The organism is Moorena bouillonii PNG (assembly GCF_001942495.1).
Lineage (GTDB): Bacteria > Cyanobacteriota > Cyanobacteriia > Cyanobacteriales > Coleofasciculaceae > Moorena > Moorena bouillonii.
In genome coordinates, this window is sequence record NZ_MKZS01000001.1 from 7,705,200 (window position 1) to 7,754,418 (window position 49,219).

Genomic DNA, 49,219 nt, shown 5'->3' on the forward strand with positions numbered 1-49,219 from the left:
CTCTCCAGAAAGCCATTTCAGGCTTTGGTTCAACTTGACGCTTTCACGTCGCGCAAATCCTTCCATTATTAAGCAACGCCATAGTTATAATTATATCCTTATTCCCGATTCCCGATTCCCGATTCCCGATTCCCGATTCCCTAGCAGAAGGAAGCTATGTTTTTATAACTGATTATCTGAACATGATCTAATTTCCTCCCGATCAACTCCAGTGATATTAGCAACTTGTTCAACATCCATCCCTGATTGCAACAGATTGACTATAATCTGTTTCACTTGTTGCTGGGCTTGTTCTTTTGCTTCCCGTTCCTGTTCGGTATCAGTCAGAAGCCAATTTCCCGAACCATCACACCAGCGCAACCAATTACGAGTTATGCCAGCATACTCTCCCCACCACAATCCCACACCTATGTCTAGTTCTGGAATCCAAATCTGGGGTGGGTCAGCTAAAATCCCTTGCTCTTGGTAACCAGCTCCGATTAATTTGAAAAACCGAATTTGGTTGGTATAGCGACTAAACACGAGATAATAAGGTACCCGTAATCGTTGCTCATAGACTTCCCACTTGGAAGGAATAGTTTGATGGGTACGCTCACTGCTACTATTACTAGTTTTATTACTATCTTGTAGTTTAATCTTATCACTATTTCCATCAACTCTTATAGATGCTTGAGATTCTTGATCTAGGTTATCCCCCAAGTCGTCTTTTGCAGTTGTCGGTGATAGCAATTCTACAATTATAAAGGGATTAACTCCTTCTTGCCAAATTACATAGCTAGATCTAATATCAGTGCCTTCGTATAAACGGGTAACTCCCACTACTAAAAACCAATCCGGGCGTTTATACCATTGAGGATGGCGCACATCATAGTAAAGATTTAAATCTGTACCAATAAATACTTCCTCAGAAGGGTAATACTGACAACGAAAGGTGCGACTTAATAATTCTGGTTGTAAATCGTGAAATTCGTCTGGCAAACCAGGTTCCTCCGGATTCTCACTTGGCAGGTCATACATGCTAGGTAGCGTTTCTTTAGGAGAGGCAGGAGCTTCACTTTGGGGAATCAAGTTTTTAGTCATTTTTTTAGGGAGTAGGGAGTAGGGAGTAGGGAGTAGGGAGTAGGGAATAGGGAATAGGGAATAGGGAGTAGGGAACAGGGAATCGGGAATCGGGAATCGGGAATCGGGAATAGTAGGAAAGATATCAGAGTTGTTTTTATTATCAAAAATTATTGAACATAAATTTATTATAATTTATTTGTTGTAATTTCAAGTTATAGTATTTTTTTTATGCTTATTTTTTGAATGTTAATTGCTAATAGTATAGCGTTTATTATCCTGATCAGGTACATTCAATTTTCTGTAAGCATTCAGCCGTCAGCCGTCAGCCGTCAGCCAAGGCCAAAGGCCAAAGGCTAGGCTACGGGAATAGCCAGGCTAAGGGAATGGCTCACGCTACTTGAGGTGCTGACGTAACAGAGATTAAACCAATGCTTACTTGTTTTATTCAAAAGCTGTTCGGTGTAGCACCTCAAGTAGCGCATTAGCTGATAGCTGACGGCTGATAGCTGATAGCTGAATGCTTACAATTTTCTTCCCCCTGCTCCCTGCTCCCTGCTCCCTGTTCCCTGTTCCCTGTTCCCTAAAATCCAGAAATTGTATACCTCACCCAATTGATAACTACTATAAAACTTCAATCCAAATTATTTTGTTTTCTAACCCAAGCCCTAAACGCCCGTAATGTTGCTGTTTCGCCATCGACTAAACTTTGGTTAATAAACCTAGGAATAGCATTCAAAGGCATCCAAGGGAAGGTTGGACTCTGATTTACTTGATTATAAATTAAAATCGGTTGTTGTAGCACAAAAACTTCTAATTTTTGTCCATTATAACGCCACAATTCAGGGACACCAAGCGCTGCATAAATAGGACGCTTATCTAAAGAACCACTGGTGATATCGACTTCTAAGACTAAATCAGGCGGTGGGTCATGATCTAAATTAATGGTTTGCTTATGTCTTACCAATGGCTCATTTTGGAGATAGTAACAGGAGTCAGGTTCTGCACCTTTTAACCGTGTTTCTCGCTTAAGAGTCAAGGAGCCAAAGGTTTTGATAGTTAGATTTAATTCATCAGCGATCGCACCAATCAAGCGTTCAATAAAGCTGTTATTATTTTCATGGGGGCCTAAGGGAGTCATAATTTCTAATCTTCCGTCATCGTAAGCCAAGCGAGTGGAGCGGTCTTCTCCTAATTCTGTGAGTAATTGTTCAAAGATATGCCAACTGACATTGTTGCAAATTACCCGCTGTTCAGCCAGTTCATAATTTCCTGTGATCATGGGATGGGATTACCTCTTTAGGATTACTTTTATATATAGCAGTGCTCAATTGGTTGAGGGACTTTTTACTGGGTTTTAGGGAGTAGGGAGTAGGGAGTAGGGAGTAGGGAGTAGGGAGTAGGGAGTGGGGAGTAGGGAGTAGGGAGTNCCACTGGTGATATCGACTTCTAAGACTAAATCAGGCGGTGGGTCATGATCTAAATTAATGGTTTGCTTATGTCTTACCAATGGCTCATTTTGGAGATAGTAACAGGAGTCAGGTTCTGCACCTTTTAACCGTGTTTCTCGCTTAAGAGTCAAGGAGCCAAAGGTTTTGATAGTTAGATTTAATTCATCAGCGATCGCACCAATCAAGCGTTCAATAAAGCTGTTATTATTTTCATGGGGGCCTAAGGGAGTCATAATTTCTAATCTTCCGTCATCGTAAGCCAAGCGAGTGGAGCGGTCTTCTCCTAATTCTGTGAGTAATTGTTCAAAGATATGCCAACTGACATTGTTGCAAATTACCCGCTGTTCAGCCAGTTCATAATTTCCTGTGATCATGGGATGGGATTACCTCTTTAGGATTACTTTTATATATAGCAGTGCTCAATTGGTTGAGGGACTTTTTACTGGGTTTTAGGGAGTAGGGAGTAGGGAGTAGGGAGTAGGGAGTAGGGAGTAGGGAGTAGTAGCAAAGGGGTCAGTTTTTTTTATTATAAATTAATTTTACATTTTGTTTCAAATAAATAGGGTAGTTTATATTTTTAAATAGTTACTTTATTTTAAATTTATAGGGTTATTTTTTTTTACGTTAATCAATAAGATAATAGCGTTTATTATTCTAAATAGGTACAGTCAACTTTCTTCCCCCTGCTCCGAAGTCCCTGCTCCGAAGTCCCTGCTCCCTATTCGAGGTTTAGTTTAAGCATTTAGCTGACAGCTGACAGCTGACGGCACCTCAAGCAGCGTGCGCGTAGCGCATAGGCTTGCTTTTTGACAAATGATTTAAAATTGCCATAGAAGCTGAAGGAAATGCGATCGCTATGACTCAGGAACAACCAATTGCCGAAGGAACACTAGTACTAGAACCAGGTACATTGTGGCCGAAACTGAAAGCACAAACTGAACACGCTATTGAATGTAAAGCACTCCACTCCATAGCGACAGAATACGAATTCGTAGAACAGGAGGGTATTCGCTTCCTGGTGCGGATTTTGTCTAATCTGGTACGGAAAGACAAAGCCAAAAAGAAGCAAGAGGAAAAAACAGCTACTTCATCCAAGGATTTCAACCCTTTTCTTCCCTACGAACAAGATTTATTTGTAGCAGACCTTTCCGACACCCACCTGTGTCTGTTGAACAAATACAACGTAGTTGACCATCACCTGCTGATCATAACCCGTGCTTTCGAGGAGCAAGATACTTGGCTGACTTTGCAGGATTTTGCTGCTATGTGGGCATGTCTTGCCGAAATTGATGGCTTGGCATTCTATAATGCTGGAACGATTGGTGGTGCGAGTCAACGACACAAGCACTTGCAACTAGTTCCTCTGCCCCTAGCTCCTGAAGGAGTGAACATCCCGATAGAAAATGCGATCGCATCAGCTAACTTTCAGGATTCTGTTGGCACCATCCCAACCCTGCCCTTCATCCATGCTATTGCTAAGCTTGACCCTAGTTGGGTAAACTCGACCTGGGATGCGGCTCTTCCCGCCCTTGAGTTGTACCATAGATTACTCAGTGCAGTAGGGTTGCCATGGAATAATGCCAATGGTAACAAGCAATCCGGTGCCTACAATCTCCTCGCCACACGGCAATGGATGTTGCTTTTACCCCGTTCTCAAGCAGATTTCCAGTCAATTGGTGTCAACTCCCTCGGATTTGCTGGAGCTCTCCTAGTCCGAAACCAAGAGCAAATGAAACGTCTGAAAGACCATGGTCCCATGACAATTTTAAAAAACGTTGCCGTTACTTGGTAATTAAGGAAAGGGAATAGGGAATAGGGAATAGGGAGTAGGGAGTAGGGAGTAGGGAGTAGGGAGCAAGTAATAAACTTTAGATGTACCTCACCCTTACTAGGAAACGCTATAGCGAATTTTAAAGTATTCCTTTTAAATTATCCTTTTTATATTTTAAATTAGCGTTTATCGGACTTATGAGGTACAGTCTTCTTTGAGACTAATTTTATTAAAACTCTCTTTACACTTTACAGCGGATCTGGGAAAAGGGAAGAGGGAAGAGGGAAAAAATAATGTGTACCTCATGAGTCCTAGAAACGCTATAAATAGATCATAAACAATCTTGATGATTGCTCATAACATCAAAAAATATTTGGATTTCTTTCCTATTTATCCTTACTCCCTACTCCCTACTCCCTACTCCCTGTTCCCTGTTGCCTGTTCCCTACTCCCTGTTCCCTACTCCCTGTTCCCTTTGCTATAGTTTCAATTATCCCCTAATTATCGTAATTAACATGATCAAGAAAATTACTCTTGATTCTATCTGGTTTAGAAATTTACTGATCATCGTAATCGTACTGGGAGTAGTCTTTAGATTTTACAACCTAGACCGTAAAGTTTACTGGTACGACGAGACTATGACCTCCCTCAGAATTTCTGGTCACACTCGAACTGAACTAGTAGAAGAAATTTTCGATGGTCAGATTATTAGCGTACAAAATTTGTTAAAATACTACCAATTTCCTAATTATCAAAAAGATATAAACGACACCATTAATTCCCTAGCAGGTAATCCAGAACATTCGCCCCTTTACTACCTAATGGCCAGGTTATGGTTACAAACCTTTGGCAATTCTGTAGCAACGATCAGACTGCTATCAGTAATAATTAGCTTATTAGCATTGCCCTGTGCTTACTGGCTATGCTTAGAACTATTTGGTTCAAAATTAATCGGCTGGGTAGCTGTTGCCATAATTGCCATTTCTCCCTTTCATGTTTTGTATGCCCAAGAAGCCCGAGAATATAGTTTATGGACCGTTACTATTTTGCTTTCTAGTGCAGTGCTATTATGGGCAATGAATTCTTCTAGAATAAAGCAATTAATTAAAAAACCTTATCGATGGATTATCTATAGCTTTACTGTTGCCTTAGCACTTTATACTCACCCTTTCTCAGCCTTTGTTTTAATTGGACAGGGATTGTATGTACTAATTACCGAAGGTGGTCGCTGGACTAAGGGAGTAACTAGCTATTTACTAGCCTGCTTAGGAGGAGTATTGCTATTTTCACCTTGGCTAATCATTGTTATCATTAATTTCTCCAAATTTATCGCTAATACTGACTCAGTTAATCATAGTCGTTCAGGCTTTTTACCCCTATTTTGGACCTTAAACCTCAGTCGGATTTTCTTTGATGTTAACCAAGGCATCCATCCTTTGAGTCCCCTCCACTATCTCAGTTTATGTTTAGCAGTATACGCCCTCTACTATCTTTGTCGTAAAGCTCCTCAGCATGCTTGGGTATTTATTATTACCTTAATTGGAGTGACAGGAATTGCTCTCATCGCTCCAGATGTGCTATTAGGTGGTCGCCGTTCTAGCATTACTCGCTATGCTATTCCCTGTTATCTAGGTATTCAATTAGCCATTGCTTATTTCCTGACAACCGAAGCTAAAAACTCAGGACAACTTACCAAAGATAAGGGAAAAAAGGGATTGCCCACAATGGGCATGATGAATGGAAATTTAGCAAATCCCGAAGATAGGCAAAATCAGCAAGTAAGGGGTGACCATGACATGGTGCCCATGGGAAAAACCCGACAAAATCCTAAGCCTTGGAAGTCTATAGCAATTGCTCTAGCATTTAGCGGCATACTCTCCTGTATAGTCAGCTCTCAACTGCCAGTTTGGTGGCACAAGAGCTATGCCAAGAGTCGCAATAATCCCTCGGTAGCCGCTTGGATTAATCAAATCCCACAACCACTTTTGATCAGTAATGAAATTCCCGGTAGGGTTCTATCTCTGTGTCATCTACTTCGTCCGGATGTACAGCTGATGTTATTGGATAAATCCAATAGCTCTACCAACATACCGGAAATTCCGGAGGGTTTCAAAAATGTTTTACTTTATCGACCGTCAGAGGAATTACGTCAGGGCATTGAAACCACTTATAACTATAGGGTTAAACCTACCGATCAATCTTGGCTCTGGAAACTATCAAGATAGGGAATTTCGTCATAGAAAAAAAGTAGTAGTGTTATCTGCCTTATCCCGAGTTGCATTCACACCATTTGGACACAGCACCTTCTTCAATCTCCTCCCCCTCTTCCCAATCATGATTGGCAATGGTGAAATCCTCTTGAAACGCACTTGGTATTAAGTACCCACAACGGATACCCCTACTCCCGATATTTCCCTGATAAATTAAGATGACGATGCCCCCATATTCCCTCGGAACTCCAGTTGTAAGGTGCAAACCAATCAAGATGAGTAATTCTTCCAATCCTGGTAATCTACCAGAGCCTACTCCGGAAAATACTCCAGAACCTACGGTAAGTAGAGGGTTTTGGCAGAGGCTGCTACGTCCGGTATTCATGCTAATGGTCATGATGCTAGCTTCTGGGATAGGGGGCGGAAGCCTTTTTGCTTGGTATTTCATCCAGAAGCAATTAGCACCAACGGTAGAGAAAAATTTATCTAGCTTTCTTAACCGGAAAGTCAATGTCGGACCAGTGGAGGGCTTTTCCCTAAATGGTGTACGGTTTGGTTCTTCGGAAATACCTGCTACCCCTACCGATCCCGATCATCTTGTCACGGAGGCAGTGAAGGTAACCTATAACCCGGTTAAACTGCTGTTTACCAGAACCCTAGAACTGGATGTAACCCTAGTTGAACCGAATATATATGTTGAACAGGACAAAGATTTAACCTGGGTGTCTACAGCATTTACACAAACTGCCCAAGATTCGGCGTTTAAGGTAGACCCAAAGGTGGTGCGGTGGCGGGATGCGGATGTGGTAGTGGTGCCAAGATCTAAAGTGGGAATCAAACAACCACCGATGATATTTACTGAAGTTAGGGGTAAAAGTAAATTTCTCGACGGAGGTCAGCTGATTCGCTTTGATGTAAATAGTCAGCCGTTAAGTGGGGGAAATTTAAAGGTTAAGGGAGATTACCGCCTCTCTCAACAAGAAACTGACTTGCACCTTGATGTCGATAACGTTAGTGCAGCAGAGGTTAGTAAAGTACTTCTGATTCCCCTGAAGCTTCAAGGGGGTAAACTGGGTGGCAACCTGAGAATACAACGGAATAATGCTGAACAGCCTTGGCAGTATTGGGGTACGATTAGCTTTTCTGACACCATCGCCCGCTTAGAACCCTTGCCCCAACTGTTCACTGAAAGCAAAGGTAAGCTGAACTTTCGAGGGAGTCAGATTTGGCTCGGTAACATAACTAGCCGATTCGGTCAAGTACCTGCCCAAATTGGGGGAATGCTGGATATTGAGTCAGGCTACAAGCTCAGAGCAACAACCGAACCGGTTCAGATACAGCAGTATGCACAGACCTTTGGGATCAAAGAGCTACCAGTAACTACTTTAGGTAAAGCACAGGCTACGTTTCAGGTAACTGGACCTATTGACAACCCGATTGTGATTGGAGAGGCGTTTACCACTACTCCCGCCACCCTTGACAAGGTGAGCTTCAGCTCTATTACTGCTGACTTTAGTGTTATTAATACTGAGCTGGCCATTAGAAACTTGCAGGCAAAACCAACAGTGGGTGGCTTAGTCACAGGCAAGGGGGATATCAAATTTATGGATCAGGGGGGGGCAGTATTTGATCTCAAAGCTGTGAATGTGCCAGCGAATGCGATCGCAAAACAGTATGGATTTAATCTACCCATTCCTGTGGGTCGAATTTATGGCAGAACCCAGATCTTTTCTCCCCTGGACAAGCCCCAGAATTTTCGTGCCACTGGTTATGCTAATCTGCCCATGGGTGATGGTGTTCTCAGAGCTACTAATTTTCAAGTGGGGGGTGGGCGCTGGCAGGGGTTAGTAGAAGCTAAGAATATTTCTGTGGCACCAATCATCAAAACCTTACCTGCACCATCTCTACCGCCACAATTCTCTGGACCGTTCAATGGTCAATTTAATCTGTCCGGTCGCCTTGATTCTTTAGAGCCAGAAACCCTCCGTGCTAGCGGTTACGGCAGCGTAACGGTTGATGGTGGTACCTTGCGTGCGACCAAGGTAAAACTGATCAATGGTGGTTTTTCTACCCTAGTCCAAGCCTCTGATATTCCTCTAGAAGCCTTAGCACCAGTACCCTCTGAATTTAAAGGTCCCATCTCAGGGGAGTTGACTATCTCAGGGAATGTAAAGTCTTTGAGTCCTAGTACGATTACCGCTAGTGGATCGGGTAGTGTAGATCTAGCAGCAGGGACTATTAAAGCTGATGCGATCGCGATCGCTAAAGGCAACTTCCAAGCTCAAGTACTCGCATCCAATCTCCAGTTAGGCCGTCTTGGACCAATACCTCCCCAATTCGACGGTCCAGCTTCCGGGGAGTTTACCATCTCAGGAAATGTGGATTCGGTAAGTCCTAGTACTATTAACGCTAGTGGGTCTGGTAGTTTAGATGTCGCAGGAGGCACCATTAAAGCTGATGCTTTCGATATCGCTAATGGCAACTTCAAAGCTCAAGTAGTAGCATCCAATGTCGAGTTAGGTCGTCTTGGACCAATACCTCCGCAATTCAACGGTTCAGCTTCCGGGGACTTTAGCATCTCAGGGAATCTGAATTCGGTAAGTCCTAGCACCATTACTGCTAGTGGGTCTGGTAGCTTAGACCTAGCAGGAGGAACCATTAAAGCTGATGCAGTCGATATCGCTAAAGGCAACTTCAAAGCTCAAGTAGTAGCATCCAATCTCCAGTTAGGTCGTCTCGGACCAATACCATCGCAATTCGACGGTCCAGCCTCCGGGGAGTTTACCATCTCAGGAAATCTAGATTCAGTAAGTCCTAGCAGCATTACCGCTAGTGGGTCTGGTACTCTAGATGTTGAAGGGGGTAGGATTCAGGCTTCTCAAATCGATATTGCCAATGGTAACTTCCAGGCCAAGGTACAAACCTCTAATCTTGACTTGGGTGCTCTTGTTCCGGTCCCGCCCCAATTCAATGGCCCTCTTTCCGGGAATGTCAATCTCTCTGGTAATCTAACTAATTTAACCATTGACGCCATTCAGGGCAAAGGGTCTGGACAACTCAAGGTTGCTGGTGGTCAATTACTAGGAACAGCTGAGTTTAGCAATGGTAAATTTCAGGGAGTTTTCCAGCCTACTAATCTCAAGTTGTGGGAGATTAATCCTGATTTACGAGGACGTCTCAATGGCAGTGTCAATATTTCTGCTCCGTTGCTATTGACACCAGATACAGCTCTATCAGCAATCCAAGCTCAGGGTAAGCTGAATTTTAGTGAAGGCATTTCTATACTTGAGCGTTCCCTAGCCACATCCTTTGATTGGAATGGTCAAAAGCTAGAGATTAAAGAAGCGATAGCCGAGGGATTCAATGCTAATGGTTTTGTCAATCTAAACCCAGGCAGTCAGGGCTTACAAGCAATTAAGACCTTTGATTTCCAGGTACAAGCAGAGGATTTGAATTTGCAACGATTACCTGCTGACCTGCCTTATGCCTTCAATTTAGGAGGCTTAGTCGGTTTTAACGGTCGCATTGCTGGTACTCCTCAAGCTCCGACAATTAACGGTGACTTAAGACTGCGGTACTTTTTTGCTGGTCCCCTGGAGTTTGAATCCCTACTGACAGGTCGAGTAAGTATAGCACCAAACTCAGGGGTAAATCTCCAGCTAGCAGGTAATCAAGAGAAACTGGAGGTTGTGTTAGACCCCAATTACCAACCCGTATCCTTTTTGGTGCAGTATCAGGACAAAACCGCTACTGGGATTCGGTCAGGGGATGAGCTACAAATGACCGTAGAGAATTTCCCCATCAATACCATTAAGAGTCTAGCCTTGAGTAGTGGTATGGTAGACGGTCAAAAACTCGAACCATGGTTAACCAAACCCTTGGCGGGAGACATATCTGGGAACATTGCTCTCAACCTCAAGACCTTTGGGTCATCCGGTGAAATTGCGATCGCAAATCCCATATTTGACAACCTCAGAGGTAATCTGTTAAGAGGCTTTTTCCAATACCAGCAAGGGAGGATTACTCTAACCGATGGCTTGTTTCAAAAAGGTGATAGTCAATACTTATTTGCTGCCAACCTCACCCCAACCCCCAACGGACCAGAATTTAAAGGGGAACTCCAGGCTAAGCTTGGAGAAATTCAGGATATTCTAACTACCCTACAACTATTTGAGATCACTGACCTAGGTCGAGGCTTGCAAGCGCCCGTCTACGGCACAGCTGCTGATCTTGCTGTTACTGGAGTAGGTAATCCACAAAATGGTCTCAAAAAACCCCTGCGGCGGATGTCAGAAATAGTCACCCTCTTAAACAGACAACGGCAGCAGCGTCAAGAGAACTTATTCTTGCCAGAACTTACCGACATGAATGGTACTTTTACTGGCAGTATCAGTATGGAAGGTTCACTCAAAGATGGCATCCGTGCGGAATTTAATTTCAAGGGGGAAAACTGGCAGTGGGGTTCCTATAAAGCTCAGACAATTATCGCCCAAGGGAATTTTGAAGAAGGGGTACTGAATCTTTTACCTGTGCGGGTTCAATCGGGACAGAGCCTAGCCACCTTGTCCGGTAGTATCAGTGAACAAGGTCCATCCGGTCAGCTCAGGCTAAAGAAAGTTCCGGTTTCCTTGATTCGAGAAGTGTTCAGATTTCCGAGCTCTGTTGGTTACGGAGGATTTGTTGATGCCACAGCGGACTTTTATGGAAGTCTAAGCAATCCCCAAGCTAGGGGAGCAATATCTGTAGTGGATGCCAGCCTAAACCGAACACCCCTCGAATCCATCAAAGGCAGCTTTAGTTACAACAATGCGCGGTTGAACGTCTTTGCCCAAAGTTTTCTGACCAAAGAGTCTGAACCCCTAACTGTAAATGCCAAAATCCCCTACAAGTTACCCTTTGCCGAAGTAGAGCCAGAAAATCGGCAAGTTAGTGTACAACTGACGGTTCAAAACGAAGGACTTGCCCGATTGAACATGCTTACCAATCAACAAATCACTTGGGTTGATGGTAAAGGACAAGTAGATTTAGATATTTCCGGTACCTTTGACCAAGACCAAGATTGGCGAGAGCAACTGGAGCAACTTACCGTTATTGGTAACATTAATGTACAAGACGCTACCATTGCTGCCCAATCTCTACCCGAACCCCTGACAGAAGTTAATGGCAAAATCCGGTTTAACTTCAACCGGATGGAAATTGTAGACAGCTTACAAGGTAATTTTGGTGGTGGTAAATTAGTAGCGGTAGGGAATTTGCCATTGCGAGACCTACCTAGACCATTAGAGAATCCCCTCACCGTTGACCTGAATCAACTAGCCATCAATCTCAAAGGGATTTACAGTGGTGGTGTTCAAGGTCAGACCATCATTACTGGGACTCTGTTTAATCCTAGAATTGGTGGTTACATCGAATTGTTTGATGGTCGAGTACCCATTTCTGAATCTCAAACTGCCCCGATCGGGAGTAGCGGATCGGCAGGTGACGAACTAATCGAGTTCAATAACTTACAGTTGACCTTAGGTAAAAATATCCTAGTTCGACAGCTACCAGTATTAGATTTTCTCGCCAGCGGTACCCTTCTAATTAATGGGGACATGAGCGATATTAGACCAGAAGGAACGATTCAGCTACTGCGCGGTCAGGTAAATCTCTTTACAACTCAGTTTCGTCTTGATAAAAATTACAACAACAACGCTCGATTTGTAGCCACTCTTGGCAGAGACCCAGAGTTAGATGTGCAGATGGTGGCATCAGTAATTGAGTCTAGGAAACAACCCATTACCAGTGAAACCTTTGCTAATGAAATTAGCGATAGCCCAACTAATTTTGGCACTACAGAAACTATTCGGGTTCAAGCCAAAGTAAAAGGGCTAGCAAGTCAGCTCTTTGACCGAGTGGAACTTAATAGTATGCCAAAACGTAGTGAAGGGGAAATTGTTGCTCTATTAGGGGGTGGCTTTGTGGATACCTTGGGTCGAGGCAATACTACCTTGGGTTTGGCAAACCTGGCTGGCTCAGCACTACTGAGTAATGTCAGCAACCTGATTGGTGATGCCGCAGGATTAGATGAGTTTCGCATTTTCCCTACTACAGTTACAGATGATAATAGACGCACTGATAGCTTAGAGCTAGGTGCTGAAGCAGGAATTAATATTACTAATAATTTATCATTTTCGTTGTTAAAAGTGTTAACTACTGATCAGCCAATTCAGTACAACTTGCGCTATCGAGTTAATGAAGAAGTTTTGCTACGCGGCGCTACAAATTTTTCAGACGATACTAAGATAATTTTCGAGTATGAAAATCGATTTTAATTAGAATAATCGGGAATCGGGAATCGGGAATCGGGAATCGGGAATCGGGAATCGGGAATCGGGAATCGGGAATTGGGAATCGGGAATCGGGAATCGGGAATCGGGAATCGGGGTAAGAGGCGTTGAGACAGCCCGCCGGAAAATTGCAACAGGCAAGATGCCTGTTCCACCCACCGGGTCAAACAGCTTTAATCAGATGCACCCGTTGATCACAGGTGTTCCTCTGACCAACAGTGGGGGGAACTCTAAGACTGAGACTAATCGGCCAGACAATTCTATGAAATGCGATCGCATCTCCCAATCCCAAAAACCTAATGCAATATCAAGCTGCAACGACAGCACAAATCGCCTCACACCAAGCGGAACCAGAGATACCATTTCACTAATGCAATTGGGCTTAGTGGGATTTCTCGAAGTCAGTAGTCTATGTTTATTGCTCGCCTCACCAACTCTAGCTCAAATTATCCCAGATAGTACCTTGGGGGATGAAAATTCTCAAGTTACCCCTAATCAGACTATCCGTGGTGCAGTAGCAGATTTAATTGAAGGGGGAGCAATACGAGATAGTAACTTATTCCACAGTTTTCTGGAATTTAATGTTGGTAATGGTCAACGAGTGTATTTTGCTAATCCCGATGGCATTACCAATATTTTGACTCGTGTCACTGGTAGCAACCTCTCTCAAATTCTGGGGACTTTGGGAGTAAACGGTAGCGCTAATTTATTCTTGCTTAATCCCAATGGTATTGGATTTGGAGCAAACTCTCGCTTAGATGTGGCAGGCTCCTTTGTAGCTAGCACTGCTGATAGTGCGGTATTTGACAATGGTTTCAACTTTAGCGCTAGTGATCCAAATGCCCCACCATTGTTAACCATCAATATTCCCACTGGTTTGCAATATGGTAGCAATCCTGGCTCAGTCAACGTGATAGGAGCTACTTTAGGCATCGACACTGGGCAAACCATGGCTTTACTTGGGGGTGAAGTTAACCTCAATGGTGCCACCGTTGAAGTGCCAGGGAAGTGGAATTAGGAGGATTATCTAGTTCAGGAACAGTTACGCTCAATGGCGCAACATCCGTTAGTTTTCCCGATGGTGTCCAACCAGCTAATGTTTCGTTGACCAACGGTAGCTTAGTAGATGTAACGTCTGTCAATGGCGGAACTATTGCCATCAATGGTGCTAACTTCGACATGTCTCAATCCACTTTACAAGCTGGATTGACAGATGGAGCATCGATATCAGATGCAGTAGCTGGCAATATCACTATTAATACTAATGGTAATACCAATCTTAGTGACAAGAGTTTGATTGCTAATGATATAGAAACCTCAGCGATAGGCAATGGCGGAAACATACAGCTAACCACTAGGGACCTGACTATCACTGGTGGCTCAAGAGTTCAAACCGTTACCAATAGCAATGGGGCATCAGGAGATATTGAAATTAATGCTAATGGCACCATTGATATCTCTGGTTTCACTGGAGATGGGTTATTTAGCGGGATTCTCACTCATTCCGCTGTTGATACTAGTGGCACAGGAGGCAACATTACCATCAACAATGCCTTTGGGTCACTGAATCTAGGTAATCGGGGATTTATCGGTACAGTAACCAACAGTAGTAGTAATGGCGGTGCGATCACACTCGATCTCAATACCTTAGTCCTGGAAAGTGGTGGACAGATTATCACCCTTACCAGCAACATAGGAAATGCTGGGGATATCACCATTAATGCTAGCGAAAGTGTGACTATATCTGGGGGAAGTCGGGATTTTGTCCCGAATCCTTTCCTGGACTTAGAAACCTTTGACTTAAATGCTCTGGAGTTTATTAATGACCCTAATCCCAACGTAGCGGAATCCGGACCATTGGGAATACCCTATGTGTCCATTGAACGGACTCCAGAACAGATTATTAATGGCACCACGGTATTGGGTACAGCCGAAAATCAAGTGGATTACTTCTCCTTCAGTATCACGAATGGCAACAGTCGAGCTATTTTCGACATCGACAATGGCTTTACACTCGAAGACGACAGTGTAGATACCAGGATTTTCCTGTTTAATCGCGGTACAGGAGAATTATTAGAGGTCAATGATGATTCTTTAGCTGCTGATGGTGCCGGTGGCAGTACAGCAGTCTTTGGAGATTTGACCTTCGACTCCTTAATTGATACCACCATCACTGAGCCAGGGGTTTACTTACTCGCAGTCGGTACCTTCAACTCTGATGGTAGCAATAATCAATTGATCCAGGGCACAAGCCCACAAGTGGGGGAAACTTACACCTTGCAAGTGTCTTTAGAAAACCTTGGTACTGAGGGAGTCTCGTTACCGGAAGACCGATTCAATCCGGCTAACTTTAATCCGAATGTGGAAGCCAACAGCAGCTTATTATCGGAATCTAGAGGCACAGGCAATAGTGGCAGCTTAAGGATTAATACCGACAAATTGATACTTAACAATGGTGGTAGAATTTCCACCGATACCTTTGATGCTGGTGCTGGTGGCCAGATTACCTTAAATTTAGGCTCATTGCTGGAAGTTAAGAATGGATCCTTAATCTCAAGCTTTGCCCGGGGTAGTGGAGATTCCGGTACAATCGTGATTGATACCAAACAATTACAGATGAACGGAGGTACTTTAAGTACCAGCACCTTGAGCTCCGGTAATGCTGGTGAGATTACCATTACTGCGACAGAATCTGTGATTCTGACAGGTACAGGCGTTGAAGATTTTTCGAGGATCAAGAACGACGTCGCATCTGAAACAACTGGGAATAGCGGGAGGGTGGTTATTGAGACTCCAGTTTTGCAGTTGCGTAATGGCTCTCAGATCACCTCAATGAATCGGGGTGATGGGGATGGGGGCAGTATAATAGTTAGAGCTAAGGACATCTCAGCCATTGGTCACTCAGCTGATAGTATATTTCCCAGCGGCTTATTTACATTCACATTTGGCTCTGGCACTGGGGGTAATTTAATCATTGAAACCGACCGTTTACTTGTTAGTGATGGAGCACAATTTAGCTCTACTGCCTCTGGAGATGGGGATGCTGGAAATATAACGATATATGCCTCCGAGTCGGTAGATGTGATTGGCACTGATGCTAGTGACCTATTCGCTAGTGGCTTATTCACTAGTGGAGCAGTTTTTGGTACTACTAGGGAGGAAATTGCTGGGAAGGGCGGCGATCTAGTAATTGAAACTGGGCGTTTACGAGTGGCTGAAGGGGGACAGCTTGTAGCCACTACAGTTGGTTCTGGGGATGCTGGTGATATTACCATTCGGGCCACTGAAGTGGAGGTTAGTAATTCCATAGTAGATATGACTCCCAGGATTTTCAGTACAGTTTCGCTTTCCGTGGATCCAGGAGCTACTGGGGATGGCGGTGATTTAATCATAGATGCTGAACGGTTGCACATCTTCAATAGTGGACAGATCACTGCTTCTAGCTTCGGGGATGGTGCAGCTGGGAATATCATCCTCAATGTTAATGACATAGAGGTCACTGGTATTTCAGAGGATGGTCAGTTTCGTAGTCGCATTGTTGCCTTCTGTGAGGGTAACTCCCCTGCACGTGATGTGACTATTACCACTAACACCTTGAGAGTTCGCGATGGTGCCGAAATTTCCGTCAGTGCTAGTGGTTCCGGGGAGTTAGCTGAGGCCGGTGATCTCAAGATTACCGCTGAATCCATTGTATTAGACGGGAGCGCTACCCTTTCTGCAGAAGTCAGTGCTGGGGATCTCGGTAATATTGAGCTGGATTCCCAGCTAATCCTGATGCGCGATCGCAGTAACATCACTACTAATGCCGAAGGTGCTGCCACTGGCGGTAATATTACTATCGATACTGACTTGCTAGTTGCCCTAGACAATAGCGATATCACTGCCAATGCTGTAAATGACTTTGGGGGACAAGTGATTATCAATGCCTTAGGCATTTTTGGCACTGAATTTCGAGAACAACTTACCCCAAATAGTGATATTACCGCCTCTTCCCAACTGGGAGCTTCCTTTAGCGGTACTGTCGAAATTAATGCACCTGACTTCGACCCTAGCGCTGGATTATTCGAGCTACCGGAAAATTTTGTTAATCCCAAACTGCTAGTTGCCACTGGTTGCGGTACTGATGAAGGTAATCAATTTACCCAATTTGGGCGCGGTGGCTTACCCACAGACCCCACTAAACCGCTTCGGGGTGAAACCCTGTGGGTGGATTTACGTCCATTACCTCGCCACAGCGCTCGCCGTAGGAAAAATCGTGATCATGCTGCTAATGCTGCTAATCCAGGTAACTCACGTCGGTCTAGAGTTATTGAAGCTAATCGATGGATGATTAATAACGACGGAGTAGTAGAGTTAGTGGCTGATTCAGTTCAGTCGAGTCCCTTCATTTCCTGGTTTTCCCCTTATTATTGCGTCAGGTAAAACCCGATTCCCGATTCCCGATTCCCGATTCCCGATTCCCCACTCCCTACTCCCTAAAAATCCTCTACCATCCATTCTGAGGACCGCTCACCTAGTTCGATCGGAATACTAACCACTTTGCCTAGTCGTGGACGCTCACGGGTGTTGTTAATGAACTGTTGCACCTGGCTGGCTCCTCCCCAACCTCGGATATAGTTGGCTACTGTATCTAAATGCTCTAGGTACTCAGCTTCAGAAAGGGGGAAGGATTGCTGCTCTAGATACTTCCACATAATCTGAACAAAGATTTTCCCTTGAGTCCTCCGAATCTGGATGTCATAGGAGCGTCCCCACTTATTGAGCAGGAGTTGGTGCAAGTCCTGTCCTGTCATAGCCTCTTGCCCTAACTTCATGTTTACATTTCGTTACAAATACAACGCTTCTTAACTTTATGATAAAGCGTAAAAGAATGTAATAATACTTATAGTTCAAGCCGTGAATCCTTATATTGCAGGGATTTGGGCAACCCTGTCCAGTGGTTAAATTACACTACAGTTAGAAAAACAGGGTTCAAAAAATTCTGGTAATTTTCCCAGAATTGTAAAAAAAGTATACCTTTAGGCGTTCAGTTATGGCTCAAGCTTCTGGCTCTCCAGACGTTCCAGATATGGGGCGTCGCCAATTTATGAACCTCTTGGCGTTTGGGACGATTACCGGCACATTTGTTGGAGCTCTCTACCCAATCGTTAAGTATTTTATCCCCCCATCCAGTGGTGGGGCTGGTGGTGGTGTCACAGCTAAAGATGCTTTGGGCAATGACATCAAGGTCAGCGAGTTTTTAGCTAGTCACAATGTAGGCGATCGCACCCTGACTCAAGGTCTCAAAGGGGACCCCACCTATGTGATTGTTACTGAAGATCAAGGTCTTGAGGCTTACGGTCTCAACGCGGTTTGCACTCACTTAGGCTGTGTTGTGCCTTGGAATGCTAGCAAGAACCGGTTTATCTGTCCTTGCCATGGATCCCAGTATGACAATACTGGCAAGGTAGTACGTGGACCAGCGCCTTTGTCTCTAGCTTTGGCACACGCTACGGTAACAGAAGACGACACCCTAGTCTTCAGCACCTGGAAAGAAACTGACTTCCGCACTGGTGAAGAGCCTTGGTGGAGTTAATTGCTTTAGTCCTTAGTCCTTAGTTTTTAGTTAATTGACTAGTGCTAATCAACCATTAGCAATTAACAAGTTGCAATTTTTAAATTACCAATTTTTGAGTTTTTTGGCTTAGTGATGAGAACACCTGATGTATCGGTGATGGTTAACCGTGGCAAGGGGATGATTGCCAGAGCTATCGTTTTGGTTGTGGCAGCTGTGGCCCTTTTCTTTGCCAGTGATCTGGCAGTTCCCCAGTCAGCTGCTGCCTATCCCTTCTGGGCACAGGAAACTGCTCCAGCAACCCCTCGTGAAGCCACTGGCAAGATAGTTTGTGCTAATTGTCACCTAGCAGAGAAACCGACAGAAGTGGAAATCCCCCAATCGGTACTGCCAGATACTGTATTTGAAGCTGTGGTTAAGATCCCCTATGACCTAGAAGCACAAGAGGTCTATGGTGATGGTTCTAAAGGTGGCTTACAGGTCGGTGCCGTGGTGATGTTACCGGAAGGTTTCAAGATTGCTCCTCCTGACCGGATTCCGGAGGAAATGCAAGAAGAAACCGAAAACATGTACTACCAACCTTACAGCGAAGAGCAGGAAAATATAGTACTCGTTGGTCCTCTACCAGGTGAGGAGTATCAAGAAATTGTGTTCCCAGTTCTCTCTCCTGACCCCAGAACTGAGAAAAATATCTATTTTGGTAAATACCAGCTTCATGTTGGTGGTAACCGGGGACGGGGTCAGGTTTACCCCGCTGGTAACCTTAGCAATAATAATGCCTTTAATGCCTCTGCCACTGGTGAAATTACCAAAATTACCTTTGAAGAGTATGTTGGCTATGACGTCACTATCAAGACCCCAGACGGCGAGACTGTAGTTGATACGGTTCCCCCTGGCCCAGAGTTACTGGTTGCTGAAGGAGATAACGTAGTATCAGGACAACCTCTGAGTACTGATCCTAATGTTGGTGGATTTGGTCAAAGGGATGTAGAAGTCGTCTTACAAGACCCAGCTCGGATTAAGTGGTTGATGCTTTTCATCGGCGCAATTATGCTATCTCAAGTGTTGCTAGTTATTAAGAAGAAGCAAGTTGAGAAAGTCCAAGCTGCTGAAATGAATTTCTAGTCTTAAGTGGCTGGTTGAGAGGTCACAAAGCGCGTTTGTATTTGGGTTGTAAACACAATTCTTGGCGAAAAAGGCAAGAGGCATGCATGCTAAAGGCAAGAGGGTAAAGAGATCCTCAGCTTTATTGTCCAATAACAAAATCCTTGCTAGGTTTACATCTCATTTATAAACGCTATATTGCGATAGTTATTGGTTAAAGGTTGACAGTTGATGGTTGTAGGGATGTATAGTTGTGTCCCTTGGCTATCAATGGTCAACCTTTATTTATTTAGGGAGTCGGGAGTCGGGAGTCGGGAGTCGGGAGTCGGGAGTCGGGAATAGAAATATAGCAATCCTATCTGATTCGTGGAAGAAATGGCCTGCTTTAAGGCAAAAGGCAGGAGGCACCCACCCCTAACCCCTCCCAGGAGGGGAATGCTAGAAGGGAAGGGAGAAGCAGGGAGTTTTGAATAAGTCCAGGGATTTTAGAAATGATTTAGAATTGCTATATATCAATCTAAATTTGTGGTGATTGAACTATGAATGACAATACTGATCAAAGTCGGAGCTTGACAGTTGGCGATGTAGGAGGGGACTTTAAACCAATCGGCTCAGCAATCATGTCAGATAACGTTCAGATTAGCGGTACAGTTGCCGAGTCCATAAACCAGTTACCTGCCTCGTCTGATCCTACAAAACCAGGTATCAAAGAATTATTGTCTCAACTAATTGAGGCAATCTCTACCTCGTCAGATCTAAATGATGAAGACAAAGCTGAAGCTTTGGAGCAGGTTGAAATTATAGCTGAAGTTGGAAATAATCCTAATGATGAAGCTATGAAAAAGAAGGGAAAGACAGCAGTAAAAATATTGAAAGGAACGGTTTCTGGCTTATCTAATGTTGCGACACTAACAGAGGCATGTGGGAAATTGTTGCCTTTAATTACCAAATTATTGGGGCTATAACTATTATTTTTTTAAGTTAGGCTGTCATCAGGCAAAATTTTATCAAGGCCAAGCAAATGGCAAACAAACTGGATATTAACTTACTGAGACAAGGTTTCAAAGTCTGGAATCTATGTAGGAAGCTAAATCCTCTAAGTATTCCCAACCTTAAGGGGGCGAATCTTACAGGATTAAACCTCTATAGAGTAGATCTCAGTGGAGCAGATCTCAGTGAAGTAGACTTTAGCAAGACCTCACTCTACAAAGCAAACTTAAGGGGTGCGAACCTCTATAAAGCAAACCTTAGTACTGCAATTCTTCAGGAAGCAGACCTTAGTGACGCAAGTCTGATCGAAGCTAACCTGAAAGATAAGAAATTTCCTCAAACAAATCTCAGCGGAGCAAATTTTACTAGGGCAAACCTTAATGGAGTAAAATTCTATGCACATACAAACCTTAGTAAGACCAACTTTAGTCTGTCTAATCTCAGCCGAGCAGATTTTAGCGGACTAAATTTAAGGGGTAATAACTTTACTGGATCAAATTTGTATCAAGCAAATCTTAGTGCAACAAACCTTAATGGAACAAACTTCAATGGCGCTAATCTTAGTGGAGCTAACCTCGAACATGCCAATTTACGAGAAGCCCAGATTCAAGAAGCAACCATTGATGAGAAATGGTATTTAGTTTGGGACATCGTTAATAATGGTGTAGAAGGGCGAGAGCTTCAAGGACTTGATCTAAGTATGGCTGACCTTGAAGAAGCAAATCTTTCTGAAGCTGATTTGAGTAGGGTCGATTTCACAAGAACAAAGCTTAATGGAGCTAATCTTGCTAAGTCTATTCTCAAGGATGCTAATCTCTGTGAGGCAGATCTTAGGGGAGCAGATCTTAGGGGAGCAGATCTTAGGGGAGCGAACCTCAACTATACAAAATTACACCGCACCCAAATTCAGGAAGCAATTATTGACAAAAAATGGTATTTGGTTTGGGACATTGTTAATAATGGTGCGGAAGAACGAGATCTTAGGGAAGCCGATCTTAGCGAAGCCGACCTGAGCGAAGTAAACTTCAAAAACGCAAATCTTAGCAGAGTTGACTTTAGTAGCTCTATTTTTAACAGAGCTGATTTGAGTTGGACGGATCTTAGTAGAGCAAATTTCAGGAAAGCAAATCTTGCCGGAGCAAATTTTAACTGGGCAGACTTGAACAATGCAGATCTTAGCGAAGTGCAAGGATTTGACTCAATAACCTGTAGCGGTGCTAATTTTAATGGCGCAAGCTTCCGTCAAACAAGTATCAATAGACGTACTGATTTGCCAGAATCTACTGAGGCAGCTCCAATCCGAAATAAAAAAGAGTTTTTTGAAAGTCTACTCTCTTGGAAAAATCAAGAATCGCTTAATGAATCCCTCAAAAAATCGTTATCATCATCTCAAAAAAGCTTTATACCTGGAATATTGCTGTATACGGATGAAGATGAAAAATTATCCCTTTATGTAAGAAAACACTTTGATGCTCTAGACAAACTAACGGGAGATTGGTGTACTATCTATCTTTTGGAGAATCCCTCCCCTAAGTGGAGACAAGCAAATCAAAATTGGAGGAGAATGATTGAATCTGGTTTGGATTTAAGCTGGTTTAGAACTAAACCCTACGATAAGTCGGAAGCCTATGATATTGCTAGAGAGTTGAAGGTGGAGTTAAGCAATCTTCCATGTCTTGTGCTTATTTGTCCTGAAAACTTATCTGAAAGACTAGTATTTGAAATCCAAGAAGTATCAGCGAACTACTTCAGGAAATTATTCTCAACTATTGAAAACTTAGTAACAACTTCTCAACTTAAAGGATTGAATCAACAAAAAAAACGTGCTAAAGTTTTCGATAATATAAAAAGTAATTTTTATGAAATAGTAAATATTTTAGAAAAAAAAGCAACTAAGCATCAACAAAATTATGGTGTCAAGTATTTTTTTAACAGTAATAATCTTTCGGTTTCCGTTGAGCCAGTTAATATCGAAAATGTAAACTACACGGATAAAAGTAGAAGTTCGACAATAGGAAATGTCGGGGGAAATTTTAATCCAATAGCTTCATCATTGATAGGAGATGGTTTGACTGTGAGTGGTACAGTTGCTGAATCTATCGATTTTGACCAAGACATGCCTAAAGGGGTGGACCTTCAAAACCGACAGGAGGAAAAAACTCTAAGCCAAACCTCTAAATCTGATAAATCCAAATCTATAGTTAAGGTTGTAGTAATAATTGTTATTTTCTTTGCTCTACTCGCAGGAGTAGCAGCATACATCTTATTTCAATTAGGCTTATCTAGGAATCCCGTGCCTCGCCCATCTCAAGAGCAAAGTGCGATGTAGGGATTATGGCATTAGTGCCAGATTCAGGACGAAAAACTTTCTATTGTTACTAAAAACTACCAATCCGGTGGCTTTTATTTTGAGAGCGCAGAAGCTCCCCATAGGATTGCCTGTGGTAAGATAAAAAAAGAGAATATTTTAAGTATGAGATTCCCCTTGATTAGTTGAATCCATGCTGTTAATTTTTTCTCTGAAAGCCTCAAGAGGAGCGTTATTTTTTGCCGACAGTTTTATCTGAAAACGGGAGAGCCTCTGATCGTTACAAAAAAAATAGAAAAGGATGAGCAAGCAATGAGTAATAGTGACTTGTATGATCAGGATTTCGTTCTGTGGACTGAGACAACTTGCCAGCAACTCAAAACCAAAAACTTTGATGAGTTGGATATAGACAATTTAATTGAGGAGATAGCATCCTTGGGAAGATATGATAGACGAGAGCTTCAGAGCCGACTTAAAGTTTTGATGGAACATTTGCTGAAAAGGCAGTACGTAGATTCAGAGCCTGATTATCGAGGCTGGGAAAATACCATCGATGAACAAAGAGAACAGATTAATCTTCTGTTGTCTGAATCTCCTAGCCTTAAGCCTTATCTTGAATCGGTCTTTTCCGATTGCTACAAATATCCACTGAAGAAGGTGAGCAGGAATTATCCATCTGTTAGTTTCCCTCAGAATTGTCCTTTCACTTCTGATATTTTAGATCAAGATTGACCTATCCTATGCGATTGGCCGTAGGTCACGCTACGTGAACGCACTATAATAAAGTGTCGTTATGATTGGGATTATTAATCTTAATATCTACCTATATGAGTGTTTTTGAACGTTCTAAGCACCTCTATGTATCTCCTGATTTTGATAAAATCATAAAAGACACAATTCGCTTTTTTAATCAAACTCCAGTTCATACACTTCCGGTTCCAGAGCGTTTTTGAAAATGTCTAAAATTTCGTGCTTAGAGCTATTTGCTGGCGCGGGGGGTCTAGCCACAGGTATTCGGCTATCTGGAGTCAAACATAAAGCTTTTATTGACTGGAATAAAAATGCCTGTCAAACCTTGTCCCATAACTACAGTGACAAGCTTGTTCACAATATAGATATTCGTGAATTCGATTTTAATCAGTTTGGTTATGTAGACATGATTGCAGGTGGACCTCCCTGTCAGCCATTTTCCATGGGGGGTAAGCATAAGGGGGATAGGGATCAACGAGATATGTTTCCCTATGTTTGTAAGGCAATAACTACTTGTATTCCTAAAGTTTTTATCTTTGAAAATGTCAAAGGTCTTCTGAGAAAATCCTTTGCCAGCTATTTTGACTACCTTATTTTAAGATTGATTTATCCTGATGTTGACCGGAAGGATAGAGAAAACTGGGATGATCATCTGAGAAGACTGGAACAAATCCATACCTCAGATAAATATGACGGGGTAAAATACAAGGTGGTTTTTCGATTAGTTGATGCCGCCGATTATGGCATTCCTCAACGCCGGGAACGGGTGTTCATTGTTGGCATCAGAGAAGATTTAACTATCCAATGGTCTTTCCCTAAAAAAACTCATTCTCTCGATGGGTTACTTTGGTCACAATTCGTTAGTTATGATTATTGGGAGAAGCATGGAATCAAGCCTTCAACCACTGAAAATCTAGATAAACGAACTCAGCAACGAGTTAATCTGCTAAAGCAACAACTCACTCTATTCACGCCATCTTTGAAACCCTGGAAAACAGTTAGAGACCAAATTGGAAAACTTCCGGAACCTGATTCATTAGGTAGTTTTGATCTTGACCATGTCTTAAGAAAGGGAGCAAGAATTTATCCTGGACATACTGGCAGTTACATTGATATGCCTTCCAAAGCTCTAAAGGCAGGAGATCATGGTGTACCTGGAGGAGAAAATATGATTCGTTATCATGATGGTCGAGTCCGCTATTACACCACTTATGAAGCTAAGCGCATCCAGACTTTCCCAGATAATTATAAAATTTTCGGCTCATGGACAGAGGCCATGAGGCAGATAGGCAATGCTGTACCTGTAGAACTAAGTCACCATATCGCTGATTCTTTAGTCAAGGTTATCTAGCATTTTTATGTAAGTTGTAAATATAGAATTGATATCAAAAGGGAGCAGGGAACAGGGAATAGGAAATAGGGAATAGGGAATAGGGAATAGGGAAAAAATCCTGTTTACCTCATTAGCTTAGAAACCGCTATAGTCTGGATTGATAATCCTTAGCTTGCCAATTGGATTAAATTAAAAAGCAAAAAAAATAGCCGTAGAAATACTATCCACGGCTATTTCAGTAAACACTATGTCATGTCTCTCACTTTCCGAATCAATCCGGATCTGATCCTATTTCATTGGGCAAAGGTCACGCTACGCAAACAGACCGGAGCCTTTGCCAGGGGGGGAAACCCCCCCAGAAATTTAAGGTGTTAACGCCAAGTCTGATACTTGGTTGCAAAACTAATTACTTGCCCTGGAATTCCGGTTGGCTGCAAAGGGCTCCAGTCGGAAACCGACCCATACCCGAGTGCAGAAAGGGAGTAAATAGTCTTGGTGACTCCTTCAGGAGAGCCCTTAATGTACTTAATACGTTGTTTATTTTGGTTAGATTCATCAGAATTATTGTTTTGATTCGGGAGAAAGTTTTGAGACATGGTTAAAAACCTGAATTATGTTTATAGTGATTATTGTAATGATTATTAATTTTGTTGTCAAGGGTTTTTATAAATTTTTTTTTGGGAGGTAATTTGAGAATCAATTTCATGATTTAGCCGTCAGCATTCAGCCGTCAGCTGTCAGTTTTAAGTTGATTTTATTAAAAAGCTGTTTCCATCCCATGATTACAGAGTTTTGGCTGATAGCTGATAGCTGATAACTGATAGCTGACAGCTAAAAGCTGATAGCTGATAGCTGATAGCTGACAGCTGATCGCTGACAACTTCCCCATCAATTAGCACTGTTCACCTGTAAAGCCGTCAACTTCAAATCACCGAAAGTCTGGGAAACAATCTGCTGATTATCACGAAATTCTTGTTTTTCATAACTACCATTTTTTAATACCAACACAGTTACTAACTGCTCTTGGGGGTCAATAATCCAATATTCAGGAATAGCCCTTTCTTGGTATTGTTTTACCTTCTCTACATAATCACGTTGGTAGTTTTCATCCCTTTGGTTTTTGTAGGGGCTAACTACTTCAGCCACAAACTGTGGGGGAAGCATATCAAGGGTGATAGTTAGGCGTTTTTCAGTTTGGATAAGATGTTCTTCTCTAATTACTACCAAATCTGGATAGCGGTTTTGAGGATTTCCTGGAACTTGTAATTCACAATTGTGCATTTTAATTAAACGGCGGTAAACTAGTTGGATTAATTCATCCCTTAGCCACATTACCCTCCAATTATTTGGTTCACTCTCAGGAGGCAATTCTACTAACTCCCCATCAAACAGCTCATAACGGTTATCTGTGCCATCATCGTATTCCAGGTATTCCTCAAAAGTGAGTTTGGAGGTGGTTTTAACCATGGTGATTTTAGGGAAAAGGGAACAGGGAACAGGGAACAGGGAATCGGGAACAGGGAACAGTAGGAAATAGGCGTTGCTGAATTAAGAAATGAATGCGCGATCATTTGGTTTTATTAAAGCCCCCTAAATACCCCATAATTGGGGGTCTAGGGCGTGTCTTATTACCTCGGAGATCCCCCTAAATCCCCCTTAAAAAAGGGGGACTTTGAGTATGGATCCCCCCTTTTTCAAGGGGGGCTGGGGGGGATCATAATCTTGCGTAAAACGTTTAAAACACGCCCTAGGGGAGCAAAACCATACGCATAATCAGCAACACCGCTTTTTTTATTTTAATCCCAATTAAATGACATTCCTAAATAATCTTCCAACTTCTGATTATGAGGTCGAAAGAAGTCACTTAAGGTTTGTTTCAATTCCTGAATAATGGGAGTGTAAGACCTACCATTGCATTTGGGGTATTGAAAAAACTTCTGATCAGATAATCCCAAGAATTCAATGATGGTACTCATGACAGTATTAGTATTGCTATAGAAGTCTTCACTCTTCACTATTAAAAATTGTTCTCTTGGAAAAATCTCCATCCATCGTTTTAACTTATAGACGTAAAGACTTCCTAATAAATTATTTGGGTGTCGATACCCAATCTGTAATAGATCTGATTCTGTCAAACTTTCCAGTCGTTGCTTCTCTAGAGCTAGGGAATCTTCTAGACTGCGCTTTTCTCGGCCATGATAAAAATTGTGATAGTAACAAGAGATAGCGCGATCAACAGGATTTCTCAATAAAATAATCAGCTTAACCTTGGGAAAACACTGAAACATCCGTTGGGCAGATTCAGTGCAGTCAAAATAATTAGGACTTGCTTCCCCAGCTAAGAAATTAGGATAGTCGGTAATAGATGGAAAATGGGCGAGATACCAATCAATCCCTTGATTATAATATTTACTGAAAAAATTTAACTCTTTTTTATGAGGGGAGATAATTTGTGGATAACGACTCAGATACATATATAATGAAGATGTACCACATCTAGCCGCTCCAATAATAACGAAGTCTGGACCATGCTCTTTTTTAGGTTTCCAGTGAACCTCGGCAAGTTTGGGATTGGATGCAACTGCTGTCTTGTAAGAGCTAGTTTGGTAACAGCTAATCGCCTCCTCAAGTTGCCCTTGCTCGGTTAGCACATCCCCTAAATTCCCCCAAGCTAGAGGAAAATCTGGTTGCCGTTCGATGCACTGTCGATAAAAGGTGATAAGTTGCTCTAACTGCTCTGATTCAATCCAGGTGTACTGTAGGTCTACATAAGCTCGCTTAAAACAGGGGTCAAGCTCAATCGCTTTTTGATAAGACTCTATGGCTTCTTTAAATCGACTTTGCCCTCTGAGGAGTTGACCTAACTGATGATAATCTTTAGCGCTAGGGTTGGGATTACTATCGACTATTTGTCGATAATAGTTCATGGCTTGGTGATTTCGGGGATTATTCTCGACCGCCTGTTGATAAAGTGCGATCGCATCTTCCATCTTTCCCTGGGATTTGAGTATCTCCCCCAGACGATAGTAAACTTGGAGTAAATTGGGCTTTAACTCAATCGCTTGTCGATAACAGGTGATAGCTTGGTCTGGTTTGCCTAGAGACCAGAGCCTGTTGCCCAACTTAACATGCTCCTCTGGTTTAGCCCAATGTGGCTCTAGGGTTAGAGCCTGATACCAACACTCCGTAGCTTCCTCCTGTTGACCTGTCTTAGCAAAAACCCGAGCCAAGTTACGGTAAGCTCCAGCAAATTTCGGGTCAATTGCGATCGCTTTTTCGTAACATGCGATCGCATCTGGCCACTGTTGCTGTTGAGCATACAGACTCCCCCGATTAGCATGGTCTTTAGCCAACTTTAATTGAATTTTCACCACCTTGAGCTGGCCCTGGGTTTGGTCAACAGAGTCGTGGTCATGACCCGAAGAGTGTTTGATATCCCTTGACATCGTTACCGTTAAGACGCTATTTTTTGAACAATCACTATGCGAGCCTGATGCAGAATCTCAAACTGACCCTTAACTGAATCTAGAAACCTATTAATCCCAATTTTAGGCGCTTCTTGTGGTTTAGCCGGATTGCTCCATCCATAGTTATTAACGATCATCAGCCCTCCAACCTTGAGCAGCTTCCAACAAAGTAAAGCATTTTGCTCAGCAATGGTAGCTTTGTGACGCCTGTCGCGAATGTTAGCTAAATCGTAGCAATTGCCATCAAGGGAATTAAGCAACTGCTCAGGTTTTCCCTCTAACCTAGTCACCTTTTCCGCTGCTCCAGTTTTAGCTATATTTCCAGCAAACTCTTCCTGAAAGTGTGGCGAAACACAGGTTAATCGAGCTGAGGAGTTAGTCAGGATTTTATCAAGTAACCAGCAAGCGGAATTGCCTTGAAAACTCCCAATTTCCAAACACTGAGCATCAGCAATACCAGCTAGGGGCTGCAAGTGTTTTTCCCAGACCGGAATTTTAAACGTAAACCTATCCTCGGTGAATCGATAATCCTTCTGAGCACACTGATGCCAACCCCGCAATTGAGCAGCTTTTTGATAACAAGTGTAGGCTTCGGTTAATTCACCTTTTTTTACCAAAGCATCCCCGAGTTTAACATAAGTCCAGGGATAGTCACCCACTGTCGCAATTACCGCACGGCATGAGACAATGGCTTCATCCCACTTCTGCTGTTTAATCAACAGTTGGATCAGTTCCCGATAAGCTCCAGGAAAATTTGGATCAACCTCAATCGAGCGGCGAAACGCTGCAATCGCTGTGTCCACCATTCCTTGTTTGAGCCAAATCCCAGCTATTTTATAGTGGGCCTTAGCTTGATTTGGGTCAAGGTCGAGTAACTGACGATAACATGCGATCGCATTCTCCCACTTGCCCTGGGCTATCAAACAGTCTCCTAACTCGTAGTAAGCTGCCCATAAGCTGGAGTCACGGTCAATCGCATTTTGGAAACAAGCAATGGCTCGATCCGGTTTACCCTGACCCAGGAAGGCTTTCCCTAGTTTATAATGCCCCTGAGCCTTTGCTGATTTTGGTTTCAGGCTCAGAGTCTGATACCAACACTCAATTTCCTCCTCTTTTTTCCCCAGCTGAGAATAGATTTCTGCCAGACTCCAGTAAGCCTCAGCAAAATCTGGCTGGAGGCGTATAGCATGATAGTAGGATGCGATCGCTTGCTGCCACTGTTGTTGACTGGTGTATAAACTACCGAATTTAGCATAGACTTGCACTAAATTCGGTTTCTCATCGAACACTCTAGAGTGCCAGAAAATTGCGTCATCGAACCGACCCATCCCTTGCAAGATATTGCCTAAAACTCGGCAAGTCGAGGCAAAATCAGCTCGATTTGGGGATGGACTTTCCAACGCTTGCTCACAAGCGGTAATTGCTTCAGTTAAGTAAGTGTACATGAGAGGGAACAGCGGATCACCGGAACAGGGAATCGGGAATCGGGAATCGGGAATCGGGATCGAGCGCTACTTGATTAACTCTTGCCTCTTGCCTTCCCCTCCTGGGAGGGGTTAGGGGTGGGTTCCTCTTGCCTCTTGCCTCTTGCCTGTTACCTTTCCTAATTAAAGTTATGTTCACCACTCAAATCAAGCATTAAGCGGTCAGCACTCAGCAGTCAGCGGTCAGCAGTCAGCAGTCAGCGCTTGGTCTTTGGCACCTCAACTATCGTGGCACAGGCTTCTAGCAGTATCGTGTCGCAGGCTTGGACGCTGGGATGTAAAGCATAACCTGATAGCTGATTGCTGATTGCTGATTGCTGATTACTGATTACTGATTACTGATTACTGATTACTGATAGCTGATTACTGATTACTGATTACTGATTACTGATTACTGATTACTGATTGCTGATTGCTGATTGCTGATTGCTGATCTACTAAAGTATCTCAAAACCATCGTCAGTTTGATTAATTTCAACATCCAAACCTGAACTCAATTGAGCAATGGTTTGCCCATCAACTTTTAGCTCACCAGTGATCGAATCGTAAGTCACGTTAGTCTGGTCACTAACCCCTGGAATCACGATCCGATCTTCTCCAGACTGAAACTCAGTAATAATATCCGGTGCATCGTCAAAGAACTCGAAGGTAAATGTATCATTTCCAGGACCTCCGATCGCCACATCACTTCCTGGTCCTATGATCAGGTTATCATTTCCTTCTCCACCCAGCACCACATCATCGCCTTGATCGCCAGTGATTTGGTCATCTCCTGCTCCACCCAGGGCCACATCATCCCCGTCACCACCACTAACGTCATCGGTTTGATCACCAGTCTGAATAACATCTAGACCATCGCTCCCATCAACATTAACTGGCTTATCGTCTGGTCCTAAAATCACGAAGCCATCTTCATTAGTTGGGATAACTTCAACATCTGGGTCAGCAACAATAGAAGACATTTACTATAACTCCTTCTTTATTTATCCTAGTTGATATGTAATATCAACTATAATTTATTAATTTTTTTTTTGCCACAATCTTAGTTTTTTTGATTCTCAAATAGTTTTATTTAAATGGCATTATTTGCCTCATTATTGGTTATAAACCCTTGATATTAGCTGATTTAGACCAGTAATTTTAATTACTGATTGAAGGGAATCTAGGTTAACTAATATATTTTCTGTTAGTGAGCTAGTATACATTAGTTTGCGAATAGGATAACATTCAAAATTTTCTCCTTTTACATAATAATGTTTCAGTCCCAATTGTTGGCTAATAAGCCAGTAATCTGTTCTCACATAATTGGGTGACACTAGTTCTATAATTTGAGTTCCAGGGCGACAAAATACCGTATTGGTCAAACCAGCGCCATGGGGAGCAACAATTACTTTGACAGAAGTAAATAAAGCAACTTGTTCCCTCACAGACAGGCTTTCTAGAGCAATCGTAATAAAACCAAATTGGGATAGCAGTTCCTTGACCTCAGTTTCGTTGAGAACTTGTCGATGTCTGGCTTGAGCTCTAGTGATGTATATACGCTCTGGGTATCTTAATTCGAGAGTTTGCGGTAGAAACGTCTGTCTGAGGAAGTTGATAGTACCCTTCGGTACCCAATCAAAATGTCCGGGAAAGGAGGGTAAGACTAACTCCCGGGCTTGAATATGGGGGTAGCGATCGCTTGAGATAATTTTGTTAGCAGCAATGCCTAAGCAATTGAGGGTTTCTTGTTGAAAGGGTTGCTGTGGCGTGTTGATCAAAAACCAATCAATCTTAGCAAAATCTATCCCACTGCGGCGCAGGATTTCAATTCTAGGCAGGACATCAAACATCCAGTGGTAGTAGCCATGTCCCGACAATCCCGATAGAACCGCTACTGTGCCATCAATGTACTCTAAAGGCGGCATCTGATCCAGACTAAAGATTATATGGTTTCTGGGGTCATAATTCTGACATCCAGGTAAATACCATGGGTAATTTCGAGAGACGTCAGATAGCAAATAATCATCTGGGGTAATGATGGCGATGCCATTACAAATCTTCCAGTAACTGCTTTGGGGGGCAATCCAAGCCCGTCCTTGTGGGATAGTCGCCACAAAAACAGTAGGGGAATCCACAGACAGTGTTTCCGGTGGGTTACACTGATAGACCCTATTGCCCAGATGAATGGACTCAAACTGGTTACACAGTCGTCTCATACATCGGTTACAGGTAACACCGCCACATTGAGACTGGGACTGAGGCTGGGACTGAGACTGGGATTGAGACTGGGACTGTCTGGCTTCAACAGATATAGGAGCCAGGGCAGAAGCTGGTGGCGCTACCATGGACATGGTGTTGAGATCCTTTGGCAAACCATTGCCCTGTAAACCATGGTTCACAGAAACTTCAATTTCCCTCGATCCCGTATATTGCCAATCCTTATCGATGCTTGACCAAGGTACCTCTATGTAGTAGCAACCATGGCACTCTGTGCTTATATACCAATCCCTGGTCGCTTCATAAATGCCCTTGATCCGGTGAGGAGGTTGGGAGCTAAGAGGGTTAGCACTATAGTTATCTCTCGGCACGTTATCTCTCGGCAATACTCCGAGACTACCAAGCTTACCGCTGACCTTGCCCTCTTCTAAGTGCTGATGCCAGAGGGCTTCGTAGTATTCAAGGGCTTGCTGGAACCGCTTTTGTTTGCTTAAGACTTGCCCTAACCGTAGATAAATCTGAGGATGAGCTGGTTGCAAGGCTAAACCCATGTGATAAGTCATTACTGCTGCATCCAGTCGCTGCTGCTCGGCTAAACAATCCCCTAAGCGTATATACAACTCAACCTGGTCTGGCTGAATCTGTAACGCTTTCTGGTAATACTTTTCCGCCTGCTTTGATGCACCATACTCAAGCAAGGTATCCCCTAAATACAAATAAGTCTGCGACAGATAGAGGCAGACTTGGAAAGTATCCTCTTTGTTCCGTAGTGCCTCAAGAAATCCAGAACAATAGATTTGCGATCGCTCGAATATGTCCTGGCCTGGTAAAGCTTTAGCACGTTGGCAATAAGCCTCCACAAACGCTGGCTGCAATGCGATCGCTTTTCGTAAATAGTCAAAGGCTAGGGCTAGTTTCCCCTGAGCCATCAAGGCGCTGGCGCACTCACTGTAAGTCAATATCTGTTCTGGATCCAGCCTAAGCAGCCTTTCAAAATACTGCACTGCTACCGGATAATTCCCCTTCTTTTGCCATAACCGACCCAGATTTAAGTAAGCTGATTTTAGCTCTGGGTTTAACTCAATCGCACTACTGTATGCCACCAGAGCCTGACCTGGCTTACCTTGTGCTTGCAGCACCTTACCCAGGTTATTATACAGAGTGCCCCACTTAGGATTATGGTCGATACCTTGTTGGTCGATACCTTGTTGATAGACCGCCTTTGCTGCCTCGAATTGTTTTAGATCGTAGAGAACACAGCCCAAATTATTGTAAGCGCTGAGGTAATCTGGCTGATTGGTAATGGCTTGGCGATAACTGTTGCTGGCTTCCTCTAACTGACCCCGTTCACCATACAACACTCCTAGGTGATAGTGGGCTTTGGCATCCTTGGGGTTAAGAGCGATCGCTTGCTGATAGCTTTCTTTGGCAGCATCCCACTCCCAGAGCTTGTGCCTCGTGATGCCTAGATTGTAATGGTACTCAGCCTGACGGGGCTGTAGGTAAACAGCCTGTTGATAATGCCATTCTGCTGTTGATAAATCCTTGAGTTGACTATATAACTCACCTAAGCAGGCATGAGTTTGAGCTCGTTCCGGTTGGAGTTGCACCGCTTTACTATAGGCATAAATTGCTTGCCTGGGCTTTCCCTGAGCAGCTAGAGCAAAGCCTAGTAAGACATTGAATTCCCCAGAATCAGGCTGCCGTTTCAGGGCTTGCCGACAAGAAGCAACGGCTTGACCCCATTGCTTCTTGGCTAAATAAGCCTTGACTTGTTGGTAAGTTGGTTCAACCTTGATCATTAGGCAGCTATCGGGTTAGAACTAGCTTGGGCAGATGGATAGTTGAACTGTCCCCCGCTTCAATCCAGCATCCTGGTTTTCAACCGTTAGAGTTTTGATAATTAACGTCTAGTTAAAACTAGCTCAGATAACCGTAACAAAGGACACCAAATTGCTAACTGGTTATTTGCAATTTGTTAGTTGTAATTGAATGACTGTAACGTAATTACTATTACTCATTACCTAAATTTGTAGATTACCTATATTAGTATATAGCAATAAACAAAAAAAGTTAATTTTCACAGTTTTGGGATTTTTTGTGGTTTTTTTACATAAAACGACTATTTCGCTCTAGTTTTTGTTTGAAACAAATTTTTTTGGCAAAGTTTTTATATTGTTATCATTAAATCTTCATATTAGTTTCATAAAAAAAGCTAATAAAAAAAGCTAATAACATAAGCTAATAACATAAGCTATCAGCTTAAGCGCTACGCGCACGCGTGCGCGTTCAGCTATTGGCCGTAGGCTGACGGCTGACGGCACCTCAAGTAGCGTGCGCGTAGCGCATATGCTTACCTAATTACTATCGGGATTTGTGTAGGAATTGTGAGAATTTTTGTCCCGAAGTTGCCTGTTGCCTGTTGCCTGTTGCCTGTTGCCTGTTGCCTGTTGCCTGTTGCCTGTTGCCTGTTGCCTGATCCGCTGTTGCCTGTTCCCAGATCCGCTGTTCCGTTTGCTATATAAGGCTATAGCAGTGCTCAATCGGGTCATGGGAGGATCGTAAATGATACCACAAGTCAGTGTAATTATTCCCGCCTATAATTGCGATCGCTATATTACCGAAGCAGTGGAAAGTGCCCTGAATCAAAAAGCCTGTTCCTATGAGGTAGTAGTAATTGATGATGGTTCAACAGACCAGACTCGATCACTGTTGGAACCCTATCGCGGACGCATTCGTTACATTTATCAAGAAAACCAAGGAGTCTCTCTTGCCCGCAACCATGGCATTAAACTAGCCTTGGGTGAATTTGTGGCATTCCTCGATGCCGATGACTTTTTTCTGCCAGGTAAGTTAGCTGCCCAGTTAGCAGTGTTTGAAGCACAACCCCATCTGGGAATTGTCCATAGTGGTTGGTATCGTGTCGATTCCCAGGGTAAGCTACTGATGACGGTGCGTCCATGGGAGAAAGTACCAGAATTAAACTTAGAAAGTTGGCTACTGTGGAAGCCAGTCCTGCCTAGTGCGATGATGTTCCGTCGCCATTGGCTAGAGTCCGTTGGCGGGTTTGACCCCAGGTTTCCACCCGCTGAAGATACAGAAATCTTGCTACGGTTAGCCCTCAAGGGTTGTCCTGCCGCTTGGTTGCGTGAGGTAACCGTAGGCTATCGGCAACATCACCAAAGTGCCATGCACAAGGGACTGCCTCAAGCTTGCTCCCTGTCAGCAGCCATTGACAACTTCTTTAAACAGGCTGATTTACCACCAGGAATCCGTCTATTAGAAAATCAGGTGCGCTATGGAACCCTAGTCTGGATTGCTTGGTATTTATATAATACAGGACATCCCAGGGAAATGATCAAGTATTTACAACAGGCTTGGGGCTATAGTCCTTATTTACCCATGGAGACAGTGGTAAATTGGGCAGAGAATTTTGCCGAGTTTTCCAAGAATTGGGGCGGGGAGTTTGATGCTGATGGGTTGGGGAAGTCACCAGAGTGGCAGCAGTTGATGCAATGGGTGATGGCTCAGGGGAGAGAGACGATGTTGGTAGGTGGGTCTAGCTTGTACTAACTGAAACTACTGCATCAGTTGGTAATCAAGACCAGTAATAATATTTTCTGCGGGGATACCAGCGGCAATAAGAGCCGAGGCCAACCCTTCCTCAAAGTTATCCTCTTCAATAACAACTTGGCCATTAACCAAGCGAGCGTGAAACAAAATCGAGTTAATCCAGCGTTGCTTATCCCAGCCAGTAGCCAGAACTAGGAAGTGACCGGTCTCGGTATCGCAAACAGGATAAAGCCGAATCGCTTGTATACTCGGTTGGGCGCGAGTTTCCTCTTGCAGGATTTGTTTGAGAATATCTGAATAGTTTAGTGAGTGATCCATTGAACAATAGCCTCTTGCTCGGGTTCATAAACTAATAAGTTAATTTTATTCCTCTCGACGGCTAGCTGAAAAATTGTTGTTTGGAAATGCCGAAGATAACTTGTTTTACTGATAGCTAAAAACAATAGATCCCCCCTAACCCCCCTTAAAAAAGGGGGGAAACTGTCGTTCTGGATCTTGTCCCTCCAAAGCCCATTGGTAAAGCTGAAGCTGTCCCATTGTTTTTTCCAGTTCATTAATAACTGAAAAAGTAAGCATTCAGCCATCAGCAGTCAGCAGTCAGCTAATCAACGGGAGGTAGTAAACAAGCATCGGAGGTGCTGGTAGGGCTGGTTGAAAATCCCTGCTCGTTTTACTGTAAGCATTCAGGCTACCGCTATCAGCCGTCAGCTTATTTTATTCAAAAGCTGTTCCCTTAGTCTGGCCTACGGCCAATGGCACCTCAAGTAGCGCTAATCGCTGACCGCTGATAGCTGATAGCTGATAGCTGAATGCTTACATCTCATCTTCCCATCTCTCCATTTCACAATTATGCCATTTTGCCATCATCTGTAGGTGGAATCACTGAAATGCTTATGGTGATTACTTTCAAGGGTCAACCGTAAACAAAAGTTATACATACACATACAGAAGTTAAACATGAACGCAAACCTGTTGGTAAACAGATAATTGCTACGCTGATTTCAAAGAAAAAAAACCTAAACTATTATTTATGGTTTATAAATCTATTTATCAACTACCAGGTGATCGCATTTTTAAAAATAAAAATAAACCCAAACAACTCTTAGTGATTAACCTTACTTCAAGCTTAGTATTGAGTCTTTCTTTTTTTAGCATTAAATATTCCCTATTTGGATTATTACCATCATCCTTATTTATAAAAGATATAACTCAGACAACAACACCTAATTACAATAATGAATTTATTGTTAAAAATAAAATTTTTGCCGCCCACCCAACCAGTATTCCTTGGATTAATGACTCCTACAACTGTGAAGCAACGGGAAGAGCTTGGGAACAGGGAGAGTGTTGGGACTATGAACATAATCACAACTGGTGATAGCGGGATTAATCCTTAAAAGACTATAGGTAAGCATATGCGCTACGCGCACGCTGCGCGAACAGCCGTCAGCCGTGAGCTAAAAGCTCACGCTACGCGAACAGCCGTCAGCCGTCAGCTAAATGCTTACATTCCCGATTCCCGATTCCCGACTCCCGACTCCCGACTCCCGACTCCCGATTCCCGATTCCCGACTCCCGACTCCCTACTCCCTACTCCCTACTCCCTACTCCCTATTCCCTACCATGAGGTTTAAGCAGGCTAGTCAGATCAGGACCACTGGGAATAATTCCACCTGGATTGAGGGGGAAAAGATTGCCGTAGTAATCGCGCTTGACATCCTCCAAGCTACAGGTATCAGCAACTCCGGGAAGCTGATACAAGTCACGCAGGTAGGGGCCTAAGTTATCGTAGTCCTGAATTCTGAAACGGTTGCACTTGAACAATCCATAATAAACCACATCAAAACGGAACAGAGTGGTAAATAGACGCACATCTGCCAGGGTTACCCTATCCCCACACAGGTATCTACTGGTCTCCAGGGCTCGATCAATCTTATCCAAGGTTGTGAATAGCTGATCGCAAGCTTTCTCATAAGCTTCTTGGGTCTGGGCAAAACCGCAGCGATAGACCCCATTATTCACCGTGTGGTAGATAGTCTCATTCCACCCATCAATGGTTTCCTTTAGTTCCTCTGGATAAAGGTCTAGGGTAGGATTAGTAGCGAACTCATTGAACTGTGAGTTCAGCATTACGATAATTTCTGCACTCTCATTGTTGACAATGGTTTTGCTCTGTTTATCCCACAGCACTGGAACTGTGCAACGACCGTTGTAGCCTGTTTGTGCCAGCTCGTAAAGCTCAGGAAGCGTGTCGCAGCCTTCCTGCTGCTCATTAAATACCCAAATCCCCTGATTTGAAGAAGGAGAGGCAATGAATACCGGTATTGCCTCTTTGAGTCCCTTGAGTGCCCTTACCACGAGAGTGCGGTGCGCCCAAGGACAACCGAGTCCTACATAAAGACAGTAGCGTCCTGCTTCGGGTTGGTAAGCATTCTCTGCTTCTGTCCCGATAAAATTCCTAAACTCGCTGGCAGGGCGAATGTACTCTCCAGAATTATTCCGTGGAGCCAGCTTCGACATCATCATTTGCCAGAGAGTTGTCCAGACAAACTTTCCCAACCTGATGATTAGTGATGGTGGGAGTGACTTGCCTTTCTTCTTAGTTTCAGCAGCTCTGGTCATGATAGGAATTTATTGACACTCCCCGCCGAAGTAAGAACGGGGATTCTTACTTGGCCTATGGCCACGCTACGCGAACAACGAGCCGACTTGCTCAGCCAGGTCGGAACCAGAAAGAGTAGAGGCCGATTCGACCTAAGCGTTTTGATCATAGATAATGGTTTCGGTGTGCCCCACCGTACCTTTACTTTTTTTTTTAGAGATAGATACTTTTTTAGATCTAAATTTTTCATAGACGTTAAAGTCGTTGTCTTGATGCAAAGCGCGAGTGGGGGAAACCCCCAAGACCGCGCTGCATCGCTAGACTAAATTACGCAATATGTATCTCAGACATATTTTTTACGTTGCCTACTTATGGTTAGATAGTATCTATCTCTTTTAAAAGTCTATTGTTTATAATCTTATACTAGCACACCTAGTACAAACTGTCAAGAAAAAGTTTTAAAAAAAAGCCGTCGAACGAAGGACGGGGCTTTAAACCCAATTTTTTTGGTAAGACATCTATACGATACCAACAAATTCTGACCAGTGCCCTTATTCCCCTAATAGGGCTGAAAAAGAACCGTAGCTTACGCTATTGGAGCCACGGTTCTTTTTCAGTCAAATCTTCCGGTTTTCCCAACCAAACTAACGTCTGTTAGGTTTCTTCTCCCTTAGAATTATCTTCTGGATCATCGATCTTTGGTACCCAATTAGGAGTGTCTGACCCTTCCCAACCAGCAGGACGTTTAGAGTTGTACCAAGCAATCGAGCCAATCACAACTGCTGCCACAAAACCCACAACATACACTAGGGTAAACCACAAGGGAAAACTGCCTGCTTCCATCAATACATACATAGCCAGTTTAGATTTTCTCGTATTTCGGTTATCGTACCATCCAGCATGATGGCTTCGATACCTACTTTCTAGCTGCTGGGGGAGCTAACGGACCTCCTGCTGGCTTGCGTTGAGGCTTAGGACGAGCCACCGGTTTAGGAGCAACTCTCGGTGCTGGTGCTGGCCTGCGCCGTGCTCGTGCTGGTGCTGTTCTGCGCCTTGCTGGTGCTGGTGAATACCTGCGCTTTGCTGGTGCTGACCGTCTCGGGGCAGTGTTTCTGGGCGTATAGCGTCTGGTAGTACTTTTACGGGGATAAGACCGTTTAGTTGTTGCTTTGCGACGGTAATACCGTTTGGGTTGAGAGCTTTTCCTAGACACCCTGACCCGATTACTACGACGCCGTGTAGAACTGGCTCTTCTGGTTGAACTACCTCGTCTTGAACTCGTTCTTCTCCTTGACCGAGTTGTGGAAGCGGTAACGGTAGTGGGAACAAATTTTTTGTTAATAACTCGTTTGGGTTTAATCGGCTGAGCTTCAATGGTAGCTTCCCGACCGGATAACTTCCTGGGGCGCTCAGTAAAGGACTCACGGTCTAAGTCTTCGATTACCTCCAACATGAACTGACGCCAGGTGGCAGCAGCAGTTGCACTAGAACCCTTGGTAGGCTTGTTATCATCATTACCTAACCAAACCCCAGCGACTAATTGGGGAATATAGCCCACAAACCAGAGGTCACGGGCATCATCCGTAGTGCCGGTTTTGCCAACTGCTGGTCGTCCAATTTGAGCCGCTGTCCCAGTACCCCCGGTAACCACACCCCTCAGCATCCAGGTGACAATGGCTGCTGTTTCTGCATCAATAGCTCGCTCACCCTCGACTTTGTGGTCGTAAATCACGTTACCGTGCTGGTCAATAATGCGGCGAATCCCATGAGCATCGTGGTGAATGCCTTGGGCGGCTAAGGTGCCATAGGAATTGGTGAGTTCTAATAGGTTTACCTCAGAGGCTCCTAAGGCTAGGGAGTAGGTGGGATGGAGTTTGGATTTAATCCCCATTTTTTGAGCCAGTTTAATAATCGGCTCCCAGCCCACATCCACTAGGGTTTTGACGGCTACCACATTTATCGAAGAAATCAGGGCATCCCGCACTGAGATCGAACCCCGGAATCTCTCACTGTAGTTTTTAGGTTCGTAACCATCTACTATATATCCCGCATCCATGTAGCCTTTATAGGGAGACATCCCTGTTGCTACTGCTGCGGCATACACGAATGTCTTGAATGTAGAACCAGGCTGACGCTGAGCTTGGGTGACCCGATTGAGGTAATTATTGCTATCTAGGTCATTAAAATCCTTACCCCCAACCATGGCTTTGATCTGACCATTGCGGGGATCCACAGCAACGAGTGCAGCTTGTCCAAACCGTTGGTAACGACCATAGGTTTTCATGGTCTTTTGGACAGCAGTTTCAGCAGCATCTTGCCACTCTAAATTAATTGTAGTTTCAATAGTCAGCCCTTTCTTAGCCAGTACTTCTTTGGAAACGTATTTGGGCAATTCTTGTTGAATATATTCCGTGAAATAGAATGCTTTACGCTCCAGTCGCTTCGGTTGGCTTGGCTTAATACTCAGGGGCTCGGCCATGGCTTTGTTGGCTTCAGCCTGGGAGATGTAGCCATTTTCCAACATCCGCTGCAATACTACATCACGACGCTCTTTGGCTGCTTTTTGCCTAGAGCTATTGATTTTGCCCTCCAACAATGGCGAGTAAACACTAGGAGCTGGGGGTAATCCCGCCAGTGTTGCCATTTCTCCCAAGGTCAGGTCTTTTACCGGTTTACTAAAATAGACCCAAGCCGCATCAGCAATCCCGTAAGCACCGGAACCCAAATAGACTAGGTTTAAATAACGCTCCAGGATTTGATCTTTGCTCAAATCCTGCTCAATTTTCTGCGCCATGCGCATTTCTTTGAGTTTGCGTACGATGCTGCGTTCGTGATCAAAGTAGACAATTCTAGCAAGTTGCTGGGTAATCGTGCTACCTCCTTCTACTACTCCCCCAGCTTTGAGGTTAGCCACAGTAGCACGGAGAATACCCTGGGAATCTACCCCTTTATGCTCTTTAAAGCGTTGGTCTTCAATCGCAATGAAGGCTTCCATCAGGGTTTCGGGTATTTCCCAAATCTTGAGGGTCTCATGGCTAGCTGGCCCAATTTGCTGGATAATAGTGCTGTCGGCAGCTTTAATCGTGATCGTGTCATCTCGAACATAGGTCAAGACATCCTTAGTAGAATCTGGCAGAGAGCTTTCTAGCTTTTGCCAACCCCAACCCAATGCGATCGCACTGCCACCCACCCCTAGTCCGATCCAAAACCAGGAGCGACGATAGATTGCTTTTGGTCCAATTAGCGGTTTGATAACCGTACTAGATACACGCTTAATTCCGTTGAGAGTTTGGGCAACTACCCTCGGTCGCTTCCGCCGTCTTGGCTTTGGTGAGGGGTGCTTGCCATCATTAGACTCAACACTCTGATTCAAATCCGATTTTTTCGCCAGTTTCTTTGAGAGATTCCCAGAGTTGTGGCTATGCCGATCTTGGGGCTTCGGGGAAAATATTGACACATCAACTCCTTAGCAATACAAAAGCAGCCATAACATGTTGTCGTATAACTTGTTGTCTATTTTAGGGCTTAAAATTTTAAATTTAGTGAATCTGTAACTTTTTTCCTTCTGCTTCCCTAAAATCAGGATTTATACGTAGTAGTCATGATGTCATTGGTCATTCATTATTGGTTATTTTCCACTACTAGTTAAGCCTAGGGTGAGCGACTAATCATGACCAAAGCATAATGGAAATATTAAACTAAACGTTATTTTTTGCGATTTTTCAATCCAATACGTCCTCTTTAAACCCTGTGGTATTTTCCTCCGAACGTCTTCTGTTTACACCAGCCACTCCTGACGACCATGCCATTCCTACTATCTTTGCCTTTCCTAATCAATACAGTATAGGTATTACTAGTCTTGGCTATCAGATAGTGTGGGCATCTTTAGCCTTGCGCCCTGACTTAAGGGTCAGCCGCTTGTTCACCGATTACCATGAGCCATTACCGAGACAGCCAGAATTACTAGGTTATTCTATATCATGGGAATTGGATTATGTCAATATCTTAGGGGGATTGGAATTTTTGGAGATACCCCTATACTCAGCACAACGGGACTCTAGCCATCCCCTAGTGTTTGGTGGCGGTCCCGTGTTAACGGCTAATCCAGAACCCTTTGCTGACTTCTTTGATGTGATTTTGCTCGGAGATGGGGAAATCCTGCTAGATAATTTTATCGATGCGTATCAAGAGGTTCGGACTGCTGAACGTAATACTCAATTGCAGCATTTGGCTCAAGTCCCTGGAGTTTATATACCTAGTTTATATGACGTAACCTACCATGACCTAACGAGTGCGATCGCATCCATTAAACCAGTGTCTGATCAGATTCCTGGCACCGTCTCTAAACAGACCTATCGGGGCAATACCCTGTCTGCTTCCACAGTGGTCACCGAAAAAGCGGCTTGGGAAAACATCTACATGGTAGAAGTAGTGCGCAGTTGTCCAGAAATGTGTCGCTTTTGTCTGGCCAGTTACCTTACTTTACCATTTCGTACTCCTAGCGCGATCGATTCTTTGATTCCAGCTATAGAACGGGGATTAAAGGTAACAGACCGGATTGGCTTACTGGGAGCATCCGTCACCCAGCATCCCGAGTTTGATGTGTTGTTAGATTACCTAAATCAGCCACAATACGACCATGTGCGCTTGAGTATTGCCTCAGTGCGAACCAATACAGTTACTGAAAAGCTAGCCCAAACCCTAACTAGACGTAACACCCGTTCGATTACGATTGCAGTAGAAAGTGGCTCACAACGGTTGCGCGAGATTATTAATAAGAAGCTCACTAATGACCAAATTATCCAGGCAGCAGTGAATGCTAAAGCAGGGGGATTAAAACGTCTGAAACTCTACGGGATGGTAGGAGTTCCGGGAGAGGAAATAGCAGATGTTGAAGAAACTGTAGCGATGATGGAACAGATTAAGAAAGCAGCGCCCGGTCTAGGCTTAACCCTCGGTTGCTCTACCTTTGTGCCCAAAGCTCATACACCCTTTCAGTGGTTTGGTGTCAATCCCCAAGCCCAGAAGCGCCTCAAGTTGTTGCAGAAAAAATTGCGATCGCAAGCCATAGACTTTCGACCAGAAAGCTACAACTGGTCAGTCATTCAAGCACTCATTTCCCGAGGGGATCGTCGCTTATCCCAACTCTTAGAACTAACCAGGCATTATGGCGATTCCCTAGGCAGTTTCCGCCGTGCCTTTAAACAATTGCGAGGACAGTTACCTGAACTAGACTTCTACGTCTATACCGACTGGTCAACAGAACAAGTGTTGCCTTGGAGTCATCTGCTTGGGCCACTTCCCCAAGCCACCTTGCTCAAGCACTTAGGTGCTGCGACAGCCCTGGGGGTAGGGAATGGGGAATAGGGCGTGTGGGAAGTGTGTGGTGTCAGTTATTTTATTTGATAGGATATCTATTTGATCCGAAGTTCGCTATTCCCTACTCCCTACTCCCTACTCCCTACTCCCTACTCCCTACTCCCTACTCCCTGTTCCCTTTACTATTTATTACTGTTACTAATTACAACCTATGCTTGAGATATTCAATGAAATACAGAATACATGGCAGGATATAGTCCTACCTGTAGATAAAAGTAAAGATTGTTGGACAGTTAGCCAACAATTCCGTGATCATGTAAAACAATTTTTCCCGAAAAAAAAATCTACTTTATTAGAGGTGGGATGTTACAAGGGCTTGACCGCAAAGCACCTAGCTGATCACTTCACTCAATATCTGGGTTTAGATGTTAACGATAGGTACCTGAGAGTAGCAAGACTAAACAATCTTTTGAATTTTAATGTAAAATTCAAAAAATTTGATGTGTATAATTCTGATTGGAATGAGTTAACCTTTCCTGCTGATGTGGTTTTAATAGATGCACGTCACAAATACGAGTATATTAAACAAGATATTGATAACTGTTTAAAGCGATTTAAGAATGCATTGATCATTTTTGATGATTACGGAGCATGGGAAAGCGTCTTTAGGGCAGTTAATGAAGCGATCGATGAAGGTAAGTTAGAGGTAGTTAAAGAAATTGGAGTTGAGAAAGGCCAGCAACTGTGGCCAGATCAGAATAATCCATACTCTTACACACATTTTGGATCAGAAGGATTGATTTGCCGTAGTAGTAGAGCGGTTTTCAATTAGGTTAGGTTTTTAGGGAGCAGGGAGTAGGGAGTAGGGAGCAGTGAATTCAAACCGAAAATCCGACTCTAGGGTTGAGTAATAGTTGTTCTCTACTTCATTTGTTCCGGTAGCGGCTTAGAGCATTGGATTCCGTCAAGTCAAAAAGACACCGCTTAACTAGTTAAAATAACTTAACGTTAATCATTCTTAACAGAAAAGGTACCCTCAGAGCTGATTTGTAAACAAAAGCTTAAGAAGCTAATCGGCGAGTCATTAAACGAATGAGCGAGCCTCCCGATCATCGCTTCGCGCTTTGGTCGTGTACAACTCATAATCTTTACTCAAACGCCGAAATCCGTTGAGCCAACCAAACGTCCGTTCAACAATCCATCGCGCAAGGTAGAATCTCAAATTCCTTTGATGTTCGCTCAACTACTTCCACTCGCACATGATCCCCACAAACTTGTTGGACTGCAAAGCGCAAAGTTCTTGCCCGAATAACCGTACTGCAACCCAAATCACTTCTAATTGCCTGAGTTGGGCAATAGCTTCATGCAAAACGACCACTGCACCATTACGTTCTGGGCCATTAGCTTCACTCACCAGCATCCCAATAACCAGACCCTGGGAATCTACAACAATATGGCGTTTACGGCCTTTAACTTTTTTGCCACCGTCATAGCCGTAGACCGCCCCCTTTTTTCCGTCGTCTTCACCGATTGGGAATCAGCGATTCGGGCAAAGCCCGACGCGAAGCGAACGCTACACTCGAATCCTCCTGTCGTCCCATTTGTTGTCGGAGTTGATGACGCAATTGGTCATGCATTCTCAGCCCATACCCAAAGCGGATGCCATTTGCGGAAATAACCATAGACCGTTGGGTGGGGTGGTTCGTCATGGGGCAACATTTCCCACTGACAGCCACTACGTTGAACATAGAATATGGCGTTGATAACTTCCCGTAGGTTAACTATCCTCGGATGTCCAAATCCCTTTGGTTCTGGTATCAGCTTACGCAGCACAACCCAAGCCCTATCACTCATGTCACTCGGATAGGGTTGGCGATGGGGATTGGCGATCTCAGGCAAACGACTCATGAACACAGTGCTTCAACTCGTTTTGTCATATAGATTACAGGCTACTCAGCCCGTCATTGAGTTCTCTTTAGATTTTCTTTACAAATCAGCTCTCAAGGGTACTGTTAAGCCAGAGTTAGATCTGACATTCTATAAATGTGTTGATGAAACCTAATTGCAGCAAGAGGTAAAACCCATGCCTTACAAATACTATAACCCCTGTGTGTTCCAAGTTCCGATCAAATTAGAAGTACCCATTGTTCTCGATATCGCTGTCGCTGCTAAGCGTAAGTGTTTTGATAAATATGAGGACATGGAGCTCATTGAGGCTGAAGGTAACGAAACTGCTGAGTCACCCCAACCGGTTGGCACTTAGTACCTTTAGCGGGACTGTGACAAAATTTTAGAATCAAATGACCTTAAACCTAGAAAGTAAGGGTGATTCACATTGAATTGTAGCTGCTCGTACCGCTTCAGATGTGATTACCGATTTCAGTGATGGCGTGGATCTGATTGGGTGATCCATTAGAAATGCTATATAATTTGTAGGGTGCGTTATTAACAGACCCTAAAGGTAGACTTGCTGCGTAAGTTCTGTATTTATTAACAAAGCGACAAACTTATGTACTCCTCACCCCCAGTACCTCTCCCAAAGTTGGGATAGGGCAGGAGGTTTTAAAGATATGTCTTAGAGGAAGACTAGCATGAAATTTTCCAAATCAACTTTCGACCCAACTAATCCTTTCGATCCAGGAGTACCCGGATTTGTTGGTTCCGATGGACCAGGTAAAGTTACAGAAAAAAACTTTGTCAATCCAATTTTTGTGGGCTTTGCTACAGGGGTAGAGGATTATTCGCCTGCTCCAGGAGTGATTGCCGATTTTTCAGATCCAAATAAAGCTTTAGGAGAAGTTACTGCTAAATTTGATGACGTAGTTTCTTTAGGCGAACTTTCCCAGGAGCAAATTGATGATGGAGTCACACCAGGTCAGATAACACTAACCTTCGATGTTCCAATTGGTAATGGAAAGGGAGCTGACTTTGTTGTATTTGAAAACGGCTTCGATTTTGGTGGAGGAACTTTTGCTGAATTAGCTTATGTCGAAGTTTCTACTGACGGAAGTAATTTTGCTCGCTTTCCTAGTATTTCCCTAACGTCCGAACCAGTAGATTCGTTTGGAGTCGTAGACTCAACAGAAATTTTTAATCTAGCAGGCAAGCATGTCAATAATGCTTTTGTAGACAATACTACAGGCGAAGTGAGTGGTGATTCGTTTGGCACTCCTTTCGATCTAGAAGATTTAAGTAAAGATTCTTTAGTAAATAGTGGTTTGTTGGATCTTAACGAGATTAACTTCGTCCGGCTGGTAGATATTCCAGGCAGTGGTGCTTTTCTCGATGCAACGGAGAATCCTATTTTTGACCCTTTTCCACAATCACCAGGAGGAGGAGGTTTCGATTTAGATGCAATTGGAGTTATTAATGAAGCTGATGATGATCAAACCTTAATTGGCGGCAATGGTTCAGACAATTTAGTTGGTGGTACTGGAGACGACTTGCTCAAAGGTGCTAATGGTCGAGATACTCTTTCTGGTTTTGGAGGAAATGACACCTTAATTGGGGGAAATGGTCAAGATGGTTTAATTGGTGGTGCTGGAAACGACTTGCTCAAAGGTGGTAATGGTCAAGACAGTTTAATCGGTGGTGCTGGAGACGACTCCCTTAAAGGTGGTAATGGTCAAGACAGTTTAATCGGTGGTGCTGGAGACGACTCCCTTAAAGGTGGTAATGGTCAAGACAGTTTAATCGGTGGTGCTGGAGACGACTCCCTTAAAGGTGGTAATGGTCAAGACAGTTTAATCGGTGGTGCTGGAGACGACTCCCTTAAAGGTGGTAATGGTCAAGACAGTTTAATCGGTGGTGCTGGAGACGACTCCCTTAAAGGTGGTAATGGTCGAGACAGATTAATTGGTGGTGCTGGAGACGACTTGCTCAAAGGTGGTAATGGTAAAGATACTTTTGTTATTGCAGCCGGAGAAGGCACAGATACAATTGAAGATTTTCGTAATGATGTGATTGAGTTGTTTGGGGGCATAAGTTTTAACGACCTCACCTTCTCTGGCAATGATATTTTCTTCGGTGATGAAGTGTTGGCAACCCTCAGAGGAATTGATACTAGTACTTTGACTGAGTCAGACTTCACGACGAGTCAGAATGTGACATTGCCAAATCCCGCTCCAGGTTCTTTCTCTACAACTTTTGATTTTCTTCCTGACAATAGGTTAGTTACTTTTAATGGTCTTGAAGTACAAGTACAGAGTCAACCAGGTTCTTCGGACTTTAATCTTCTAGGAACTTTGCCACCAGAGTTTGAAGGTGCTACCCCAGCTTTTATTATTACTGAGCCGACCGCCGACTTTTTTGTTCTGAGTACAGGTGCAAATGGCGACATCTTTACCTTACCAATAACAGGTGGCGAGGCAGAGCTAATAGCCGATATTCCTTTAAACTTTTCAGCTAGCTTCCGCTCTGAACAATCGGATCAGCTTTTCATCAATCGGGGGACTCAGCCTCAAGGCGCTTTTTCTGGTTCCCAAGTAGAACAACTGTCGCTATCAACAGGTGATATCCAGACTATCGTTGAAGATATTCCTGGTGCTTCTGGTGGAGTAGGATTTGATAGTTTTGGCAACCTTTATACAGGAATTGGTCTAGATCCAGATGGAGAGAGGACTGGAGAAATTCGACGCTTTTTAAGCGATGATGTAGATGAGTCAATTCAAACTGGAATTCCTCTTGACTTTGATGACGATGGTGAGTTCGTAGCTCAAGTGCTAAGTGCTACCGGGCTTGTTTTTGACGAAGAAGGCGATCTTTGGGTAGCTGGTGGAAACTTGAGTGGAAATGGTCAGCAAGGGTTTATTGCTGAAGTTAATCCACAGACAGGTGAGATAATTCGCCGCATAGATCCAACCGACGGAGACCCAGATAGCGGACCGCAGAACTTTTTCCAGATTGGAATCAGTCACCCTTTCTCTTGCACGATAGGAGCTACAGATTTCTTCGATTCTAGCAATACGTTTTTTGAAATCGATGCTTGTCAATCTTTACCATCAAACGGTCATGATTTATTTGATATGTAATCTCGTTTAACCTTAGTTCGACGAATTATATTTCAGGTAAAAAATATTGGTTTAAGGTGAATTGATCAACTGACTTTTGACGGCTTCCATTAAAACCTAACCAAGTAAGGGTTTCAGCCCCAAGTTTTATTCTAAATAAACTGGAATTAATGATAATGATTAACGGTAGAATAAGACTTGGGGGATTCAAAAATTTAGCGCACTAAATCTGAGGAAGTCAATCGAAATCAGGTTAATCAGGAATCAATTGACTCCAAGGAAAATTGTTTTGACCGCAGCCACCCGCTGGCGGATTACTCGGATCAGCGGGTGGGTGTGAAGCAGCATCTTCTTCAGTTAGAGCATCAAACACTTCCTGACAGTACCAGAGGTTACCCTCGTAAGATACCCAGTTAAATTGACTAAACCGATTGGGATTATATTCATTGTTGGGACCGTTCTGTGCAATTATTACCTCCTCGGGGTTATCTAAGCTGCAGTAGTCAAAAATCAAGTCTGAGGAGGGGTTATTACCGATGCTCCACTGATTAGCGGTGATATGGTGATGACCACCATAATTATCAACATATTGACCAGCAATGGTAGGCGCGACAATACCTCCGCTGCATCTTGTGGAGTCAGTGTTTCCTCCCTGGGGGGGCGACATGAGAGCTAAAAAGTAGACTGTATAAGCTTCATAGCTCTCA

Annotated in this window: 39 protein-coding genes and 2 pseudogenes; 18 read left to right on the forward strand and 23 right to left on the reverse strand. The window is 43.6% G+C overall.

Annotated features, from left to right (window positions below):
• Positions 1-162: 162 nt before the first annotated feature.
• From BJP37_RS31425 to BJP37_RS31435, 4 genes and pseudogenes are all read right to left on the reverse strand, one after another.
• A complete protein-coding gene (locus BJP37_RS31425) occupies positions 163-1,080 on the reverse strand; it encodes a Uma2 family endonuclease (protein WP_075904843.1) in 918 nt (305 codons plus the stop codon).
• Complete coding sequence (locus BJP37_RS40380) at positions 1,077-1,226, reverse strand: hypothetical protein (protein WP_158069843.1); 150 nt, start codon at positions 1,224-1,226, stop codon at positions 1,077-1,079. Before BJP37_RS40380 ends, BJP37_RS31425 begins: the two co-directional genes overlap by 4 nt.
• A gap of 467 nt (positions 1,227-1,693) precedes the next feature.
• Positions 1,694-2,341 (reverse strand): Uma2 family endonuclease, encoded by a 648-nt coding sequence (locus tag BJP37_RS31430; protein ID WP_075904845.1) that lies wholly within the window; start codon positions 2,339-2,341, stop codon positions 1,694-1,696.
• 150 nt (positions 2,342-2,491) lie between these two features.
• Positions 2,492-2,884, reverse strand: a pseudogene (locus tag BJP37_RS31435) (Uma2 family endonuclease); the annotation flags it as partial.
• Between the two features lie 482 nt (positions 2,885-3,366).
• Between BJP37_RS31435 and BJP37_RS31440 the strand changes: the two are divergent.
• The 3 genes from BJP37_RS31440 (at position 3,367) to BJP37_RS31455 (ending at position 12,805) form a co-directional block, all read left to right on the forward strand.
• Complete coding sequence (locus BJP37_RS31440) at positions 3,367-4,302, forward strand: ATP adenylyltransferase family protein (protein ID WP_075904847.1); 936 nt, start codon at positions 3,367-3,369, stop codon at positions 4,300-4,302.
• A 329-nt stretch (positions 4,303-4,631) separates the two neighbouring features.
• Entirely contained in the window at positions 4,632-6,506 is a 1,875-nt protein-coding gene (locus BJP37_RS31445; protein ID WP_229415506.1) for a glycosyltransferase family 39 protein, read from the forward strand.
• Positions 6,507-6,766: 260 nt separating this feature from the next.
• Positions 6,767-12,805, forward strand: coding sequence for a translocation/assembly module TamB domain-containing protein (locus BJP37_RS31455; protein WP_158069844.1), 6,039 nt, complete (start codon positions 6,767-6,769; stop codon positions 12,803-12,805).
• Here the strand turns inward: BJP37_RS31455 and BJP37_RS40385 are convergent, their stop codons facing one another.
• A complete protein-coding gene (locus BJP37_RS40385; protein ID WP_158069845.1) occupies positions 12,806-12,961 on the reverse strand; it encodes a hypothetical protein in 156 nt (51 codons plus the stop codon).
• Position 12,962: 1 nt separating this feature from the next.
• Between BJP37_RS40385 and BJP37_RS31460 the strand changes: the two genes are divergently transcribed.
• The gene (locus BJP37_RS31460) at positions 12,963-13,838 is read left to right on the forward strand and encodes a filamentous hemagglutinin N-terminal domain-containing protein (RefSeq protein WP_229415507.1); all 876 of its coding nucleotides are present in this window, start codon (positions 12,963-12,965) and stop codon (positions 13,836-13,838) included.
• Positions 13,829-17,242 (forward strand): beta strand repeat-containing protein, encoded by a 3,414-nt coding sequence (locus BJP37_RS31465; protein ID WP_075904856.1) that lies wholly within the window; start codon positions 13,829-13,831, stop codon positions 17,240-17,242. The genes BJP37_RS31460 and BJP37_RS31465 overlap by 10 nt, the downstream gene beginning before the upstream one ends.
• A gap of 53 nt (positions 17,243-17,295) precedes the next feature.
• Here the strand turns inward: BJP37_RS31465 and BJP37_RS31470 are convergent, their stop codons facing one another.
• Positions 17,296-17,613, reverse strand: a complete 318-nt coding sequence (locus tag BJP37_RS31470; protein WP_075906651.1) for a DUF3067 family protein — start codon at positions 17,611-17,613, stop codon at positions 17,296-17,298.
• 239 nt (positions 17,614-17,852) lie between these two features.
• Between BJP37_RS31470 and petC the strand changes: the two genes are divergently transcribed.
• The gene (gene petC / locus BJP37_RS31475; RefSeq protein ID WP_075904858.1) at positions 17,853-18,395 is read left to right on the forward strand and encodes a cytochrome b6-f complex iron-sulfur subunit; all 543 of its coding nucleotides are present in this window, start codon (positions 17,853-17,855) and stop codon (positions 18,393-18,395) included.
• 114 nt (positions 18,396-18,509) lie between these two features.
• A complete protein-coding gene (gene petA, locus BJP37_RS31480; RefSeq protein WP_075904860.1) occupies positions 18,510-19,499 on the forward strand; it encodes a cytochrome f in 990 nt (329 codons plus the stop codon).
• A 264-nt stretch (positions 19,500-19,763) separates the two neighbouring features.
• Here the strand turns inward: petA and BJP37_RS44095 are convergent, their stop codons facing one another.
• A complete protein-coding gene (locus tag BJP37_RS44095; protein ID WP_269087096.1) occupies positions 19,764-19,886 on the reverse strand; it encodes a hypothetical protein in 123 nt (40 codons plus the stop codon).
• A gap of 131 nt (positions 19,887-20,017) precedes the next feature.
• Between BJP37_RS44095 and BJP37_RS31485 the strand changes: the two genes are divergently transcribed.
• The 4 genes from BJP37_RS31485 (at position 20,018) to BJP37_RS31505 (ending at position 24,877) form a co-directional block, all read left to right on the forward strand.
• Positions 20,018-20,443, forward strand: coding sequence for a hypothetical protein (locus BJP37_RS31485; protein WP_075904862.1), 426 nt, complete (start codon positions 20,018-20,020; stop codon positions 20,441-20,443).
• Positions 20,444-20,499: 56 nt separating this feature from the next.
• Positions 20,500-22,797 carry a pentapeptide repeat-containing protein gene (locus BJP37_RS31490; protein WP_075904864.1) on the forward strand — a complete coding sequence of 766 codons (2,298 nt, stop codon included), beginning with the start codon at positions 20,500-20,502 and terminating at the stop codon, positions 22,795-22,797.
• Positions 22,798-23,088: 291 nt separating this feature from the next.
• Positions 23,089-23,508 (forward strand): DUF29 domain-containing protein, encoded by a 420-nt coding sequence (locus tag BJP37_RS31495; RefSeq protein WP_075904866.1) that lies wholly within the window; start codon positions 23,089-23,091, stop codon positions 23,506-23,508.
• Between the two features lie 223 nt (positions 23,509-23,731).
• Positions 23,732-24,877, forward strand: a complete 1,146-nt coding sequence (locus BJP37_RS31505) for a DNA cytosine methyltransferase (RefSeq protein ID WP_075904868.1) — start codon at positions 23,732-23,734, stop codon at positions 24,875-24,877.
• 353 nt (positions 24,878-25,230) lie between these two features.
• Here the strand turns inward: BJP37_RS31505 and BJP37_RS31510 are convergent, their stop codons facing one another.
• From BJP37_RS31510 to BJP37_RS40395, 9 genes are all read right to left on the reverse strand, one after another.
• A complete protein-coding gene (locus BJP37_RS31510) occupies positions 25,231-25,455 on the reverse strand; it encodes a hypothetical protein (RefSeq protein ID WP_075904870.1) in 225 nt (74 codons plus the stop codon).
• Between the two features lie 161 nt (positions 25,456-25,616).
• Positions 25,617-25,748, reverse strand: a complete 132-nt coding sequence (locus BJP37_RS44100) for a hypothetical protein (RefSeq protein WP_269087097.1) — start codon at positions 25,746-25,748, stop codon at positions 25,617-25,619.
• Positions 25,748-26,326, reverse strand: coding sequence for a Uma2 family endonuclease (locus BJP37_RS31515; RefSeq protein ID WP_075904872.1), 579 nt, complete (start codon positions 26,324-26,326; stop codon positions 25,748-25,750). The genes BJP37_RS44100 and BJP37_RS31515 overlap by 1 nt, the downstream gene beginning before the upstream one ends.
• 329 nt (positions 26,327-26,655) lie before the next feature.
• Positions 26,656-28,305: a tetratricopeptide repeat-containing sulfotransferase family protein gene (locus BJP37_RS31520; RefSeq protein ID WP_081431400.1), complete on the reverse strand. Its 1,650-nt coding sequence runs from the start codon at positions 28,303-28,305 to the stop codon at positions 26,656-26,658.
• 8 nt (positions 28,306-28,313) lie between these two features.
• Positions 28,314-29,771, reverse strand: a complete 1,458-nt coding sequence (locus BJP37_RS31525; protein WP_075904874.1) for a tetratricopeptide repeat protein — start codon at positions 29,769-29,771, stop codon at positions 28,314-28,316.
• Positions 29,772-29,787: 16 nt separating this feature from the next.
• Complete coding sequence (locus BJP37_RS40390) at positions 29,788-29,949, reverse strand: hypothetical protein (protein WP_158069846.1); 162 nt, start codon at positions 29,947-29,949, stop codon at positions 29,788-29,790.
• A gap of 298 nt (positions 29,950-30,247) precedes the next feature.
• Positions 30,248-30,772: a calcium-binding protein gene (locus tag BJP37_RS31530; RefSeq protein ID WP_075904876.1), complete on the reverse strand. Its 525-nt coding sequence runs from the start codon at positions 30,770-30,772 to the stop codon at positions 30,248-30,250.
• A gap of 132 nt (positions 30,773-30,904) precedes the next feature.
• Positions 30,905-33,811, reverse strand: a complete 2,907-nt coding sequence (locus tag BJP37_RS31535; RefSeq protein WP_075904878.1) for a tetratricopeptide repeat protein — start codon at positions 33,809-33,811, stop codon at positions 30,905-30,907.
• 555 nt (positions 33,812-34,366) lie between these two features.
• Positions 34,367-34,561 (reverse strand): hypothetical protein, encoded by a 195-nt coding sequence (locus tag BJP37_RS40395; protein WP_158069847.1) that lies wholly within the window; start codon positions 34,559-34,561, stop codon positions 34,367-34,369.
• Positions 34,562-34,574: 13 nt separating this feature from the next.
• Between BJP37_RS40395 and BJP37_RS31540 the strand changes: the two genes are divergently transcribed.
• On the forward strand, positions 34,575-35,582 hold the full coding sequence (locus tag BJP37_RS31540; RefSeq protein ID WP_075904880.1) for a glycosyltransferase family 2 protein: 1,008 nt from the start codon (positions 34,575-34,577) through the stop codon (positions 35,580-35,582).
• 6 nt (positions 35,583-35,588) lie between these two features.
• Here BJP37_RS31540 and BJP37_RS31545 read toward each other — a convergent pair whose 3' ends face one another.
• Both BJP37_RS31545 and BJP37_RS31550 read right to left on the reverse strand, forming a co-directional pair.
• Positions 35,589-35,900: an element excision factor XisI family protein gene (locus BJP37_RS31545; RefSeq protein ID WP_075904884.1), complete on the reverse strand. Its 312-nt coding sequence runs from the start codon at positions 35,898-35,900 to the stop codon at positions 35,589-35,591.
• A complete protein-coding gene (locus BJP37_RS31550; protein WP_330359480.1) occupies positions 35,885-36,166 on the reverse strand; it encodes an element excision factor XisH family protein in 282 nt (93 codons plus the stop codon). Before BJP37_RS31550 ends, BJP37_RS31545 begins: the two co-directional genes overlap by 16 nt.
• A 446-nt stretch (positions 36,167-36,612) precedes the next feature.
• On the opposite strand from BJP37_RS31550, the gene BJP37_RS35085 reads away from it, so the two are divergent.
• Positions 36,613-36,960 carry a hypothetical protein gene (locus BJP37_RS35085; RefSeq protein WP_081431401.1) on the forward strand — a complete coding sequence of 116 codons (348 nt, stop codon included), beginning with the start codon at positions 36,613-36,615 and terminating at the stop codon, positions 36,958-36,960.
• Between the two features lie 37 nt (positions 36,961-36,997).
• Complete coding sequence (locus BJP37_RS37895; RefSeq protein ID WP_143727887.1) at positions 36,998-37,216, forward strand: hypothetical protein; 219 nt, start codon at positions 36,998-37,000, stop codon at positions 37,214-37,216.
• Here the strand turns inward: BJP37_RS37895 and BJP37_RS31565 are convergent.
• The 3 genes from BJP37_RS31565 to BJP37_RS31580 all read right to left on the reverse strand — a co-directional run bounded on the left by BJP37_RS31565 (position 37,194) and on the right by BJP37_RS31580 (position 41,641).
• Positions 37,194-38,204, reverse strand: coding sequence for a glutathione S-transferase family protein (locus tag BJP37_RS31565; RefSeq protein WP_075904887.1), 1,011 nt, complete (start codon positions 38,202-38,204; stop codon positions 37,194-37,196). The two genes, BJP37_RS37895 and BJP37_RS31565, sit on opposite strands and share 23 nt — an antisense overlap.
• 634 nt (positions 38,205-38,838) lie before the next feature.
• Complete coding sequence (gene psb35, locus BJP37_RS31575) at positions 38,839-39,039, reverse strand: photosystem II assembly protein Psb35 (protein ID WP_075904890.1); 201 nt, start codon at positions 39,037-39,039, stop codon at positions 38,839-38,841.
• A 61-nt stretch (positions 39,040-39,100) separates the two neighbouring features.
• Positions 39,101-41,641: a transglycosylase domain-containing protein gene (locus BJP37_RS31580; RefSeq protein ID WP_330359481.1), complete on the reverse strand. Its 2,541-nt coding sequence runs from the start codon at positions 41,639-41,641 to the stop codon at positions 39,101-39,103.
• A 293-nt stretch (positions 41,642-41,934) separates the two neighbouring features.
• On the opposite strand from BJP37_RS31580, the gene BJP37_RS31585 reads away from it, so the two are divergent.
• Both BJP37_RS31585 and BJP37_RS31590 read left to right on the forward strand, forming a co-directional pair.
• Complete coding sequence (locus BJP37_RS31585) at positions 41,935-43,551, forward strand: B12-binding domain-containing radical SAM protein (protein ID WP_075904893.1); 1,617 nt, start codon at positions 41,935-41,937, stop codon at positions 43,549-43,551.
• A gap of 163 nt (positions 43,552-43,714) precedes the next feature.
• On the forward strand, positions 43,715-44,335 hold the full coding sequence (locus BJP37_RS31590; RefSeq protein WP_075904896.1) for a class I SAM-dependent methyltransferase: 621 nt from the start codon (positions 43,715-43,717) through the stop codon (positions 44,333-44,335).
• A gap of 229 nt (positions 44,336-44,564) precedes the next feature.
• On the opposite strand, the pseudogene BJP37_RS45255 reads toward BJP37_RS31590, so the two are convergent.
• Positions 44,565-45,411, reverse strand: a pseudogene (locus tag BJP37_RS45255) (IS5 family transposase).
• A gap of 175 nt (positions 45,412-45,586) precedes the next feature.
• On the opposite strand from BJP37_RS45255, the gene BJP37_RS31605 reads away from it, so the two are divergent.
• Both BJP37_RS31605 and BJP37_RS31610 read left to right on the forward strand, forming a co-directional pair.
• Entirely contained in the window at positions 45,587-45,766 is a 180-nt protein-coding gene (locus BJP37_RS31605) for a hypothetical protein (RefSeq protein WP_075904899.1), read from the forward strand.
• A 328-nt stretch (positions 45,767-46,094) separates the two neighbouring features.
• Positions 46,095-48,533 carry a calcium-binding protein gene (locus BJP37_RS31610; protein ID WP_075904902.1) on the forward strand — a complete coding sequence of 813 codons (2,439 nt, stop codon included), beginning with the start codon at positions 46,095-46,097 and terminating at the stop codon, positions 48,531-48,533.
• A gap of 232 nt (positions 48,534-48,765) precedes the next feature.
• Here BJP37_RS31610 and BJP37_RS31615 read toward each other — a convergent pair.
• On the reverse strand, positions 48,766-49,219 hold a 454-nt coding region (locus BJP37_RS31615; RefSeq protein ID WP_214607787.1), incomplete at its 5' end, for a hypothetical protein.

Coding starts and splice junctions, on each gene's coding strand:
- BJP37_RS44100 (WP_269087097.1), bottom strand. CDS start 25,748: ATGGGGAAGTTGTCAGCGATCAGCTGTCAGCTATCAGCTATCAGCTAT.
- BJP37_RS31485 (WP_075904862.1), top strand. CDS start 20,018: ATGAATGACAATACTGATCAAAGTCGGAGCTTGACAGTTGGCGATGTA.
- BJP37_RS31550 (WP_330359480.1), bottom strand. CDS start 36,166: ATGGCTGAATGCTTACTTTTTCAGTTATTAATGAACTGGAAAAAACAA.
- BJP37_RS31510 (WP_075904870.1), bottom strand. CDS start 25,455: ATGTCTCAAAACTTTCTCCCGAATCAAAACAATAATTCTGATGAATCT.
- BJP37_RS31520 (WP_081431400.1), bottom strand. CDS start 28,305: ATGTCAAGGGATATCAAACACTCTTCGGGTCATGACCACGACTCTGTT.
- BJP37_RS31505 (WP_075904868.1), top strand. CDS start 23,732: ATGTCTAAAATTTCGTGCTTAGAGCTATTTGCTGGCGCGGGGGGTCTA.
- BJP37_RS35085 (WP_081431401.1), top strand. CDS start 36,613: ATGGTTTATAAATCTATTTATCAACTACCAGGTGATCGCATTTTTAAA.
- BJP37_RS31490 (WP_075904864.1), top strand. CDS start 20,500: ATGGCAAACAAACTGGATATTAACTTACTGAGACAAGGTTTCAAAGTC.
- BJP37_RS31545 (WP_075904884.1), bottom strand. CDS start 35,900: ATGGATCACTCACTAAACTATTCAGATATTCTCAAACAAATCCTGCAA.
- BJP37_RS31590 (WP_075904896.1), top strand. CDS start 43,715: ATGCTTGAGATATTCAATGAAATACAGAATACATGGCAGGATATAGTC.
- BJP37_RS31610 (WP_075904902.1), top strand. CDS start 46,095: ATGAAATTTTCCAAATCAACTTTCGACCCAACTAATCCTTTCGATCCA.
- petA (WP_075904860.1), top strand. CDS start 18,510: ATGAGAACACCTGATGTATCGGTGATGGTTAACCGTGGCAAGGGGATG.
- BJP37_RS31425 (WP_075904843.1), bottom strand. CDS start 1,080: ATGACTAAAAACTTGATTCCCCAAAGTGAAGCTCCTGCCTCTCCTAAA.
- BJP37_RS31460 (WP_229415507.1), top strand. CDS start 12,963: ATGCCTGTTCCACCCACCGGGTCAAACAGCTTTAATCAGATGCACCCG.
- BJP37_RS37895 (WP_143727887.1), top strand. CDS start 36,998: ATGCGCTACGCGCACGCTGCGCGAACAGCCGTCAGCCGTGAGCTAAAA.
- BJP37_RS31605 (WP_075904899.1), top strand. CDS start 45,587: ATGCCTTACAAATACTATAACCCCTGTGTGTTCCAAGTTCCGATCAAA.
- BJP37_RS31430 (WP_075904845.1), bottom strand. CDS start 2,341: ATGATCACAGGAAATTATGAACTGGCTGAACAGCGGGTAATTTGCAAC.
- psb35 (WP_075904890.1), bottom strand. CDS start 39,039: ATGTATGTATTGATGGAAGCAGGCAGTTTTCCCTTGTGGTTTACCCTA.
- petC (WP_075904858.1), top strand. CDS start 17,853: ATGGCTCAAGCTTCTGGCTCTCCAGACGTTCCAGATATGGGGCGTCGC.
- BJP37_RS31535 (WP_075904878.1), bottom strand. CDS start 33,811: ATGATCAAGGTTGAACCAACTTACCAACAAGTCAAGGCTTATTTAGCC.
- BJP37_RS31525 (WP_075904874.1), bottom strand. CDS start 29,771: ATGTACACTTACTTAACTGAAGCAATTACCGCTTGTGAGCAAGCGTTG.
- BJP37_RS31540 (WP_075904880.1), top strand. CDS start 34,575: ATGATACCACAAGTCAGTGTAATTATTCCCGCCTATAATTGCGATCGC.
- BJP37_RS31495 (WP_075904866.1), top strand. CDS start 23,089: ATGAGTAATAGTGACTTGTATGATCAGGATTTCGTTCTGTGGACTGAG.
- BJP37_RS31565 (WP_075904887.1), bottom strand. CDS start 38,204: ATGACCAGAGCTGCTGAAACTAAGAAGAAAGGCAAGTCACTCCCACCA.
- BJP37_RS31515 (WP_075904872.1), bottom strand. CDS start 26,326: ATGGTTAAAACCACCTCCAAACTCACTTTTGAGGAATACCTGGAATAC.
- BJP37_RS31440 (WP_075904847.1), top strand. CDS start 3,367: ATGACTCAGGAACAACCAATTGCCGAAGGAACACTAGTACTAGAACCA.
- BJP37_RS31530 (WP_075904876.1), bottom strand. CDS start 30,772: ATGTCTTCTATTGTTGCTGACCCAGATGTTGAAGTTATCCCAACTAAT.
- BJP37_RS40395 (WP_158069847.1), bottom strand. CDS start 34,561: ATGACCCGATTGAGCACTGCTATAGCCTTATATAGCAAACGGAACAGC.
- BJP37_RS31455 (WP_158069844.1), top strand. CDS start 6,767: ATGAGTAATTCTTCCAATCCTGGTAATCTACCAGAGCCTACTCCGGAA.
- BJP37_RS31470 (WP_075906651.1), bottom strand. CDS start 17,613: ATGACAGGACAGGACTTGCACCAACTCCTGCTCAATAAGTGGGGACGC.